This window comes from Dokdonella koreensis DS-123, assembly GCF_001632775.1.
Classification (GTDB): domain Bacteria; phylum Pseudomonadota; class Gammaproteobacteria; order Xanthomonadales; family Rhodanobacteraceae; genus Dokdonella; species Dokdonella koreensis.
In genome coordinates this window covers 2,295,792-2,353,462 of sequence record NZ_CP015249.1, presented here as the reverse complement: position 1 = coordinate 2,353,462, position 57,671 = coordinate 2,295,792, and the positions used below count along the sequence as shown (strand labels likewise).

The window sequence follows — 57,671 nt, the reverse complement described above, 5'->3', positions numbered from 1 at the left end:
GATCACGTAGAAGATCGGGATCAGCAGCACGCCGAGGAAGGTGGCGAACAGCATGCCGCCGATGACGCCGGTACCGATCGAGTGGCGCGAGTTGGCGCCGGCACCGCTGGAGAGCGCCAGCGGCAGCACGCCCAGGATGAACGCCATCGAGGTCATCAGGATCGGCCGCAGGCGCAGGCGCGCTGCTTCGATCACGCCGTCGCGCAGCGTCTTGCCGGCCTGCTGCTGCTCGACCGCGAACTCGACGATCAGGATCGCGTTCTTCGCGGCCAGGCCGACGACGGTGATCAGGCCGATCTTGAAGTAGATGTCGTTGGGCAGCCCGCGCAGCAGCGTCGCCGCGATGCAGCCGAGCACGCCGAGCGGCACCACCAGCAGCACCGAGGTCGGGATCGACCAGCTCTCGTACAGCGCGGCCAGGCACAGGAACACCACGACCAGCGACAGGATGTAGAGCATCGCCTGCTGGTTGCCGGACAGGATCTCCTGGTAGGACATGCCGGCCCAGTCGAAGCCGAAGCCGGCCGGCAGCTCCGCGATCAGGTTCTGCATCGTGCTCATCGCGTCGCCCGAGCTGCTGCCCGGTGCCGGGTTGCCGACGATCTCGATCGCCGAGTAGCCGTTGAAGCGGATCAGCGACGGCGAGGAGCTCGTCCACTCGGTGGTGACCACGCTCGACAATGGGATCATCAGCTGGCCGTTCGAGGAGGTCGTGCCGAGGCTGCTGGATGCCAGTGTCGAGGGCGTATAGAACTGCTTGAGGGCGTCGGGCGTGGCGCGGAATGGTGCGTCGGCCTGCACCACGACGCGCTTGACGCGGCCCTGGTAGAAGAAGTCGTTGACGTAATTGGGCGCCAGGAACGTCTGGATCGAGGCATAGACGTCGCTGACCGACAGGCCCAGCGCCTCGGCCTGCGTGCGGTCGACCGTCATCTTCAGCTGCGGCGCGTCCTCCAGGCCGTTCGGGCGCACGGCGACCAGGCCCGAGTCGGCGGCATTGGCCTTGCCGAGCAGCTGGTTGCGCGCCTCGACCAGCTTGTCGTAGCCGACGCCGCCGCGGTCCTGCAGGAACAGGTCGAAGCCACCGAACTGGCCCAGGCCCTGCACCGTGGGCAGGTTGACCACGAAGATCTGCGCGTCCTTGATGTCGGCCAGGGCGCCGTTGGTCTGGGCGATGAACTCGGTCGCGGTGATGTCGCGCTGGCTCCAGTCCTTGAGCCGGATGAAGCCCATGCCGACGTTCTCGCCGAGGCCCAGGAAGCTGAAGCCGGAGATCTGCATGAAGCCCTCGAACGCCGGGTTCTTCTGCAGCCGCTCGTAGATCTGCCCCATCACCGCCTGGTTGCGCGCCATGGTCGAGCCCGGCGGCAGTTGCACGATCGCCAGCGCGTAGCCCTGGTCCTCTTCCGGCAGGAAGCCGGTCGGCAGCCGCGTGAACAGGTATCCGGCGGCGACGCTGAGGGCCACGAACAGCACCATCCAGCGGGGCGCGTGGCGCACGGCGCTGGCGATGTGGCCGACGTAGGTCTTGGTCATCCAGTCGAAGAAGCGGTTGAACGTGCGGAAGACGACGTTCTGCTTCTGGGCGTGCGAGGACTTGAGGAAGCTGGCGCAGAGCGCCGGCGTCAGCGAGAGCGCCAGCAGGGCCGAGAAGCCCATCGAGACCGCGATCGTCAGTGCGAACTGGCGGTAGATCTCGCCGGCGGCGCCGGACTGCATCGCCGAGGGAATGAACACGGCGGCGAGCACCACGGTGATCGCGACGATCGCGCCGGAGATCTGCCCCATCGCCTTGCGCGTGGCCTCCTTGGGCGACAGGCCTTCCTCGCTCATGATGCGCTCGACGTTCTCGATCACGACGATCGCGTCGTCGACGATGATGCCGATCGCCAGCACCATGCCGAACAGGCTGAGCTGGTTGATCGTGAAGCCGAGCGCGAGCATGCCGACGAAGGTGCCGAGCAGGGCGACCGGAATCACCAGCGTCGGGATGATCGTCGCGCGGAAGTTCTGCAGGAAGATCAGCATCACCAGGAACACGAGCACGATCGCCTCGATCAGCGTGTGCACCACTTCGTTGATCGAGATGTTGACGAAGGTGGTCGAGTCGTACGGCGAGAACCACACCACGCCGGCCGGGAAGCTCGCCGACAGCTCGTCCATGCGCTTGCGGACCGCACCGGCGACGTCGAGCGCGTTGGCACCGGGCAACAGCTGGATCGCGAAGGCCGCCAGTGCCTTGCCGTTGTACTGGGTGTCGAAGCCGAACGTGAACGCGCCGAACTCGACGTGGGCGACGTCGCGCAGGCGCACGGTCGTGCCGTCGCTGTTGGCGCGCACGATGATGTTCTCGAACTGCTCCGGTTCGGTGAAGCGGCTGTCGGCCGAGATCGTCGCCATGAACTCCTGGCCCGGCAGCGTCGGCTGCGAGCCGATCGCGCCGGCGGCGAACTGCACGTTCTGCGCACGGATGGCCGCCGTCAGCTGGCTGGCCGAGAGGCCGTAGCCCTGCAGCTTGACCGGGTCGACCCAGATGCGCATCGCGTACTCGGAACCGAACTGCTGGGTCGCGCCGACGCCGTTGATGCGCGAGATCTGGTCGAGCACGCGCGAGGCGACGATGTCGTTGAGGCCGTTGCGGTCGATGCCGCCGTCATCGGCGCGCAGGCCGATCACCATCAGGAACCCGGCCGCCGCCTTGGCGACGACCACGCCCTGCTGGGTGACCTCCGAGGGCAGGCGCGGCTCGGCCTGGGCGACCTTGTTCTGCACCTGGACCTGGGCGGTATCCGGGTCGGTGCCGGTCTGGAACGTCACGGTGATCTGGACGCGGCCGTTGGAGCTGGACTGCGAGCTGAAATAGAGCAGGTTGTCGATGCCGGTCAGCTGCTGCTCGATCACCTGGGTGACGGTCTTCTCGACCGTGTCGGCGCTGGCGCCGGCGTAGTTGGCGGTGATCGTGACCTGCGGCGGCGCGATGGTGGGGTAGGACTCGACGCCGAGGCTGTAGATCGACAGCACGCCGGCGAGCGAGATCAGGATCGCGACCACCCAGGCGAAGACCGGGCGGTTGATGAAGAACTGTGCCATGGCGTGTCCTCAGCCCTGGGCCGGCTTGGCGCCGGCGTCCGCGGTGGCGACCGGCTTGACCGGCTGCCCCGGGCGCGCCTTCTGGATGCCGTCGGCGACCAGCCGCTCGCCGGCCTTGATGCCGTCGGTGACGATCCAGGCGTCCTTGCGCAGGGTGTCGGCCTTGACCGGCCGCCGCTCGACCTTGTCGCCCTCGCCGACGACCAGCACGTAGGCACCCTGCGCATCGCGCTGCAGGACCGACTGCGGAATCAGGAACGCCTGGTTGATCTGGCCCAGCGACAGGCTGCCGGTGACGTACATGCCCGGCAGCAGCGTGCGGTCCGGGTTGGCGATCTGCGCGCGCAGCGCGACGCTGCCGGTGGCCGGGTCGACGGTGACGTCGGAGAAGTCCAGCACCCCGTTCCTGCCGGTCGGCGTGCCGTCCTGGCGCGTCAGCGCCACCTCGGCCTTGTTCGGCTCCAGCAGCGTGATGGCGCCGTGCGAGGCGGCTTCGCGCAGCTGGTCCAGGTCGCTGACGCTCAGCGTGAAGTTGGCGTAGACCGGATCGAGCTGGTCGATCGTCGTCAGCAGCGTCGCCGTGCCCTGGCCGACCAGGGCGCCTTCGGTCACCTGTTGCTGGCCGGCACGGCCGGAGATCGGTGCGCGCACGGTGGCGTAGCCGAGGTTGATCTGCGCGGTCTGCACCTCGGCGCGTGCCTGCTGTACCTGGGCCGCGGTGGTGCGCTCGGTGGCCTCGGCATTGTCGAGGTCCGAACGCGACACGTAGTTCTTGCCGATCAGTTCGCGTGCGCGGTTCGCCGCGGCCTTCGCGTTGGCGGCGGCGGCCTGCGCCTGCGTCAGCCCGGCCTGGGCCGACGCCAGCGTGGCCTTCAGAGGCGCGGGATCGATCTCGAACAACACGTCGCCCTCCTTGACGTCGCTGCCCTCGGCATAGACGCGCTTGACCAGCACGCCGGCCACGCGGGCGCGCACGTCGGCACTGCGGAACGGCGACAGGCGTCCGACCAGGTCGCGCGTCAGCGGCACGGCCTGCGGCTGCACCTGGATGATGCCGACCTCGGGTGGCGGCGGCGCCGCCGGCGGCTGGCTCTTCTGGCAGGCGATCAGCGCGGTGCAGGTCAGGGCCAGCGCCAGCGTACGGGGGATGCGGATCATGACTGCTTCCTGGAAAGGGAAAGAGGGAAAGAGGGGGCGTAGGCGCGCAGGAACGCGGCGACCGCGGCATCGGTCCAGGCATGGCGCTCGGCCAGCGTGCGCCGCCGCGCCACGCCCAGCAGGTGGCGTTCGGACTCCACGCCGAAGCACAGGCCGAGGAACAGCTCGGCGGCCTGGGCGGGGTCGTCCCGGCGGAGCGCGCCGCGCCGCATGGCCTCGCCGAGTACCTCGGCGAGGCGGTCGACCAGATGGCCCAGGCCGCCGCGGTACAGCCCCTTGGCCAGATCCGGATAACGCGGCGCCTCGGTGAAGGCGATGCGCCTGCGCGCCTGCGTCTCGGCGGTGGCCAGGGTGTCGCCGTAGCTGCGCGCGAACGCCGTCAGCGTCGCTTCCAGGTCGCCCTCGCCGGGTTCGAGGCAGGCCATGATCGGCGCCATCAGGTCCTCGACGACGTGGCGGAACAGCTCTTCCTTGCTGCCGAAGTGCGCGTAGACGGTCTGCTTCGAGCAGCCGGCACGGCGGGCGATCGCGTCCATGCTGGTCTGGTAGCCGTGCTCGAGCCACAACGCGCGCGCGGCATCGCGTACGCGCTCGTGGCGCGCACCGGCAAGGGGCGTCGTCATCGGCTCCATCGAATCTGGACTATACCGTCTAGTTCAATATTTGGCGTAGTCTATTCATCCCTGGCCGGAACGCAAGTGCGACACGGCCCGAGCGGTGGAATCGGTATACGCGTCCCCGGCTGAAGCTCAGCCGATCAGGGCCAGCATCGCCTCGGCGCTGGACGCCTTGAACTCGCCCGGCGCCTCCACCTGCAGCAGGCGCACGATGCCGTCCTCGGCCAGCAGCGCGAAGCGCCGGCTGCGCAGGCCCATGCCGTAGGCGCTGGCGTCGAGCTCCAGGCCGAGTGCGCGCGCGAAGTCGCCGTTGCCGTCGGCCAGCATCATCATCTGCGCCGGCACGTTCTGGCTCGACGCCCAGGCCTGCATGACGTAGGCGTCGTTGACCGCCACGCAGGCCACCTCGATGCCGCGCGCCTGGAAGTCGGTGAAGTGCGCGACATAGCCCGGCAGGTGGCGCGAGGAGCAGGTCGGCGTGAACGCGCCGGGCACCGAGAACAGCACGATGCGCCGGCCGGCGAAGAGCGTGTCGGCGCGGACCGGGTGCATGCCGTCGCGGATCAGGGTGAGGGCGATGGCGGGAATGGCGTCACCGGGCTGGATGCTCATGGCGGGACCTTGCAGGGCGGGCGTCCGGTGCCCGGATAAACGAAGGGTGGCTGGCGCAGCGCGCCGGCACCGGTCCGGCTGCTTGAAACAGGGAGCGGCATCCCTATTTTGCCTGCCATCGCGGCACGCAGCCGCACCCGAACACGAGGAACGCGTCATGAGCATCATCCGTCATTCGCCGTGGGCCGCCCGCAACGATCTCCAGGAGTTCCGTCAGGTCTTCGAGCGCTTCTTCAACGGCGAGGAAAGCGACCAGTCCAACGTCGTGACCAGCCAGTGGGTACCCCGGGTCGACATCAAGGAGGAAGACAAGCGCTTCGTCATCCTGGCCGACGTCCCCGGCGTCGATCCGCAGAGCATCGAGATCAACATGGACAAGGGCATCCTGTCGCTGCGCGGCGAGCGCACCGCCGAAACCAAGGAGGAAGGGACCAAGTTCACGCGCGTCGAGCGCTCGCATGGGGTCTTCTATCGGCGCTTCGCGCTGCCCGACAGTGCCGACGCCGACGGCGTCACCGCGCACGGCAAGCACGGCGTGCTGGAGATTTCGATTCCGAAGAAGCCGGAAACCACGCCGCGCCGGATTACCATCAACGCCTGATCCCGTTGCGGCAGCAGACCTGAACCGGCCCGCGACGGATTCGCTCCGTCGCGGGCTTTCTCATTTGCGGGCAAGATAGAACGCATGCAGTTCAAGGACTACTACGAAATCCTGGGCGTCAAGCCCGATGCGAAGGACGCCGAGATCAAGTCGGCGTACCGGCGCCTGGCGCGCAAATACCACCCCGACGTCAGCAAGGAGGACGGCGCCGAGGACAAGTTCAAGGCGGTCAACGAGGCCTACGAGGCGCTCAAGGACGGCGAGCGCCGGGCCGCGTACGACCAGCTGCGTGCCGGCGGCTACCGTGCCGGCGACGACTTCCGGCCGCCGCCGAACTGGCAGCAGCGCGGCGACTTCGATCCGGCCGGCTTCGAGGGCGCCGGTTTCAGCGATTTCTTCGAATCGCTGTTCGGCGGCCGCATGGGCGGCGCCGGCGGCCCGCGCAGCGTGGCGCGGCGTGGCCGCGACCTGCACGCGCAGATCGCGATCGATCTGGAGACCGCCGTGCGCGGCGGCCGCGAGCGGATCACCCTGCGCGACGGCCTGCAGGGCGAGCGCACGCTCGAGGTGAAGATTCCCGCGCGGATCCAGCCCGGCCAGCAGATCCGGCTCGGCAAGCAGGGCAGCCCCGGCCTCAACGGCGGCCCGCCCGGCGACCTGCTGCTGGAAGTGGGCCTGCGCAGTGACGGGCGGTTCCGCCTGGAGGGGCGCAACGTCGTCCATACGCTCGCCCTGGCGCCGTGGGAAGCCGCGCTCGGCGCGACCGTCACGGTGCCGACGCTGGACGGCGACGTGGAACTGCGCATCCCGCCCGGCTCGGACACCGGGCGCAAGCTGCGCCTGCGCGGCCGCGGCTGGCCCGGCGAACCGGCGGGCGACCAGATCGTCGTGCTGGAAGTGCACGTGCCGCCGGCCGAAAGCGAGGAGCAGCGCGCGCTGTACGCCTCGATGGCCGAGGCGTTCGCGTTCCATCCACGCGGCTGAGCGGGCGCTGGCCCGCCGCTATACGGCGATCGCCGCGAACGCGTCGCGGGTGAGGTTCTCCGGCTGGCCGCCGGTGCAGACCACGTCGTCCTCGATGCGGATGCCGCCGTACCGGCGGAACGCGTCGACGCGATCCCAGTCGACGTCGCGCGCTTCGGGCCGGGTCCTGAGCTCGGCCAGCAGCATGTCCACGAAGTAGAGGCCCGGCTCGATCGTCGTGACCATGCCCGGTTCGAGCCGGCGCGTCAGGCGCAGGTACGGATGGCCGGGCGGCTTGGGGATCGTCGTGCCGGCATCGTCGGCGGCGAAACCGGCCACGTCGTGCACCTGCAGGCCGATCGAGTGGCCCAGGCCGTGCGGGAAGAACACCGACGACACGCCCGATTCGACCGCGCTCTCCGGCGACATGCGCAGGAAGCCGTGGTCGCGCAGCACGCCGGCCAGCACGTGGTGCGCGTGCAGGTGCAGATCCGGGTAGCTCTGCCCGGCACGGACCTGCGCGCAGAAGCCCAGCTGCGCTTGCTCGACCGCGTCGATCAGGTCCTGGAACTCGCCGTCGCGGTCCCAGGCCCAGGTGCGCGTGATGTCGCTGGCGTAGCCGTGGAAGCTGCCGCCGGCGTCGATCAGGAACGAATGCGGATGGACCGGCGGAACGCGGCCGAGATCGGTGTAGTGCAGGACCGCGCCGTGCTCGTTCAGCGCGATGATGTTGCCGTACGGCAGCTCGTTCTCGGTCAGCTGGGTGGCGGCCAGGTAGGCACCGTGGATCGCGAACTCCGAGGCGCCGTTGCGAAAGGCCTCCTCGGCCGCGCGATGCCCGCGCGCGCCGATCCGGCTGGCCACGCGCATCATGGCCAGTTCGTACGGCGTCTTGAAGGCGCGCTGGTAGTGCAGGAGGTCGATGACGGCCTGCGGGTTGTTCGGCACGAAGTCGCCCAGTGCCGCGCCCGGCTCGCCGATGATCGCGCAGCGCGCGGAGTCGTTCGGCAGGTGCGCGAGTGCCTCCCGGGCGTCGCGGATGATCGTGATCTCGAAATGGTCGACCCAGTAGCCGGCCGGCACCTCGGGCACCACGTGCCAGTAGTCGTGCGGCTGCAGGTAGATCAGCCGTGGCCTGCGCCCCGGCGTGTGGACCAGCCAGGAGCCCGGCGCGCGCGTCACCGGCAGCCAGTGCTTGAAATGCGGATTGACGCAGAACGGGTAGTCGCGGTCGTCAAGGAACTGGTAGTGCGCCGTGCCGGCAGGCATCACCAGGTGGTCGAAGCCGCCGCGCAGCAGTGCGCGGTCGCTGCGGGCGATGACGGTGGCGAGGTGCTCCGGGTAGAGCAGGTTCAGATCGGTCAACTGGTTCGGCATGGCGGTCGAGCGGCTAGGGTCGCGTCGATTGTGCCGCTTCCGCGCCTGCCGGTGCCAGTCCGGAAGGCGGGCCCTCGCAGGCTACGCCGGGCGTGGGCTGGCGCGTGTCGCCAGCGTCGCCACCGGGCTCAGGGTGATCCGGAAGCAGGCGCCGCCACCGGCCACCGGCACGTACTCGAGCGTGGCCTGGCTCGATTCGGTCATCTGCTTGGCCAGGTACAGGCCCAGTCCGGTACCGAACTCGTGCGTCGTGTAGAACGGCTCGAAGATCTGCGCGGCGACGCGCGGCGGGATGCCGGGGCCGCGGTCGATGACCTCGATCAGCGGCGGGCCGCGGTCGGTGGCCAGGCGCGCGACCAGGGCCACGCGCGCCGGCTCGTTCGGCTGCCGGCCGTAGCGCAGGGCGTTCTGCACCAGGTTCCACACCACCTGCTGGAGGTGCTGCGGGTCGACCATCGCCTCGATGCGGCGGTTCTGCGTGATCGCGCGCAGCTGGTCGCCGCCGAGGTCGTTGCCCTGGCGGTAGTCGTCGACGAAGGCCAGCACCCAGGCGTTGACGTCGATGCTCTCCGGGCGCGATCGCTCGCGCCGCGACAGCTGCAGGATGTTCTCGACGACGTCGTTCGCGCGCGTGCAGTGGTTGTTGATGATCTCCACGAGGCGCGTGTCCTCGTCGTTGAGTTCGGGCGACTCGGCCAGCAGCTGGGCCGAATAGCGGATCGCCGCCAGCGGGTTGCGGATCTCGTGCGCGATCGAGGCGGAGAGGCGGCCCAGCGAGGTCAGCGTCAGTTCCTCGGCGCGGCGCGACAGCAGCGAGGTGTCGTCGAGGAAGATCAGCACGTGGCTGTCGTCGTTCGGTGCCAGCCGTGTGAAGCGCGGGATCACCTCGGGCACGTCGGCGGCCAGCGCGACCGCGCTCTGGTCGGTGCGGCCGGAGGTGCGCCAGTGGTAGAGCCGCCGCGACAGCTCGGCGGCGACGCTGCCGAGGTCGCGCTCGTTCGGCGCCGGCGTGCCGATCAGGCGCCAGGCGGATTCGTTGATGCGCAGGATGCGGTTGGCGTCGTCGACCAGCAGCACGCCGGTCTTCATGCGCTGGATGATGAGGTCGTTGACCTGCTCGAGGTTGAGCAGATCCGCGCCGCGCTGCTCGGCCAGCGCCTCGGTCTCGCGCATCTGCCGGCCGAGGTAGTGGCCGAGCAGGGCCAGCGCCAGGTAGGCCACGCCGAACAGGCCGGCCTCGGGGCCGGTCCGCCCCTGCGTGATGCCGAGGTAGTCGGTCAGGATCGGCGGCACGATGATGCCGAGCGCGGCCAGCGCGGCGAGCAGCAGCGACTGGCGCAGCGGCAGCAGCAGCGCCGCGGCGCCGACGTTGACGATCAGCAGGATCGGCACCGCCGTGCTGGCGCCGACCAGGGAGACCTGCACCAGCGAGGCGGCGAGGATGTCCAGGCACAGTGCCGCGCCGATCCAGAAGCCCGGTCGCGCGTGCATGCGCGAGGTGGCGGCCAACAGCAGCAGCGCCAGCGGGATGTAGGCCAGGACCACGCTCTGGCCCAGCAGCGGACGGGCGACCTGCACCCAGTCCACGGCCACCGGGCTGAACACCAGGCCGCCGAACACCACGGCCTCGAACACCCGGTACAGGTTGAAGAAGTACAGCTCGCGCCGGGTCGTTTCGCCTATCGAGATCATCTGCCTCCCTCTCGCCGTGCGGCGCTCCCGTCGCCTCGGGGCCGCAGCGCCGGGCTTCCGGGCGCGAGTATAGGCGCCGGGCGCCGCGGCGGGCGATCGAACGAGCGTTTTGATTTCGCAACGACGTTTGCCCACAATACGCGCCCGTTCCGCGGCCGTTTCCTGCGGCCTGCCGGCCCGAGCGTCCGTTTCGATCCCCGCCTGCGGCGGGGGCGTCGGTTTTCGCGTTGTCCACTCCCCAAGGTGCAAGCCATGAATTTCCACGAGTATCAGGCCAAGGAGCTGTTCGCCCAGTACGGCATCCCGGTTCCGGCCGGCCGGATCGCGTCCACGCCCGACGAGGCGGTCGCCGCCGCGCAGGCGCTGGGCAGCGGACCCTGGATGGTCAAGGCGCAGATCCACGCCGGCGGCCGCGGCAAGGCCGGTGGCGTCAAGTTCTGCAAGTCGATCGACGATGTGAAGACGGCCGCCGCCGGCATGCTCGGCACGTCGATGGAAACCTACCAGTCGGGCGGCCGCGCGCTGCCGGTGAACCTGGTCCTGGTCACCGAGGCGGGCGATATCGCCAAGGAGCTGTACCTGTCGGTGCTGGTCGACCGCGGCAGCAAGACCGTCTCGTTCATCGCCTCGGCCCAGGGCGGCGTCGACATCGAGCAGGTCGCCCGGGAAACCCCGGAGGACATCCACACGATCGAGGTCGACTTCGTCGAGGGGCTGCAGCCGTACCATGCGCGCCGCTTGGCGTTCGACATGGGCCTCAACGCCAAGCAGGCCGGCCAGCTGACGAAGATCATGATCGGGCTGTACACGCTGTTCAACGAGAAGGATCTCGCCCTGGTCGAGCTCAACCCGCTGGCGATCCTGTCCGACGGCTCGCTGGCCGCGCTCGACGGCAAGGTCAATTCCGACGACAACGCCGAGTTCCGTCATCCGGACCTCGCCGCGATGCGCGACGAGAGCCAGGAGGACGCCGCCGAGGCCGCGGCCGTCCGGCACAACCTCAACTACGTGACGATGGACGGCAACATCGGCTGCATGGTGAACGGCGCGGGCCTGGCGATGGCGACGATGGACGTCATCAAGCTGGCCGGTGCCGAGCCGGCGAACTTCCTCGACGTCGGCGGCGGCGCCACCAAGGAGCGCGTGACCGAGGCGTTCAAGCTGATCCTGTCCTCGGACAAGGTCGAGGCGATCCTCGTCAACATCTTCGGCGGCATCGTCCGCTGCGACCTGATCGCCGAGGGCATCATCGCCGCGGTCAAGGACGTGGGCCTGACGATTCCGGTGATCGCGCGCCTGGAAGGCACCAACGTCGAGAAGGGCCGCGAACTGCTCGCCAACTCCGGCCTGAAGATCACGCCGGCCATCGACCTGAACGACGCCGCGCAGAAGGCGGTTGCTGCGGTCAAGGCCGCCTGAGCGAGGACGAATCCATGAGCGTTTTGATCAACAAGAACACCAAGGTCATCACCCAGGGCTTCACCGGCCAGCAGGGTACGTTCCACTCCGTGCAGGCGCTGGAGTACGGCACGCGGCTGGTCGGCGGCGTCACGCCGGGCAAGGGCGGCACCACCCACATCGAGCTGCCGGTGTTCGACACCGTCGCCGACGCGGTCGCCGAGACCGGCGCCGATGCGACGATGATCTTCGTGCCGCCGCCGTTCGCGGCCGATGCGATCCTCGAGGCCGCCGACGCCGGCATCCGCGTGATCGTCGCGATCACCGAGGGCATTCCGGTGCTGGACATGCTGCGCGTCAAGAACGTGCTCAAGCGCCATCCGGAAACGGTGCTGATCGGGCCGAACTGCCCGGGCGTCATCACCCCCGGCGAGTGCAAGATCGGCATCATGCCCGGCCACATCCACAAGCCCGGCAAGGTCGGCATCGTCTCGCGCTCCGGCACGCTGACCTACGAGGCGGTGTTCCAGACCACCAACGAGGGCCTGGGCCAGTCCACCTGCATCGGCATCGGCGGCGACCCGATCAACGGCCTGAACTTCATCGACTGCCTGAAGCTGTTCCAGGACGATCCGCAGACCGAGGGCATCATCATGGTCGGCGAGATCGGCGGCAGCGCCGAGGAAGAAGCGGCCGAGTTCATCAGCGAGTACGTCACCAAGCCGGTGGTCGCGTTCATCGCCGGCGCCTCGGCACCGGCCGGCAAGCGCATGGGCCACGCCGGCGCGATCATCTCCGGTGGCAAGGGCACCGCCGCCGCGAAGTTCGAGGCGCTGGAGAAGGCTGGCGTGACCACCGTCAAGTCGCCGGCCGACCTCGGCAAGACGCTCGCGACCAAGCTCTGATCGAGACGAGGAGCGACGCGTCGCAACGGCGCGTCGTTCCTGCGCGAACCGGCCGGCATGGCTGCGCGGTCGCGCTTCCCTCCCTTCCGTTTTTCGCGCCACGACCCGGGCAACCCGAGGTCAGTGCCGGCGCCGCCGTCATGGTCTCGCCGTGCGGGGCGACCGGCCGGTGCGGCCTTGTCGGGCCGTCAGCCCGGCCAGGGCCAGCAGGCCGACGGTCGCCGAGACGATCGACGCCACCAGAATGCCGAGCTTGGCCGAGGCCAGCAGGTGGGTGTCGAACGCCAGTTCGGCGATGAACAGGGCCATCGTGAAGCCGATGCCGGCCAGCAGGCTGCCGGTCGCCAGCATCGACCAGGGCAGGCCGCTCGGACGCACCGCCAGACGCAGGCGCACCGCCAGGTAGCTGAAGGCGACGATGCCCAGGGGCTTGCCGATGACGAAGCCGGCGACGATCGCGACGGTGGTCGAAGCGACGATGTCCGCGGGAACAATGGTCATTCCGGCATTGGCGAGGGCGAAGACGGGCATGACCACGAAAGCCACCCAAGGATGCAGGGCGATCTCCAAGCGCTCGACCGGCGACAGCGCTTCGCGCGTGGCGACCTCGGCGCGGAGCAGGTCCTGGCGATTGAGGGTATCTCCGCTCCAGTGTTCGCCCGGCGGGTGCGCCACGACGCGCCCCAGGATTGCGCGCAGGCGGCTGTCGTTCACCCAGCTGCGCGCGGGCGTCATCAGTCCGAGGACGACACCCGCCAGCGTCGCGTGTACGCCTGACAGATCCATCGCCAACCAGACGGCCGCACCCATCCCGATGTAGACCGGGACACTGCGAATGCCGGCCTTCGCCAGGGCGGCCGTCAGCAGGATGCCGAGCATCGCCGCGGCCAAGGCCTGGCCGTTCAGCGCGTCGCCGTAGCCGATCGCCACCACCAGGATCGCGCCGATGTCGTCGAAGATCGCGAGTGACAGCAGGAACACGCGCAGGCTCTGCGGAATGCGCCGGCCGAGCACGGCGAGGCAGCCGATCAGGAAGGCGGTATCGGTCGCCATCACGGTGCCCCAGCCGTGCATCGCCGGCCCGCCGCCCTGCAGCAGCAGGTACACCGCGGCAGGGACGGCCATGCCCCCGAGCGCAGCCGCCAGCGAAAGCGCTGCGGTGCGTGGCTTGCGCAGCTCCCCGAGCACCATCTCGCGCTTGAGTTCCAGAGCGACCACGAAGAAGAAGAACGTCATCAGGCCGTCGTTGATCCAATGCTTCAACGACCGCGCGTAGGTGACGTGATCCACCTGGATTCCGAGCTGGAGTTCCCAGAACGCCAGATAGTGTCCGGACCACGCCGAGTTGGACAGTGCCAGGGCCAGGGCCGCACAGATCAACAAGATGCCACCGGCCATGGCCTCGATGCGCAAGAAGCGCATGAAGGCCCTGCCGAGCCGGTCCATCGGTTCCCTGGGAAGCCGTGTCGACGGCGGGCTCATGCGGCCGGCAGGGTGGTGCGGCTTGCGTCACCTGCGGGGAGCGGCGGCTTCGGGCGGCGAGGCGGACGCAGCTGACGCGGCAAGAGCGGTTTCGATGACATCGGCGGTTCCTGAAGGTGGCGGCCGGAGCAGGGCGGGCGGCAGCGGATGTCGACACCGCGAATGGTGCTGCACGGTCCCGGCCGCGCGCTGCGCGTCGACGATCCGTCAGGTTTCTCGATGCAGACGCAAGGCGGAATAAAAAGTGGCGCGCGGCTACGGCCGGTACACTCCCATGGGCGCTGCAATCGGCCCATTCGGGACGCTCTCGTGCTTCATCATGCGCCGCGGCAGGTAGAAAACGCCATTCACGCCAGCGTAACAGCGGAAGGTATACAGTCACCGCCACTGGAACCCTTCCTCGGTCCCCAGCCCTCGGTCTCGCGGTTCGTATCCTCGTCTCTGAGTCACGCCCTGCGTTCCGTCAGGGCCGGCGGCCCGTGCCGCTTCGCCTTCCGCGCTTGCGGAACATCAAGGCACCCCCCATGAGTAGTAGCCCGTTTTCTCGCACCGTTGCCGAGACGGTTGCGGCCGACGCCACGTTCACGAGCCTCGACCGGGCGATCGTGGCTGCCGGGTTGACCGATACCCTCAAGACGATCGGGCCCTTCACCTTGTTTGCGCCTACCGACGCGGCGTTCGCCAGGCTGCCGGAGGGGACGCTGGAGAACTGGCTCAAGCCCGAGAACAAGGCCGAACTGGTATCCGTCCTGCAATACCACCTCGTACACGGCCGGGTTTCCACTTCGGAAGTCGGCAGGATGCGCGATGCGCGCACCGTCCAGGGCGAGGCGGCGGTGATCAGGATGACCGACGGCCGGGTCACCATCAACGACGCCAATGTCTCGTTGGCCGAGCTGCCGTCGAGCAACGGTGTGATCTACCCGATCGACAAGGTCATCGTGCCGATCCGGCATTGAGACCAAGACGGCGCCGCAGTCCGGCGTCCGCCATGAACCACACGGGCATGGGATGGATCCCGCGTCCGCCAAGGACCCGGGGCCGCCGCGGAATCGCGGTGCGCCTCGCCTGCAGGGATGCGTTGGCCGCAACCGGCCCTGAATGGAGATCATCACGTGAACAAGCACGAAAACACCAGCAAGCCCAACCATCAAGACCGTCGTCCCGTCAACACGCCGATCGACAAGAAGGTGGCGCCCGACACGCCGCCGTCGATGCCCGAGCCCAAGCACGCACCGGCAAAGACGGAACTGCCGATCAATCGACGTTGAACATCACGAGCCCGGTTTCGACCGGGCTTTTTCATGGATGGTTGCCCGAGGAACTGGACATGACGCTCTGCGCTACCCGTCACCGCGGACTCGGCCTGGCCTTGTTGGTGCTGGCCGGGTCATTCAGCGGCGCCGCGATCGCTGCGCCGCCGGCATCGCTTCCGACGGCCGGCTCCGCCGAGTGCGAGGAGGTGCCCGGCGACGCGATGGTCACCGCGTCGATCCTGCTCAAGCTGGCAGGCCACTCACGGATCGACGCCGACGAAATCCAGGTCCTGACCGTGAACGGAAAGGTCCTCCTGCGCGGGCTGGTCCGCAGCCAGGCGCAGAAAGGACTGGCCGGCCGCCTCGCCGGCGATACCCGTGGTGTTCTCGACGTCGACAACCGGCTGGACGTCATCGACTGGGCACCGATCACCGACATCGCCCGGGACCAGGCGCAGGCGCGGGTGCAGGGGCGCGAAGCCGCCCGGATCCGTTCCGATGCGTGGATCTCCGATACCGTCGCCACCACCCTGCGCGCCTCTCCCGGGACCGGCAGCTGCGACATCCAGGTGGGCAGCCGGGCCGGTGTGGTGACCTTGGAAGGGCCGGAGCGATCGGCCGCTGCCCGCGACCTGGCGATAGAACTGGTCCAGGGCGTATGGGGCGTTCGCCGGGTCGAGGCCACCGGGTTGCTGGTCCGTTGACAGCGGTGGGCTGCGGATCTCCTGGACGCGCCGAGTAGGTTACTCTCTGGGCTGGCAGGGAGTGGCGGAACTGTTCCGGCGCTTCCAATGGCGTCGGGTCCGATCCGGCAGCGTCTGATGCAAACCTCGACTACGGATTCACCTTCCGATCCAGTGCCGCGCCGCGCGGAATCGCCGCGCATTGCCGGCTACCGGCTGGTCCGCCAGCTCGGCCGCGGCGGCATGGCGGTGGTCTACCTGGCGGTGCAGGAGTCGCTGGATCGCGAAGTCGCGATCAAGGTGATGCGTCCCTCCAGCGCGCTCGACGAGGCACAGGCCATGCGCTTCGAGAACGAGGCGCGCGTCATCGCTAAGCTCGAGCATCCGGGCATCGTCGGCATCCACGAGGTGGGGCGCACGCAGAGCGGCGACCTGTACTACGTGATGCCGTACCTGGCGCGCGGCGACCTCGGCGAGCGCGACTACCGCGCGGACGAGGAGGGCCTGATCGAGCTGCTGCGCGTGCTGCTCGACGCGCTCGGCTATGCGCATGCGCGCGGCATCGTCCATCGCGACGTCAAGGCCGAGAACGTCCTGTTCGACAACGCCGACCGGCCGCAGCTGGCCGATTTCGGCATCGCGCTGTCGCAGCGCAGCGGCTCGCCGCGTGTCACCAGCGACGGGTTCGCGCTCGGCAGCAGTGCGCACATGAGTCCGGAGCAGGCCCGCGGCGGTGCCATCGATGGCCGGGCCGACCTCTACAGCCTCGGTGTGCTGACCTACGAGCTCCTGACCGGCGAGCTGCCGTTCCGCTGCGCCGATTCACTCGGCCTCGCGCTGATGCACGCGCAGGACCCGATACCGCGCCTGCCGCCGGACAAGGCACACTGGCAGGCATTCATCGACCGCGCATTGGCCAAGCAGCCCGAGCAGCGCTACCGCAACGCCCAGGCGATGCAGCGCGCGCTCGACGGGGTCCAGCGTCGTCTGCGCCGGCAGGGCGTCCTGCCGGCATGGCTGGATGCCCGGCCCTGGTACCGGCCGCTGCTGCTGGTCGTGCTCGGCTTTGCGCTGATCGCGGTGCCGGGCTGGCTGCTGGCACCGTTGCTGGCGCCCACGCCGCACGCGGCGGCGGAGCTGGAACCGGCGCCGGTGGCGCCTGCCGCTGCACCGGACGAGGTGCCGGCGGCGATCGACGGCGCGCTCGGGCAGGCGCGCGAGCAACTGGCCGCCGGTCACCTGCTGGCACCGGCCGGCGCGAACGCGGCGGAAACCTACCTGAACCTGCTGGCGGGCGATCCGGACAATGCCGACGCACGGGCCGGTCTGGAGACCGTGCTGGCCTCCCTGGCCGTGCCGTTGGCCGAGCGCGCGCGCAGGGGCGACCTGGACGGGACGCGCGAGCGCTACCGTCAGGCGGTCCTGCTGGCCGACCAGTCCGGCCTGCGCCAGGCGCCGGCCTTCCTGGCCGTGGAGCTGCAGGCGCGCCAGGCGGCGCTGGCGCAGGCCGAGGCGAGCCTGCGCGGCTACGAGCGCGCGGCGGCGATCGCCTGGCTGGATTTCGCCCGCGAAACCGGTGCGGACGGCGACGCCGTGCAGGCGTTGCAGCTGCGTGCCGCCGACCTGCTGCAGGCCGGCTCGCTGCTGCGCGACACGGGCGGGCCGCCGGTGATCTTCGTGCCGCGGCGCATCGCCGGCTCGACACTGGCCGCGCCGCTGCTGGTGATGCGCGACGAGGTCAGCCGTGGCGACTACGCACGCTTCGCCGCCGCCTCGGGACGCGCGGCGACCCGCTGCCGCAACCGGCTCTCGCCGTTGCGTCTGCTCGACCGGCGCGACTGGCGCGACCCCGGCTTCGCGCAGAAGGACGACGAGCCGGTGGTGTGCGTCAGCGCGGACGATGCCGATGCCTATGCGCGCTGGCTGAGCGCGCGGACCGGCAGGACCTATCGCCTGCCGACCCGGGCCGAGTGGCGCCACGCCGCACGGCCGGGACCGGCCGCGGCGTGCGCCGCCGGACAGGCCTGCGATACCGCCCGGCGCGGCACCGCGGCGACCGGCAGCGAGCCGGCCAATGCGCTGGGTCTCAACGACCTGCGCGGCAATGCGAGCGAATGGACCGCCGACTGCACCGCTGCGCAGGGCGGGCGTTGCGAGCAGCGGATCGCGCTCGGTGGATCGTGGCGGGACCGGAATACGGCCGCCGACGCGCCGTCGGAGCGCCCGCTGGCGCCGGACCGCGGCTACGACGACATCGGCTTCCGGCTGGTACGCGATCTCTAGCGCCGCACCGCTCATCCGTCCATGTCGTTCGCGAAGAGCTGGTCGTTCTCCCATGCGCCGATGTCGCAGGTGCCCCAGCGGTCCGGCTTGGCATCGTCGCGGCAGCGCGGCCGCAGGTCGCGATCGCGGTACTCGGGCGTGGCGTTGAGCGTGTCGCAGACGTCGGTCAGCGGCGAATCGAAGCGCGGCTGCCAGTCGCGGCGGCCCGGCGCGACGAAGATCCGCTCGTAGGGACGATCGGTGTAGGTCGGCCGCGCGATGATGCCGTTGGTGGTGAAGCTGGCGGTCACGCCCGCGACCACGCAGTCGGCACCCCATTTGTTGTACATCGTCACGCCGCCGTCGAAGACGGCCGAGCTGAACAGCTGCAGGCTGGTGCCCTGCATGCCGACGACGTCGATCGCGGGACGCAGGTTGCCGTCGGTCGCGAGGCGCTGGTTGCCGACGAACGTGGAGAACGTGACGCGCAGGTCCGGCGCCGCACTCGGCAAGGTGTAGCGCGTGCGGATCAGGGCGCCGGTCTGGCCGGGCTGGTCGTACGAGCGATTGCCGGTGAATACCGTGCCCTCGGTGCGCACGAAGCCGGCACCGTCGACCAGGATCGCCGAGCCGTCCTGCGCGCGGTTGTCGCGCACCAGGGTCTGGATCAGATACGCGCGCGAATCGCCGTAGACGGCCACTGCGCCGCCGTTGGCGCCGGTCGTGATGCCGTCGGCGACCTGGTTGTCGCCGATGCGCGTGCAATCGCGGTCGCGCGGGCAGTACCAGCCGAACGCGTTCATCGACTCGCGCATCATCGTCAGCACCGCACCGTTGGCGACCGTAACGCCGCCGCCGCTGAACTCGGCGCGGTTGCCGTCGACGATCAGCTCGCGCGCCTCCATCGTCGTGCCGGCGCCGGACAGGTAGAGGCCGCCGCCGGTGGTGGCGGCGCGGTTGTTCTCGATCCGTGCGCCGGTCACGTCCTTGCGTCCCGGCCACACGTCGATGTTCGGGTTGCCGACCGCGATGAAGCTGCCCGGCAGGGTCGCGATGCCGCCGCCGGCACCGCCGGCGACGTTGTCGTCGATGCGCACCTCGTGGGCCGCGATGAACAGGTTGCCGCTCCACAGGCTGATGCCGCCGCCGCTGCTCGCCGTGGTGTTGGCGTGGATCCGCGTGCCGGGATTGAGCGTCACGCCGAGGCTGCCGGCCGGACTGCCGGCGCGCTCCACATGCAGGCCGCCACCGGCCTGCGCGCGGTTGCCGGTGACCTCGGTGTTGTCCAGCGACAGCGCGACGTGCGCATTGGTCGAGGTCCGCAGGCGCACGCCGCCGCCGTTGAGGTCGTTGCGACCACCGCCGCGGATGCGCAGATGGCTGAGGCGCACGTCGTAGTTGCCCGGGGCGGAGGGCTCGATGCGGATGACCGGATCGCTGCCGTTGCCGGCGATGTCGGCGAACGGCTGCCCTGCGTCCACGTCGAGATCGCAGTTGGCGTAGCCGCCCTCGATCAGCACCGATTGCGCGCCGACCTGCAGCGCCTGGCCGGAATAGGCGGCGTCGTTGGCGACCATGACGTAGTCGAGGCCGGGGCCGTTCGCCGCCGCGGCGTTGAGGGCGGCCTGGATCGAGCTGAACTGGCAGCGCGACTGCGCGTTGACGTCGCCGACCAGGAAGTACTCGGCGGCGTGTGCGGGCACGCAGGCGCAGGCCGCGAGCGGCAGGATGAAGCGCCACGGGCCGGGCAGGGAAGCGATGGGCGTGGTCATGAACGGGCATTCCGCGATTGGGCAGGGCATCGGCCTCATACGCAGTTCCGCGGCGAGAACCCCAAGCGCCCGCGGCAGTATCATGTCGGTTCCGCCGCTTGCCCGAATGCACTGCATGGCTTCGTTCCGCATCGCTCTCGCCCAGTTCGATTTCCCGGTCGGCGCCGTGGCCGCCAATGCCGCCCGCATCGCCGCCTTGATCGCCGAGGCGCGCGATCGGCACCAGGCCGACCTGGTCGTCTTCCCCGAACTGGCGGTCAGCGGCTACCCGCCGGAGGACCTGCTGCTGCGGCCGAGCTTCCTCGCCGAATGCGAGACGGCGGTCGCCGCGATCGCGCAGGCCGCGGTCGGCATCGTCGCCGTCGTCGGCTGGCCGCAGAGCGCGGGATCGATCGTCTACAACGCCGCCAGCGTGCTGCGCGACGGCTGCATCGAGGCGACCTATCGCAAGCGCGAACTGCCCAACTACGCCGTGTTCGACGAGCGCCGCTACTTCGACGTCGATCCCGACGGCGGCCCGTGCGTGGTCGACGTCGGCGGCGTCGCGGTCGGCCTGGTGATCTGCGAGGACCTGTGGTTCGCCGAGCCGCTGGCGACCACCGCCGCCGCCGGCGCCGAGCTGGTGGTGGTGCCGAACGCCTCGCCGTTCGAGCGCGACAAGCACGCCCAGCGCGACGCGCTGCTGGCCACGCGGGTGGCCGAGACCGGCGTGGCACTGGCCTACCTCAACGTCGTCGGCGGCCAGGACGCGGTCGTGTTCGACGGCGCCTCGGTGCTGGCCGACGGTGATGGCTTCATCCATCCGGCCGCGCGCGCGTTCGAGGACCATTGGCTGCTCGCCGACTACGACCCGGCCACGCGCAAGTTCGCGCCGCGCGGCTGGCCGGCCGACGGCGACGAGAGCCGCGACGCGCTGGCCTGGCGTGCGATCGTGCGCGGCACGCGCGACTACTGCGCCAAGAACGGCTTCGAGCGGGTCTGGGTCGGCCTGTCCGGCGGCATCGACTCGGCCCTGGTGCTGGCGGTCGCGGTCGACGCGCTCGGCGCCGGCAACGTCACCGCGATACGCCTGCCGTCGCGCTACACCTCCGGCCAGAGCAACGACCTGGCCGCCGAGCAGGCGCGCGCGCAGGGCGTGCGCCTGGAGACGGTGCCGATCGGCGCGCCGTTCGACGGCTTCGTGCAGGCGCTGGCGCCGCTGTTCGCCGGCCGCGCGGCCGACCTGACCGAGGAAAACCTGCAGTCGCGCTGCCGCGGCACGATCCTGATGGCGCTGGCCAACAAGTTCGGCGGCCTGCTGCTGACCACCGGCAACAAGAGCGAGTACGCGGTCGGCTACGCGACCATCTACGGCGACATGTGCGGCGGCTATGCGCCGATCAAGGACCTGTACAAGACCGAGGTGTTCGCGCTGGCGCGCTGGCGCAACACGATCGGCGGCGCGCCGGTGATCCCGCAGGCGGTGATCGACCGGCCGCCATCGGCCGAGCTGCGCGAGAACCAGACCGACCAGGACTCGCTGCCGCCGTACGACGTCCTCGACGCGATCCTGTTCCGCTACGTGGACCAGGAGCAGTCGCGCCAGGACATCGTCGACGCCGGCTTCGACCCGGCCACCGTCGACCACGTGCTGCGCCTGGTGCGCGTCAACGAGTGGAAGCGCCACCAGGCGGCGCCCGGCCCGAAGGTCTCGCGCCGTGCGTTCGGCCGCGAGCGCCGCTACCCGATCACCTCGGGCTGGCGCGAGCGCGGCTGAGCCGGCCGGCGCGCCGCGGCGCCACCGGCCAGTAGCGGGGCGTCAGGCCGCGATCACGCCGAGCCGGCGGCCGACGCGGATGAACGCGTCCACCGCCTGGTCGATCTGCTCGCGCGTGTGCGCGGCGCTCATCTGCGTGCGGATGCGCGCCTGGCCCTGCGGCACCACCGGGAAGAAGAAGCCGATCACGTAGATGCCTTCTTCCAGCAGCTCGGCGGCGAAGCGCTGCGCGAGCTTGGCGTCGTAGAGCATCACCGGGACGATCGGGTGGTTGCCGGGCTTGAGGTCGAAGCCCGCCTCACTCATGCGCTGACGGAAGTGGCGTGCGTTGTCGTCGACGCGGTCGCGCAGCGCGGTCGACGCCGAGAGCATCTCGAACACCTCGATCGAGGCGGCGACCAGCGGCGGCGGCAGCGTGTTGGAGAACAGGTACGGTCGCGAGCGCTGGCGCAGCAGGTCGATGATCGCCTTGCGGCCGGTGGTGAAGCCGCCGGAGCCGCCGCCGAGCGCCTTGCCGAGCGTCGAGGTGAAGACGTCGACCTCGCTCATCACCCCGTGCAGCTCGGCCGAGCCACGGCCGGTCGGGCCGACGAAGCCGGTCGCGTGCGAATCGTCGACCATCAGCAGCGCGCCGTATTTCTTCTTCAGCGCGACGATCTCGTCGAGCTTGGCGATGTAGCCGTCCATCGAGAACACGCCGTCGGTGGCGACCAGACGCGTGCGCCGCCCCTGGCTTTCCTGCAGGTGGCGCTCCAGCTCGGCCATGTCACCGTTGGCGTAGCGGCGCCGCTCGGCCTTGCACAGGCGGATGCCGTCGATGATCGAGGCATGGTTGAGGGCATCGGAGATCACCGTGTCCTCCTCGCCGAGCACGGTCTCGAACAGCCCGCCGTTGGCGTCGAAGCAGCTGGTGTAGAGGATCGTGTCCTCGGTGCCGAAGAAGCGCGAGATCGTCGCCTCGAGCTGCTTGTGCAGGTCCTGCGTGCCGCAGATGAATCGCACGCTGGCCAGGCCGAAGCCGTGCGTGTCCAGCGCGTTCTTGGCGGCGGCGATGATGCGCGGGTCGTCGGCGAGGCCGAGGTAGTTGTTCGCGCAGAAATTGAGCACCTCGCGCCCGTCGGTGGTGCGGATCGCCGCCGACTGCGGCGTGGCGATCACGCGCTCGGCCTTGTAGAGGCCTTGTTCGCGGATCGATTCGAGCTCGGACTCGAGGCGTTGCTGGGCGGGGTAGGTCATGTCGGCACGGCCTTGGCGATGAGGGCGCGCGATTGTCGTCGATCCGTCCGGATCGATCCATGCGTGCATGCGCGATCGCCTGCGCGGCCGCGCTCACGATGGACGAACACTGTGCGGCGGCGCGCGGTCAATTCATGACGAGGTGTTGACGAATCGCCGCGTACGAAGAATAATTCGCGCCCCGTCGAGCGGCGGGTCGCGGCGGCGCCGCGGCCTTCAAGAACGTTCGAGGGATGTTTTTCGTTTCATGCGCCCGTAGCTCAGTTGGATAGAGTACCAGGCTACGAACTTGGTGGTCGGGAGTTCGAATCTCTCCGGGCGCGCCATTTTAGCAGTAAAATCAGCCGGTTGCGTTTCGGTTGACTGATGCGCCCAGCTACGGAACCGTAGCGGGTCGAAACATCGAAAGAGCCACCTTCGGGTGGCTTTTTCGTTTCCGGCCTTCCGTGTCTCCATCCCGGGGGCGATGCAGTGAGGCGCGACCGCGATCACGTCGGGCTCCCGCGCCTTCAGGTCAACGGATCGTCGGCCCGTCGCCCTGAGCGCACGCTTGCGACCAGACAGCGCAGCCGGCACGGGGCTCGGCCCCCTTCGATCCCGCTTCGATCCGCGTGCGCGGTCAAAGCTCGGATTTCAGACTGTCGAAGGCATCCCGCAGGAACCTGGCCGCGGGCTTTCGCGGACCGGTCTGTTCCCTCCAAGCCTGGAGCGCGACCTTCATCGCGCCGATGGACACCATCGCCACCATCCGCAGCGCCGGACGGCGCTCGGGCTGCCGCCAGACCTCGCACAGCGCCTTGAAGAGCGCCTGCTCCTGCTCCGCGTAGTACGCCTGCTTGCGCGCAAGCAGCGACTCTCTCGACAGCATGAGATTGTCGATGGCGGTCATCTGCTCGGTGGTACTGCTCGCGATGTGCTTGACCATGATGTCGCGAACGGCATCGAGCGGCGGCACGTCAGGCGAGGTCTTCAGCAGGTCCGCAATCAGGCTGGCCAAACCGGCGTCCATCCAGAACAGGATGATGTCGTCCTTCGACTTGAAGTACGAGAAGAAGGTGCGACGCGAGATGCCGGCCTCTGCCGCGATCGCGTCCAGCGTCGTGCTGTCGTAACCCTGGGTGAGGAACAGGCGCTGGCCGACCTCGGCGATGCGTTGCTGTGTCTCGCGGCGCTTGCGCTCCCGCAAGCCTTCTGTGGGCGCAACGCCCGTGCGGGGAAGGATTTCCGACATTCTTGGATGGCCTCTTGCATATTTGCACTTAGTGCAATAAATTATTGCACCTGATGCATTTATTTATGCACCTAGCTTACTTCCTTCCCCCAGCCAGGCAAAGAGCATGACCCAGCGCACAGCGTCCGCAACTCCCTCTCGATATGGCAGTACCACGGTCTTCGCCGGCGTTGCGACTCCGGACGCCAAAGCGCGCCCCCTGTATTCCCGGTGGCGAAGCTGTCTCGCCGCCCTGGGCGCGCTGTTCCTCTCCGCATGCGCGGCGGACGGTTCGATGGTGCAGGGACGGCCCAAGCCGGATTGGAGCCTGGCCGACATGCCTTCCCAGGAGGGGCGCATCTTCCTGGTCACGGGCGGAACCAGCGGCATCGGATACGAAAGCGCCAAGGCCCTGGCGGCCGCCGGTGCGCAGGTCCTGATCGCGGCGCGCAATCCGGCGCAAGGCGAGGAAGCGATCGCCAGCATCCGGCAGGAAACACCCGGCGCACAGGTGCGCTTCGAATCGCTCGACCTGGCCGACCTGGCCTCGGTCCACAGGCTGAGCGAGCGCCTCTCGGCGACGCTGCCGCGCCTCGACGGCCTGATCAACAATGCGGGGCTCATGGAGCCGCCGGAGCGGGGCACGTCGGCGGACGGGTTCGAAATGCAGTTCGCCGTCAACTACCTGGGCCATTTCGCCCTGACCGGGCAGTTGCTGCCGCTGTTGCAGAAGGCCGATGCCCCCCGCGTGGTCACCTTGTCCAGCATCGCCGCCGCCCGCGGTGGCGCGGCCATCAACTTCCCGGATCTGCAATTCGAACACGCCTACGATCCGGCTGCCGCCTACGGCCAATCGAAGCTGGCCTGCCTGATGTTCGCCCTTGAACTGCAACGCCGCAGCGATGCGGCAGGCTGGGGCCTCCGGAGCATCGCGTCCCATCCGGGCGTCTCGCGCACCAACCTGCTGGCCAATCGCGGCGGCGTATCGGGGTTCGTCCGTCGCAACCTGTCGTTTCTGTTCCAGCCGGCCGCGCGGGGCGCATTGCCGACGCTGTATGCTGCCACCGCGCAGGATGCGCAGGGCGGGGCCTACTACGGGCCTACCGGCATGATGGAAGCGCGTGGTCCGCTCGGCTTCGCCAAGGTGCCCCCCGCGGCGGCGGATACCCGAGCAGCCGCCCAGCTGTGGGTGGTCAGCGAAGAACTCAGCGGCACGCGGTTCCCGTCTCCCGTCCGCTGATCACGCGCCGCCGTCGCCGCCGCGCGTCCCGATCTTCCGCTGTCGGACCGGGCACCGGCGTGCTTCGAGCCAGGAACCTCTCCCATGAACCAAACCACGACATCCGCCCCGCACCGTCCACGCCTGCTGCAGACCCTGTTCAACCTCCGCCGCGAGGAGATCGGGCCGGTACTGATCGTGGCGCTGTTCTTCTTCTGCGTGCTGACCGCACTGATGCTGCTGCGGCCGGCGCGCGATGCGCTGGGCATGGAGCGCGGCATCGAGAGTATCCGATGGCTGTTCATCGGCACGGCTCTGGTCACGCTGGCGGTAAACCCGCTGTACGGCTGGCTAGTCAGTCGCCTGCGGCGATTGCAGTTCATCGGCGCGACCTACGGCTTCTTCGTGCTGAGCCTGGTGGGTTTCTGGGCGTTGCTGATGTTCGCGCCCGGCGCGGTAGGCCAGCGCAGCGGCCAGGTGTTCTACGTCTGGTTCAGCGTATTCAATCTGTTCGTGACGATGGTGTTCTGGGCGCTGCTGGCCGACCGCTTCACCAGCGATCAAGGCAAGCGCTTCTTCGCCCTGATCTCGGTCGGCGGCACGCTCGGCGCGATCTTCGGACCGTGGCTCACCGCGCAACTGGCCCAGCCGCTGGGTACGCCCAACCTGCTTCTGGTCGCCGGCGGATTCCTGCTGATCGCCCTGGTCATGGCCTGGCTGCTCGTGCGTTTGGCGCCTGACCGGACCGGCCCCGACGCGCCCGCCGCCACGGCCGGATTGGCGAGCGAGGCCGAGCGCATCGGCGGCAGTGCCTGGGCGGGCCTGCGGGCGGTGTTCCGGTCGTCCTATCTGACCGGCATCGCCGGATACATCCTGCTGATGACGGTCCTGGCGACGTTCATCTACTTCACCCGCCTGCAGATGGTCGCAGCGGTGTCGGACAGCACGGACGCACGCGCGGCGATCCTCGGCAACATCGACATGTGGACGCAGGTCGCGGTGCTGGTCCTGCAGTTCACCCTGACCGGAAAGATCATCAAGCGCTTCGGCCTCGGCGTGGCGCTGGCGATCCTGCCGGTGGCTACCGCGCTCGGCTTCATCGGGTTGGCGATCTACGGCTCGTTCGTGGTGCTGATCCTGCTGGAGGCGGCCAATCGCGCCGTGCAGCGCGGCATCACCCGGCCGGCGCGCGAGGCGCTGTTCACCGTGGTCGGCCGCGAGGACAAGTACAAGGCCAAGGCTTTCGTGGACACCTTCATCTACCGCGCCGGCGACGTCGTGGGTGCGCAGACCGAAGGTGCACTCGGCCGACTCGGGCTGGCGTTGGGTGGACTGGTCAGCGTGGTCGTGCCGCTGGCGCTGGTCTGGGCCGCGCTGGGCCTCTGGCTGGGGCGCGCGCAAGCACGGTACACGGCGTCGCCGCCGGCGAGCGCCACGCCGGCGGCCGGTGGCGATGCGCACGACGGCAGTGGCTCCTGACCCACGCGTGGCGCACGCCACGACCTCCGCCAGCGCGACGGGGCTGCCCGGGTCGTCCGATACCCAGGGGCGGCAACGGCATCACTAAAGTACGCACTTGACTATCCGGTGGCGCCGCCGCAATACTCAAGTCAATGCTTGAGCAATCCGCCACCATCGATCGTCTTTTCCACGCGCTCGCCGACGGTACCCGCCGCGAACTGATCGAGCGGCTGAGCCAGGGGCCGGCTGCGGTCAGCGAGCTGGCGCGCCCGCTGCCGATGAGCCTGGCTGCAGTTGCACAGCACCTGCAGGTGCTGGAGGACTGCGGCGTGGTGACGACACGCAAGGTCGGGCGCGTTCGCACCTGCCAGCTCGATCCGCGGGGCCTGTTGCAGGCCGAGCGCTGGATCGCCAGCCGCCGCGCCCTCTGGGAGGGACGCCTCGATCGCCTCGGCGCCCTGTTGGAGGCGCAGGCGCTGCGCAAGCACGAGCCGATCCCGGACCACGCCGGGGATGCGAAGCCGCATCGCGCGCGTGGACCTCGACGCAAGCCAGACAGGAGATAGGACATGAATCGACCGCAGCCCACCGATCAGGCCCGTCGCATCCTCGAAATCACGCGCGTCTTCCCGGCGCCGCGCGAGCGGGTGTTCCAGGCCTTCGTGGATCCCGAACTGATCGCGCTGTGGTGGGGACCGGATGGCTTCCACACGCCGCGGGACCGGCTGGTGATCGAGCCGCAGGTGGGCGGCCGCCACCACAAGATCATGGTGCTCGACGATCCCGCGATCGCGGCCGGCATGGGCGTCGCCGTGGGCGCGGAGTTTCCCGACTCACCCCGCGTGCTGGAGATCAAGGCGCCGGAGCTGCTGGTGCTGTCGTCCGATCCGCAGCCCCAGATGGGACTGGTGGAGCGCACCATCACGCGCATCGAGTTCCATGCCGAAGGCCCGGAACGCACCCGGGTCGTCCTGATCGACGGTCCGTACACCGAGATGATGGCTCCCCATGCCGATACCGGCTGGCGCCAGTCGTTCGAGAAGCTGGCCGCGGCGCTGGCCGGCTGAGGCTTCGGCACGACGCAGGGAGCGAACCCGGGGTGCCCGCTCGAGGCACCTCGGGGTTCGCGTTTCGAACACCGCGGGTCCGGGTTCGCACGACCGGGCATCGACGCAAGAGGGCATCGCACGATGGCAACGCTCAAACCCAAGGCCGCGGGCGCCGGGTGCGTGACGGAGCTGCTGGCGACGCTGGATCATCCGCACAAGGCCGGCATCGAACGCCTTCGCGCGCTGATTCTCGGGCTGGACCGGCGCATCACGGAGGCGATCAAGTGGAACGCACCGAGCTTCAGGCTCGACGACCACTTCGCGACCTTCAGGCTGTATCCGCCGAAGAACATCCAGCTCATCCTGCACACGGGTGCGACGGCGAAGAGCAATACCCGCGCGTTCGCGATCGACGATCCGGAGGGGCTGCTCGCCTGGCCCGCGAGCGATCGCTGCGTGCTGACACTGGCGTCCGCCGAGGAGCTGGCGTCGCACGAGGCCGCCGTGCTCGGCATCGTCAGGCAGTGGATCGCCCAGCTCTGAACGGGGCGGTCGTCCGTTGGCCGGTGGAGGCGCGGCGCGGTCCTCTTCACAAGATTGCTTCTATGCTACTTTCCGCGCACCGCTTCGACCCCGATTCGAGCGATGCGTCGTAAAGAAGCCGGTCTCGCCGGTCCCCAGATCCTGGCCACCGGCCGTCACCTGGGCGGGCTGGCCCGCCAGGCGCGGCTCGCGCGCGGCTGGACCCAGCGCGCGCTGGCCGCCGAGGCGTGCATCAGCCTCGCCACGCTGATCCGCCTGGAGCACGGCGGCATCGAGGTCTCGCTGGGCGGATGGCCGGCGGTGCTGGCCCATCGGGGGCTGCTCGATCGCGTGGCGGCGCTGGATGATCCGGCGTCGGCAGCGCCGCCGGGCCAGGCGCGCGGCCGGCGTGCGCGGCGCGCGCCGGCGGCCGGTACGGATGTGTGCCGATGAGGCGGTGGATCGTCGCGTCCGCATCGCCCGTCACACCATGGATGCCGTCGCGGTGTCCGGCGAAACGAGCGCTCCGCCGATGAGCTGGAACGGCAGCGGCCTGATCGTCCATCGCGCCAGCCGCATCGAACGCCTGGCCGAGCGTCTCGCGCGCGAACTGGAAGCCCAGCGACCGGACGATCCTCTGCGGCCGCAGACGGTGCTGGTCGCGCACCCCGGTCTCAAGCGCTGGCTGCTCGGCGAGTTCGCGCGGCGGCCGGACGCCGGCGGCGACGGCATCGCCGCCAACTTCGACATGCCGCTGCCGTGGCAGTGGTTCGAGCGGACCGCCGATGCGCTGCTCGGCGCGAGCGGAGCGCCCGGCGCCTCCTGGCACGGCGAGGTGCTGCGCTGGCGCATCCTGGCCGCGCTGCCGCAGATCGACGCCGCACCGATTCGCGCCTACCTCGAAGGCGACGACGCGGCACGCCGCAGCTTCCAGCTGGCCGAACACCTGGCCGGTGTCTATACCCAGTACCTGATCTACCGCGCCGACTGGATCCTGGCCTGGGAAGCCGACGCGCCCCAGGCCGCCGGCGATTGGCAGGCCCAGTTGTGGCGCGCCTTGCAGCCGGGCGCCGCGCCGCATCGCGCGCGGCGGGCGGCCCCGCTGGCGCGCCTCCTGGCGCGCGGCACGGGCGGGCAGGGGCCGCTGCACGTCTTCGGCGTCAGCCACCTGCCGCCCGATGTCCTGGCCGCGCTGCGCGCGCTGGCCGTGCACCAGCCGGTGCACCTGTATTTTCCCGATCCGTGCCGCGAGCACTGGACCGAGCTGCGGCGGCAGCGCGACCTGCTGCGCCTGGAGGACGATCCGGACGCGCTCTACTACGAGGTCGGCCATCCCCTGCTGGTCGCGCTCGGCCGCATCGCGCAGGACTTCTGCCTGGCGCTGGACGACGGTGACGCGATCGAGGAGCGCGATCCGGCCGACGAGGACGATGCCGATGTCGCCGGCGTGCCGCTGCTGGAGCGACTGCAGGCGAGCATCCGCCGTTTGCAGCCGGAGCTGGCGGGCGATGCCGGTCGTCTGCCGCCGCTCGACGACGCCAGCCTGCGCGTGCACGCCTGCCACACCCGGCTGCGCGAGCTGGAGGTGCTCAAGGATGCGATCCTGCGCGCCCTGGCCGACGATCCCGCGCTCGCGCACTGCGACATCGTCGTGATGGCGCCGGACATCGCCGCCTATGCGCCGTACGTCGCGGCGGTGTTCGGCGCGCCGGCACAATATCGCGCCGACCCGCACCACGTCCCCTGGCATCTTTCGGATGTCGGCCTGGCGCGCCAGCATCCGTCGATCGCCGCGTTCGACGGCCTGCTCGACCTGGCCGAAAGCCGGTTCACGGTCAGCGAGGTCATGGACCTGCTCGACGTGCCGGCGATCGCGCGGCGCTTCGCGATCGATCCCGCCGGGCGCGAAGCGGTCGAGAAATGGCTGCACCGTGCGCGCGTCGCCTGGGGCCTGGACGCCGCGGCCAAGGCCGAAGCCGGCGGTGCGCCGATCGACGCCAACTCGTGGCGCTTCGGCTTCGACCGGCTCTATGCCGGGCTCCTGCTCGGTGCCGACGGCGAGCGCGTCCTGCTCGACGGCATGCTGCCGCTGGCCGGTGTCGGCGGCGGCGCGGTCGAGGCGCTCGGCCAGCTCGACCACCTGCTCGGCGAACTGCGGCGGTTGCGCGACGCGATGGCCGTGCCGCGGCCGCTCGCGGGCTGGAGGGACTGGCTGCTCGGTTGCATCGATGCACTGTTCCTGCCGGACCCGGCCGACACGGCCGAGGTCGCGGCGATCGACGCGCTGCGCCGGCAGGTCGCCGCATTGGCCGCGCAGGCGCGCGAGGCGCAGCTGACGCTGCCCCAGCCGTGGCGCGTGGTCCGCGATGCCTTGCGCGGGCAGTTGCAGGCGGTGCCCGAGCGCCAGCCGTTCCTGCTCGGCGGCGTCACGTTCTGCGGCCTGGTGCCGCAACGCTCGATTCCGTTCGGCATGGTCTGCCTGCTCGGCATGAACGAGGGCGAGTTCCCGCGGGCCGGCGGCGACTCGGGACTCAACCGCATGGCCGCGCATCCGCGTCGCGGCGATCGCGATACGCGCAGCGAGGACCGCTACCTGTTCCTCGAAGCCCTGATGGCGGCGCGGCAGCGCCTGCACGTCAGCTACGTCGGCATCGGCGTGCACGACGGCCGCCCGCGCAATCCGGCCGCGCCGCTGGCCGAGCTGCTGCTGTTCCTCGACGAGGCGCACGGCCTGGCCGAGGACGATGCGACCGCCCGCCCGTGGCGCGTCACGCATCCGTTGCAGCCGTTCGATCCGCGCTACTACGAGCGCGACGCCGAGGGCCGGCCGCTGCACGATGCGCGCCTGTACTCGTATGACCGGACGTACCTGGCACCGCCCGCGACGCAACCGCCGGAGTCGCGGTTCCTCGACCTGGCCGCGCTGCCGGCGCTGCCGGTGCAGCCCGACGAGGAGGCGACGCTGGCCGCGCTGGTGCGCTACTGGCGCGACCCGTCGCGCGAACTGCTGCTGCGCGGCGCGGGCATCAGCCTGGCGGCCGCCGATGCGGCGGCCTGGCCCGATCACGAGCCGCTCGAGAGCGGCGTCGCCGCGCTGGATCGCTTCGATCGCCGGCTGCTATTCGATGCCTTGGCCGAAGACGCCGCCGGGATCCCCACCACGGCACCGGACTGGCTGGCACGCGCCGGACTGCTGCCGGCGGGCGCGCCGGGCGTGCGCACCTACGCCTCCGCGCGTGCCGCCGCCGTCGCCGCCCTGCAGGCGGCGCGCGAGGCCATCGGCGGTGGGCCGCTGGCGCGTGAACCCCGCGCCGTCGATCTCGTGCTCGCCGGCGAGCGGCGCCTGACCGGCCGCAGCCAGCGCCTGTTTCGCAGCGCCGGCGGCGAGCTGCTGCTGTTCGACGCCCAGCCGGCGCGCCCGGCCGATTTTCGCGACCTGCTGCCGCTGTATGTCGAGTGGGCGGCGCTGCGGCTGGCGCCGGATCCGCCCGCGCGCGCGGTCTTCGTCGAAGGTGGCCCGAGCGGGCGGCCACGTGCCGGCATCCCGCCGCTGCTGGCCGCGATCCTGGCGCAGCAGCCGGCCGAGCTGGAGGCGGGCCTCGGCCGGCTGGTCGAGCTGTGGCGGACGCGCCGCGAACGGCCGCTGCTGTTCTTCCCGCGCACCGCCTGGGCCCATGCCGGTGCCGTACCTGGCGAACGCCGGGTCCGCGCGCAGCGCCAGTGGCTGGGCGACGATGCGGGCTGGCAACGCGGCGAGCGCGACTATGCGCCGGGCTACGCCGGCCTGCTGGCGCGCGGACTGGCCTTGTTCGATCCGGCGACGCCGGCGGGCGATGCGTTCGCCGCCGCGGTCGCGACGATCTGCACGGTGCTCGACCCGCACCGCAGCGTGCTGCTGCGCGACGACGGCGCCGGACCGGACGGAGCGTCATCGTGAGCGCGGTCGAGCCGCTGGCCCCGTTGGACTGGCGCGGCATGCCGCTGGCCGGCCGCGTGCTGATCGAAGCCAGCGCCGGGACCGGCAAGACCTATCACATCGGCCTGATCTACCTGCGCCTGCTGCTCGAGACCGGCCTGGGCGTCGAGCAGATCCTGGTCGCGACCTTCACCGACGCGGCGGCGCAGGAGCTGCGCGAGCGGCTGCGGCTGCGGCTGGTCCAGGCGCAGCGCATCCTGGAGCGGATCGCGGCCGGCCAGCCGCTGCCCGTCGATGATCCGCTGGCCGAGCATCTGGCGACGCTGGCCGTCGATGCGGCCAAGCTGCGCCAGTGCCTGCGGCGGATCCGGCTGGCGCGTGCGGACATCGATCGCGCGCCGATCTCGACGATCCATGCGTTGTGCCAGCGCATCCAGCGCGACCACCCGCTCGAGAGCGGTGCGACGTTCGCTGGCGATCCGCTGGTCGACGAGGACTCGCTGGCGGGCGAGTGCGTCGAGGACTTCTGGCGGCAGCGCGTGCTGACCGCGGCGGAGGACGAGCCGGGCATCGCCGGCATGCTGGCGCTGGGGCTGGACGGCCTCAAGCATACGGTGGCGGTCATCCGCGCCGCCGGTCCAGCGCGCCTGCTGGCGCCGCCACCGCCGGACCTGGAGGCGCTGCGCGCCGGGCTGGAGCGCCTGGACGATGCGCAGGCGTTGCAGGTGCCGTTGCGGCACCTGCTGGCCGACGCCGATGCGATCGCCTGGAACGGCACCAGGAAGGCCGCCCGTGCCGTGATCGAGGGCATCGCCGGCGCCGCGCAGCCGAGCCGGTACCTGGTGGCGCTGGACGACACGGCGCTGGCACGCATCGCCGGCGATGCCTGCGCGACCTTGCAGAACAAGGCACGCCGGCTCGCCCTGGACGAGCAACCGTGCATCCGGCTGCTGGCTGCCACCGCCCAGGCGCTGCGCGCCGCGCGCGAGCACGCGGTTCCGGCGCTGTGCGCCGAGGCGCATGCGTTCTGCGAGCGCGAGCTGCCGCTGCGCGCACGCCGTCGCGGCGTGCAGACCTTCTCGATGCTGATCGACCGGGTGTACCAGCGGCTCTGCGGCGCCGATGCGGACGCGCGGCTGGCCGACCGGCTGTTCGAGGCATTCCCGGCCGCCCTGGTCGACGAGTTCCAGGACACCGACCGGCGCCAGTTCGCGATCTTCGACCGCATCTATCGCGATGCCGCGGGCGCGGCGCGCGGCAGGCTGGTGATGATCGGCGACCCGAAGCAGGCGATCTACGCGTTCCGTGGCGGCGACATCGCCGCCTACCTGGATGCCGGCCGCAGCGCCGGCCTGCGCTGCTCGCTGGCGACCAACCACCGTTCCAGCGGCCGCCTGGTGGCGGCGCTCAATGCGTTCTATGCGCACACCTCGGGGGGCTTCGGCACCGTGCCGATCCGCTACCAGCCGGTCCGTTCCGCCGACAGGTCCGACGGCGCCGCCTACACGATCGACGGCCGCCCGGCGGCGGCACCGCTGGTGTTCCACCGGTTCCGCGGCGAGGCCGTCGACGAGCGCGGGCGCGCATTGCAGGCGCAGGGCCGGCTGGAGGCGCTGGCACTGGACGATTGCGCCAACCGCATCGCCGAACTGCTCGGCGGCGATCACGCCATCGACGGCCGCCGCGTGGGGCCGGGCGACATCGCCGTGCTGCTGTCGACCCATGCCGAGGTGGCCGCGCTGCGCGAGCGGCTGCTGGCGCGCGGCGTGCCCTGTGTCGGCAGCGGCCGCGGCAGCGTGTTCGAGAGCGAGGCGGCGGCGGACCTGGAACGCATCCTCGGCGCGGTCCGCGATCCGGGCGACGCACCGGCGGTGCGCGGCGCGCTGGCGACGCGCGTGCTGGGAGCCGACTACGCCCGCTTCGCCGCTTGGGAGGCCGACGTGCCGGCGTTCGAGCGCGAGCTGGAGCGGTTCGCCGCCTGGCGCGAGCAGGTTCGCGAGCGCGGCGTCCTGGCCCTGGTCGGTGCCATCCTGGCGGACCAGGCGCCGCGCCTGCTGGCCGCTGCGGACGGCGAACGGCTGGTCACGGACCTGCGCCACCTCGGCGAGCTGCTGGCCGAGCAGGAGAGTGCGCACCACGGCCTGGACGGGCTGCTGGCCTGGCTGGCGGCGATGCGCCACGACGCCGGCGGCGATGTCGAGGCGGCCGACGCGCGCCGCCTGCGCATCGAGAGCGATGCCGAGCGCGTGCAGCTGCTGACCGTCCACGCCAGCAAGGGCCTGGAGTACCCGCTGGTGTTCCTGCCGCTGGCCTGGCGTTCGCGCAGCCGCGCCGCGCCGTCGGTGCTGCGCTTCCACGACGCCGCCGGCCGCTTGTGCATGGACCTCGGCTCGGACCGGTTCGCCGCGCATCGGCTGGTGCACCGGCGCGAGGAACTGGAGGAGCGCCTGCGCCTGTTCTACGTCGCGCTGACGCGCGCCAAGTACGCCGTGCATGTCTACTGGCTGGATCACGGCAGGCCACGGCCCGGCGACGAGGACACCGGGGACGCGTATGACGCGGCGGCGATCGAGGTCCTGGTCGGCGAGGTCCTGCAGGCGCTCGGGCACGCATCCGCGGCGCCGGCCGGTGCGTCCGTGCCGGCCGCCGGCGACGCCGGGCCGTCCGATGCGCGCGAGCGCGCGGCGCTCGAGGCGCTGGCTGCGGCCTTGCCGGGCGTGGCGGCGGAGCCGCCGTTCGCCGGTCCGGTGCCGTACTACCGCACGGCCGATACCCGGGTGCGCCGGCGCGCGGTGCAGGCACCGTTGCCGGCCCTGCGGCCCCCGCGCTGGCTGCACAGCTTCAGTGGCCTGCTGCGCAGCGCGGCGACGGTGGCGGAGCCGGGCGCTGCGGACGAAGCCGCTGTCCCCGCGCCGGATGCCGATGCGTTCGCCGGCGACATCGAGGCCGACGACGAGCGCCTGCTGGCGCTGGCGGCCCTGCGCGGGCCGCGTTTCGGCGATGCCGTGCACGACCTGCTCGAGCACGCGCCGCCGGGGCGGTTCTGGCCGGCCCAGCGCGAGCGGCTGCGGGACGCGCTCGGTGCGCTCGGGGTGGGGCGTACCATCGATGAGGCCGGCCTGCTCGACGCGACCGGCCGGATGATCGACCGGGTCCGGTCGAGCGACCTGGGCGACGGGTTGCGCCTGGACCGGCTCGCCGATTCGGCGCGCGTGGCCGAGTTCGAGTTCCAGTTCCCGGTGCACCGCGTCGGCATGGCGCAGCTGCGGGCGCTGTGCGTCGCCCACGGCGAATCCGCGGCGATACCGCCGACGCTGGATGCGGTGCGGCTCGACGGCCTGATGACCGGCTTCGCCGACCTGGTGTTCGAGGCCGGCGGGCGCTATCACGTGCTCGACTACAAGACCAACTGGCTGGGTGCGCGCCTGTCGCGCTATCGCGGCGCCGGGCTCGACGCGGCGATGGCCGATCACCACTACGGCCTGCAGGCGCTGCTCTACACCGTGGCCCTGCATCGCTACCTGCGCCAGCGCATCCGCGACTACGCCCCGGAGCGCCATCTCGGCGAGAGCTGGTACCTGTTCGTCCGCGCGATCGGCCTGGACGATGCGGCCACCGACCTGCGCCACGGCGTGTGGCGCCGCCGCTGGCCGGCACGGCTGATCCTCGCGCTCGATGCGGCATTCGCCGGCCAGCCGGAGAGCGTGTCGTGACCAGCGCGCCGGTTGCGCCGCGCGCGATCGACACCGCCCTGGCGCGCTGGGTGCTGGAGCGTACCGGGTCGGCGCTGCTGGCTCGCGCCGCACTGGAAGCCAGCGCGGCCGAAGGGCAGGGGCACGCCTGCGCGCGCCTGGACGAGCCGCCGCACGGCGAGCCGTTCTCGGCGGCCGACCTGGCCGCGCTGCGCGGCCAGCCCTGGGTCGGCGACGGCAGCGCGGAGCAGCCGACCGCGTTCGTGCTCGACGCGACACGCTTCTACGCCTGGCGCAGCTGGCGGCATGAAGCGGTGCTCGCCGAGGCGCTCCGCCGGCGCATCGAGCGCCGCCGGCCGCACCCGGCATTCGACCGCACCGGCGACCTCGCCGCGCTGTTCGCCGGCGACGATCCGCAGGCGACGGCACTCCAGCGCGAAGCGGCCGCCGGCGTCGTCGGCAGCCGCTTGTTCGTGCTGACCGGCGGTCCCGGTACCGGCAAGACGACCACCGTGGTGCGCATACTGCTGATGCTGCTGCGCGAGGCCGCCGTAGCCGGCACGCGGCCGACCGTCGCGCTGGCCGCGCCGACCGGCAAGGCCGCGCGGCGGCTGGCCCAGGCGATCGCACAGGGCAAGCAGGGGCTGGCCGGCAGCCTGCCGCCCGGTTCGGGGCTGGCCGCGCTGCTCGACGCCATTCCGCACGAGCGCTCGCAGACCCTGCACCGGCTGCTCGGCTACCGGCCCGACGCCAATGCCTTCGTCCACGGACCGGCCGATCCGCTGGCGGCCGACATCGTGGTCGTCGACGAGGCCTCGATGATCGACCTGGCGCTGATGCGCCAGCTCGTGGATGCGCTGCGGCCCGGCGCCGTGCTGATCCTGCTGGGCGATCCGGGGCAGCTCGCGTCGGTCGACGCCGGGTCGGTCCTGGCCGACATCGTCGCCAGCGCGCCCGCCCTGGCCGGACACGTCGTCGAGTTGACGCACGTCTGGCGTGCCGGCGACGCCCTGCAGCGCGGCATCGACGCCGTGCGTGCGGGCGATGCGACGTGGCTGGACGCAGCCGGAGGAACGACCGGCGGCGACGGCCTGGCCTGGCGTGCCTGCCCGGACGCGCGCGCGCTGGGAGCGGCGGTCGAGGGCTGGATCGCCCGCCACGCTGCCGCGTTCGATGTCCTGTTCGCACCGGACGTGGCGCCCGGTCCGGCGCTGGCGGCGCTGCGCGAAGCGCAGATCCTGTGCGCGCTGCGCGAAGGGCCGTTCGGCGTGCACGGCGTCAACCTGCAGGTCGCACGGGGCCTGGCGCGCCGGCACGGGTTCGACCCGCAGCGGCCGTGGCATCGTGGCCGCCCGGTGATCGTCACCCGCAACGACTACGCCAGTGGCCTGTTCAACGGCGACGTCGGCGTGGTGCTGGACGGACCCGACGGGCCGCGGGTCTGGTTCGAGGTCGGCGATCGCGACGGCGCGACGGCGTTGCGCAGCTTCGCACCGCACATGCTGCCGGTGCACGAGAGCGCCTGGGCGATCACGATCCATCGCAGCCAGGGATCGGAGTACACCGACGTCGCCGTCGTGCTTCCGCCGGCGGCCGACCATCCGGTGTTGACGCGTGAACTGGTCTATACCGGTGTCTCGCGCGCGCGCCGCTCGGCCGAAGTCTGGGCGACCGCCGACAGCCTGCACGCCGCGCTGGCGCGCCCGGTCCGCCGTCACGGCGGCCTGCGCGAGCGGTTGGTGGCGCCGTGATGCGCGGCGCGGCCTGCAGCCGATGGCGGGCCGGTCGGGCCCGGGTGACGACGGCTGCAATGGCCGCCCGGGAACGTCGCGCGGTACGCGGCATCGGGGGCCGGCTGGCCGGCTGGCTGCTGGCACTGGCGGTCGCGGTATCGGTGTCGCCGGCCGTTGCGGCCTTGCGCGTCGCCCCTACGCATGCCGCCGTCATCCAGCGCTACAGCGGCGACGACGGGTTGCCGCAGAACGGCGTCAACGCGCTGTTGCAGCGGCGCGACGGCCACCTCTGGGTGGCGACCCACGGCGGCCTGGCCCAGTTCGACGGGCGCCGCTTCAAGGTGTTTCGCGCACATCAGGAGGTGCGGCCGGCGACCGAGAACGCCGCGACCGGCAGCGGCCCCTCCAGCGACCGGATACTGGCGCTGCACGAGGATCGCCGCGGGCGGCTGTGGATCGGCACCCAGGACGCCGGCATCAGCCTGTACGAAGACGGCGTCTTCCGCAGCCTGGCGGCGTGCCGCGGCATCTGCCAGGCCAGCGCCTTCGTCGAAGGCGCCGACGGCAGCCTGTGGGTGGCCAGCAGCGACGGCGTCCTCGGCATCGACATGGCGACTCTGCGCGAGCGCGCGCCGCTGCGGGGCGAGACCGTCCGCTACGACCTGCTGGCGCAGACGCGCGACGGGACGATCTATGCCGGCGGTTTCAATGGCCTGGCGGTCGTGGCCGGCGACCGGCTCGATCCGGTGGCGCTGCCCGACGGCAGTCGCCACGTGGTGGTGCTGAAGGCCACCGGCGACGACCTGTGGGTCGCCACCGACACGGACCTGTTCCGGTTCGAGCCGGCCAGCGGGCGCTGGCACCTGTGGGAACGGCGTCGCGTCAACAACCTCATCGAGGACGCGCACGGCCGCCTGTGGCTGGGGACGCTCGACGGGCAGCTGCTGCACGAGGACGGCGCGGGTGTGCCGCAGCCGGTCGAGGGCCTGCCGCCGATGTTCATGGTCAGCCTGCTGTTCGACGACCACGGCAACCTGTGGATCGGCAGCCACAACAAGGGCCTGTTCCGCCTGCGCGAGCCCTGGATCGGCCTGATGGCCGATCCGCAGGCCGCGATGAACCGGCCGGCACGCGCGGTGGCCGACGATGCGGCAGGCGACCTGTGGTTCGCATTGTCGTGCAGCGGGTTGCGCCGGTGGCGGGCCGATGGTCGCATCGAGACCGTTCCGCTGCGAGCGGCCATCGGCAGCGAATGCGCCGAGACGCTGGCACGTGATCGTGCCGGCGGCATCTGGGTCGGTACCAGCGATGGCTTCCTCGGCCGCATCCGGCCCGGCGCGGATACGGTCGAGCCGGTCGCATCCTGGCCGGCCGGCCCGTCGATCCGGGCGATCCACGAGACGGCGGAGGGCGATTTCTGGGTCGCCGTGGCCCGCAGCACCGTGGTGCTCGAGCGCGATGCCGCAGGCGGCGGCGGGGCGGGCCGCCCGGTGGCGGCACTGGAGGGCATGGCGGCCAACCAGATCGTCGCGGCGCACAGCGGCGGCCTGTGGGTCGTCAGCGACCAGGGTGTCGTGCGGATCGACGGCGAGCGCATCCTCGAACGCTGGACACCGGCACAGGGGCTGTCCAGCCGGTTCGCGCGCGCGGTGTACGAGGACCGCGCCGGCGTGCTCTGGGTCGGTACCTATGGCGGCGGCCTCAATCGCATCCGCGGCGGCAAGGTCGATCGCTACAACCGCGGCAACGGCCTGTTCGACGACACCGTCTCGTGCATCCTGGCCGACGACGAGGGCCGCCTCTGGTTCGGCGGCAACCGCGGCGTCTCCCTGCTGTCGGCGGTGGCAGCGGACGGCCGTTCGATCGAGACGGTCGGTTTCACCGTCGGCGACGGACTGATCCCGGCGGAGATCAATGGCGGGACCCAGGGCGCCTGCCATCGCGACGCGCACGGGCGGCTCTGGTTCGCACTGGTCGAAGGCTTCGCGATGGTCGATCCGGCCCGGGTGCGCGAGCGCGTCGCGCCGGCACCGCAGGCCCTGATCGAACGCGTCGCGATCGCCGGCCACGACCAGCCGCTGGCCGGCCCGCTGCAGCTCGACGCCGCATCGCAGAACCTGGAGATCGGCTATACGGCGGTGGACCTGAGCGCGCCGGAGCGCACGCATTTCCGCTTCCGCCTGTCCGGCGTCAACGACGACTGGATCGATGCCGGCCGCAACCAGACGATCGTCTATCCGTCGATCCCCTGGGGACAGCACCTGTTCGAGGTGCAGGCGCGCAGCGAGGGCGGGCCCTGGTCCTCGCCGCCGGCGACGCTCCCGATCCATCGGCCGATGCCCTGGTACCAGCGCCCCTGGGTCTGGTTGCTGGCCACGCTGCTGAGCCTGCTGCTGGTCGTCGACGGAACCCGCAGCGATGCCACGGCGCGGCGGTCGCGTCCGGCGCGCCTGCGCGGCTCCGCCGGTGGCAGCCCGGGGAACGACAGTCCCGGGAGTGACGGCTAGGACCGTTTCCCGGCCGTCAGGACGACAGGGCCTCGCCGTCGTCGAGCAGCAGGTCGGCCAGGCGCTCCGGCGCGAACGGCTTGTGCAGGATCGCGACCGGCGGCGCCGCCAGCTCCGTCAGGTCGCTACGGCCGCTGATCAGCACCTGGCGCGCATCCGGCTGCAGCGACCGCAGCCGGTGCAGCAGCGAGGCGCCGTCGCCGTCCGGCAGCTCGTAGTCCGCGACGATGGCGTCGTAGCGATGGCCGCTGCGCGCCTGGCGCAACGCGTCGATCGCGGTGCCGACGTCGTCGACGTCCAGGCCGCTGTCGGACAGGCCGTCGGCGAGCAGGGTGCGCGACGGGCCATCGTCGTCGACCAGCAGCACCCGCGGCGGCGACACCGCCCGATGCGGCGGCGCCTTGGCCTTCGCGCCCGTGCGCGCCGCCGGGCAGGGCAGGAGCAGCGTCAGCGTGGTGCCGCGGCCGGGAGCGCTGTCGACCTCGATGCGGCCGCCGGCCTCGCTGATCAGCCGGTGCACGACCGCCATGCCGATGCCGGTGCCGCGGTTCTCGGGCTTGGTCGTATAGAACGGCTCGAACAGCCGCGCGACGACATCGGCGGTCATGCCGGTGCCGGTGTCGGCCAATCCGATCGCGACGGTATCGCCGCGCCGCGCCGCAGACAGGCGGAAGCAGCCGCCTTCGGGCATCGCGTCGCGCGCATTACTGGCGATGTTGAGCAGGGCCAGCTCGAACTCCTCGCGATCCAGGCGCACCGGCAGCGGCTGGTCGGGCAGGGACAGTTCGATCCGCACGCGGGCGTCGAACAGCGGCCGCAGCAGGTCCAGCGTCTCGCGGATCGAGGCCGCCGCGTCGAACACCTCGACCTGGCGCTGCGTCGAGCGGCCCAGGCCCAGCAGGCGGCGGACCATCAGCGCACCACGCCGGGCCGCATGACGGATCCCTTCGAGCGAGCGGGTGGCGTCCCGCGGATCGCGGGCGGTACCGGCGCGACCGGCATGGCCGAGGATGATCCCGAGCAGGTTGTTGAAGTCGTGGGCGATGCCGCCGGCGATGCGACCGAGCACCTCGATCTTCTGCGATTGCAGCAGTTGCGCCTGCGAGCGTTCCTTCTCCTCGATCTCGCGTTCGAGCTGGTCGCAGAGCAGGTCCAGCTCCTCGCTGCGGCGGATCGCCCGGCGCGACGCGGAGACCAGGCGGTCGAGGATCGCCGCCACCACCATGAAGCCCAGGCCCGCGGACAGCAGGTTGGCGGCGACCTCGCGGCGCTCCGCGACGGCATCGCCGGCGCCGGCCAGGTCGACCCAGGCGCCCAGCACCAGGATCACGCCGATCGCGGCCAGGGTGCGCCAGATCGCGCGCCGGCCGAGCAGCAGCCCGGCGAACAGCAGCGGCAGCAGGTGGGTGACCTGCAGGCCCAACTGCGACTTGAGGCCGTAGCTCTGGTAGTTGAGTCCCATCATCACCAGGCTGGCGACCACGGCGAGGCTGGCGGCGAGCCGGAAGCGGCCGCGCCGCAGCAACCAGAAGCACGACCAGAGAAAGGCGGTGAGCGCCAGGCTGATCGCCTGTCCGGCACCGAAGCCGGGCGCCTCGGCCAGCTCCAGCGCGAGCATCGCCGGCACCAGCACGCCGGGTACCGCGAGGACGACCTGCAGCATCGGCGCATTGCGCCGGTCGAGCGGATCCTCGACCGGCACCTCCTGCAGCCAGCGGTTCAGACGCTGCCAGGGAGGCATCGGCGTGACGGCCGCATCGGCAGGCGCCGGGATGCCGACAGGGTGTTGCGCGAATGCCTCCGCGTTTCGCCGGCGGTGGTGGGCCCGGCCGCGGCGCGGCGCCTCGAGGCGGGCCGTCCGGCGGCGCCGGCGAGCGGCCGAGGCGCAGTCGGCGCCGTGCCGTCGCCGGACGGCGTGGCGCGCACTTGATCCAGATCAGGGGGCGTTGCCGCGGGTGCGCTACCGTGGCGTCGTTCCCTGCTGCTCACCGTTCCGGAGTTGGCCATGCGCGACATCCTAGTGCACCTGAGCCGTTTCACGACATGGACCGGAGGCGCCGAATACGCCGCCCGCATCGCCGCCGCGCTCGACGCGTCGCTGACCGGTGCCTATGTCTATCCGTCGCCGCTCTACATGATGCCGCCCTACGGCTCGCCGGCGCTGCTTTCGGTGATGATCGAGAACGCGCAGGCGATGGAGCACGGTGCGCTCCAGGCGCGGCAGGCGTTCGCCGACTGGGCGCGCGAGCGCGGCGTGCAGCGCACGGCCTGGCAGGTCGCCGAGGGCTATCTTCCCGATACGCTGGGCCAGATCTGCAACTGGCACGACCTGCTGGTGGTGGAACGCGACGACGAAATGCTCTGGGGCACGCCGCAGACCCTGGCCACGCTGCTGCTGCAGGTCGGAACGCCGTGCCTGGTCGTTCCGTCCGTCGTCGCTCCCGGCACCGGACCGGATTGCGTCGCCCTGGCCTGGAACGGCGCACCCGAGGCGGTGCGCGCGATCCACGCGGCGATTCCGTTGCTGCGCCTCGCGCGCCGGGTCGTCCTGCTGTGCGGCGATCGCCGCGATGTGTACACGGGCGCGGGCTACAAGCCGCCTTTCAGCATAGCCGAACACCTGGAGCGGCACGGCATCGGGATCGAGCGGCAGAACCTGGACACCGCCGACGAGCGTGCCGGTCACGCCTTGCTGGATGCGGTGGCGGCCTGCGGCGCGGACTTGCTGGTGATGGGGGCCTACGGCCGCAGCCGCTTCAGCGAATGGGCCTTCGGCGGTGCGACGCGGCACGTGCTCGCGCATGCGCAGGTGCCGGTGCTGATGCGTCATTGAGGGTCGCGCCGGCGGCGTGCAGTCCGGCGCTGGCCGGATCAGGCCGGCGCGAGCACCCCGGCCGGCAGCTGCATCGTCACGCAGTGCAGGCTGCCGTTCTGCCAGATCAGCGGCCGGCACGGAATCGGCACCACGGTGCGGCCGGGATGCGCGGCGCCGATGATCGCCGCGGCGGCGCTGTCGGCCGGATCCTCGTAGGCAGGCACCAGCACGGCATCGTTGACGATCAGGTAGTTGGCATAGCTGGCGGCGAGCCGGCGATCGCCGTCGACGATGGGCCGCGCCCAGGGCAGCGCGTGCAGCCGGTACGGGCGGCCGGCCTCGGTGCGCAGCGCGACCAGTTCGTCGGCCATCCGCTCCAGCTCGGCATGATGGCTGTCCCCGGTGTCGTCGCAGGCCTGGTAGACGATCGCCTCGTGCGGGGCCAGGCGCGCCAGCGTGTCGATGTGCGCATCGGTATCGTCGCCCTCGAGATAGCCGTACTCGAGCGCCAGCACGCGATCGACGCCGAGCGTCTCGCGCAACGTACCGGCGATCGCATCGCGGCGCTGGCTGCCGTGGCGATGCTCGAGGCAGTTCCAGGTCGTCAGCAGCGTGCCCTGGCCGTCGGACTCGATGGCGCCGCCTTCCAGCGCCCAGTCGATGCGCTGGTGGGTCGCCGCGTGGAACAGGCCGCGTTCGACCAGGCCCTCGACCAGGCGGTCGTCGCGGCCGGCCTCGAACTTGCCGCCCCAGCCGGTGAAGCGGAAATCGGCGAGCACGAAGCGGCTGCCGTCGGTCAGCGTGATCGGGCCGCTGTCGCGCAGCCAGGTATCGTCGTACGGGATCGGCACCCAGCGGATCCGGCCGGGGTCGACGCCGGCGCCGGCCAGCAGCGCGGCGGCGCGATCGCGCACCTGCGCATCGGCGACGCAGATCACCACGGTCTGGAAGCGCGCGATCGCACTGGCCAGTGCGACATAGGTGGTCTCGACCTCGGCCAGGCGCGGCGCCCAGTCGGTGCCGGCATGCGGCCAGGCGATCAGGATCGCTGCCTGCGGTTCCCATTCCGCAGGCAGGCGCAGGGAGCTGTCGGTCATTTCAGGAGGCCGGGTTGGCGACGGCGTGGATGACGCGGTCGCGCTCGAAGTAGACGGTGTAGTCGCTGTAGCGCCAGCGATTGATCGGCGGCTGGCGCGGCTGGCCGCCGCCGGCGGTCGGCAGCTTGTCGAGCGGCGTGCCGTAGCGGCGCTCGACCTCGGCCATCGACAGGCCCCGGCGCGGCAGGTCGCGGCCGTGCTCGCGCTCGACGTTCCGGAGCAGCAGGCTCTCGGCGCGCGCCGGCGGCAGACTGGCCAGGCACAGCCCGGCGAGCAGCGACGTACCGACAATGTACTTTAGGTTCATGGCCCAACCTCATGATTTATTTATGTAGGTTCGTGGCCGGCGACCGCGATCCGGCGTCAGGCTTTGTAGCAGAACCCTACGGCGACTTCCATGACATGGGTCGTCGTGCGTGGCCCCGGAAACGACAAAGGCCGCTCGCGCGGCCTTGTCGCTGGTTCTGCGGCGGCACGCCGCGGAACGGCGGATCAGCGCTGGCGCGCCTTGAACCGCGGGTTGCTCTTGCAGATCACGAAGATCTTGCCGCGACGGCGGACGACCTTGCAATCACGGTGCCGCGACTTGGCGGACTTGAGGGACGACAGCACTTTCATGGAATGGCCTCGGGCGACATCTGGCTAAAAAAGACGCGGAATCATACCGTCCGAACGCATTGAATGCAAAGGATTCCGAAGGGCCGGTTCAGACCCGCCCGCTGACCGGGATCAGCGCGCCGGTGATCGCACGGGCCTGGGCCGACAGCAGGAACACGATGACGCCGGCCAGGTCCGCCGGGGCCACCCACCGGCTGAAGTCGGCCTCGGGCATGTCCGCGCGATTCTGCGGGGTGTCGATGATGCTCGGCAGGACCGCGTTGACCGTGACGCCCTGGTCCTTGAGTTCCTCGGCCAGCGCTTCGGTCAGCCGGGCGACGCCGGCCTTCGAGGCGGCATAGGCGCCCATGCCGGCGCCCGCGCGGGCCGCCGCGGCCGCGCCGATGTTGACGATGCGGCCATCACCGCCGGCGCGCAGCTGCGGCAGCGCGGCCTTGCTGGCGGCAACGGCGGTGCGCAGGTTGACCGCGTAGAGCAGGTCCCAGGTCGCCAGGTTGCCGCCTGCGAGCGTCTCCCACCGGAAGGTGCCGGCGATGTTGACCAGGGCGTCGATGCCGCCGAGGCGGGCGCCGATGCGCTCGAATACCGCATCGACCTGCGCGTCGTCGCCGAGATCGATACCGCCGAAGGCCTCGGCACCGGTGATCGCCGGCGGCGGCGTTTCGGCGCGATCGACGGCCGCGACGCGGGCGCCAGCGGCCAGCGCGGCCTGGACCACGGCGCTGCCGAGACTGCCGAACGCGCCGGTGACCACGATCCGTTTGCCTTCGAGCTGCATCTGCCGGTTCCTCCCGATCGAAAAGACGCGAGTCTAGCAGGGCGGCGGCGACGGCCCTCGGGGACGGTGCGTCGTGCAGTCGCGTTCGGCTGCAACGACGGCACCATCGACCTTCGTCGTTGCAACCGAGGGGTTGAGGTTTGGATCATGCGCCCCACTACGCTGGCGCGTACGCGTGTCATCGCGTCCGCGCACGGCCTCGTGGCAGGCCGCCATGCCGGTGCTGGGCGAGGGCAGCGCAGGGTGTCGCATCCATCACAACAAGGGTTTCCCGATGTCTTCGATCAAGCGCTCCCGCCGGGAGCTTGCAGGCCGTGCCGCGATGCTGCTGGGTGTGGCACTGGGCGCCACGGCGATGGCGCCGCCGGCCGATGCGGCCGACTACACCGTGTACGCCGGCTCGAGCGTGACCGCGTCGGATCGCTACTGGACGCCGGCCGCGTACCTGGACGTGGCCGGTGAGCGCCGGCAGACCGGACGCTTCACCTGGCGGCCGGTGGCGTCGCTGGGATGGATCGGCGCGCGTGACCAGCGCGCGGAGCTGGATCGCAACGTCGCCGTCGCGGCGGTGGGCGTCAGCCTGGTCGACTGGTGGAAGCGCGCGTTCGTCTCGTTCCAGGTCGGCTACGCCGGCCGGACGACCGAGGCGCTCAGCAGCCACGGCCAGTTCGTCAGTTCGCTCGGCTGGCAGGGCGACCACGTCGCGCTGATGGTGCGGCACGTCTCCAACGGCAACGTGTTCGGCGGACGCAACCTCGGCGAGACGCTGTTCATGGTCGGCGTCACGTTCTGAATGCCGCGGTCGTTCGCGCGTCGGGCCTGATCGACGCGTGATTGTTGTTCCGGCAGCGACAGTCAATCGACGTCGCACGGGCTGATCCGGGCAGGTGCCGGCGCCATCGTGATGGCCTGGCACTTCATCCGGATACCTCGATGATCCTCCTGCGTCCGGCCTGCGAGCGGGGCCACGCCGAGCACGGCGGGCTCGATTCCTGGCACAGCTTCTCGTTCGGCGGCTACCACGATCCCGGGCACGTGCACTGGGGGCCGTTGCGCGTCATCAACGAGGCGCGGATCGACGCCGGGCGCGACTTCGGCCGGCACGGCCATCGCGACATGGAGATCATCAACTACGTGCTGGATGGGGCACTCGGGCAGCGGGACTCGATGGGCAACAGCGCCTGCATCGTGCCCGGCGACGTCCAGCGCATGAGCGCCGGCAGCGGCGTGATCCATTCGGAGTTCAACCACGCTCCCTCCGGCCGGACCCATTTCCTGCAGATCTGGATCCTGCCCGCGGTGCAGGGCCTGCCGCCGTCCTACGAGCAGACGCATTTCGACGCCGTGGACAGGCGCGGGCGCCTGCGCCGGATCGTCAGTCCCGACGGACGCGACGGATCGGTGCGCATCCACCAGGATGCCTGCCTCTACAGCGGGCTGTTCGACGGCGACGAGCGGGCCGAGCTGTCGCTCGCGCCTGGCCGCCTGGGCTACGTCCACGTCGCACGCGGCGAGGTGGTCGTCGACGGCTACCCTCTGGGCGCCGGCGACGCATTGCGCTACCGGGCACAACGGTCGATCTCGATCGGGCAGGGTCGTGCCGCCGAGGTGCTGGTGTTCGACCTGCCGGTGCGCTGAGAGCGGGCGGCCGCATGCCCGGCCCCGGCTGACGCATCCTGCCGGCTGCGACTCGGGATCGCCCTGGCGGCGCGTCCGCGAGGGCCGTGCCGCGGGCCGCGGCGCTGCGGTACGTCCGCGACTGCGGAATGAGAGGGGCTGCCCCTCTGCCCGATCGCGCCGCGGGCGCGTCAACCGGCCCGCGGCATCGTGGGGCTAGAACTCCTCGTCGAAACCGTCCGTATAGATCGGGTCGGCACGCTCGCCGTCGATCGTCAGCTCGAGGTAGGAGTCGATCAGGGTGCCGCCGCCGGTAATCTCCGCGCCGAAGCGGCCCGGCCGGATCTCGCCGTTGTAGTCCTTGGACTCGAGCTCGATCTTGAACGTGCCGGTGCCCGACCAACCCAGATCCTTGCCGTTGAAATGGATCCAGGTCTGGTCCGACAGCGTCGGCACGTCGAACGTGAAGTAGAAGTCGGCGGCATCCTCGTCGCCGGTCGTGGTGTAGGTGATGACGACCTTGGTCGCGGTCACGCTGCCGGTGAACGGTCCGAATTCGTCGCCGAGCCATCCCCACAGGAACGAGTTGTTCGCGGTCGACGGCATGTCCAGGCGCCAGCTCAGGGGAGCGGCGCTCGCACCGGCGCTGGCCAGCGCGAGGATGAGAACGAGGAGGATTCTGCGGATCACGGAAGCGCCCTTGGGTTGGTGACGGAGGCTCGATTGCAGCGCATCGGGCCTGGAGAATCTTGACGGGATCATGACGAAGGCGCGGAAAGTTCTGACTTGTGCCTTGATCGGGCTGGTTTTTTGTTCCGCGGCCCCCCGTCCGGCGACTTACGACGGATGCCCGCGCACCGGCCCGTCGCGCATCGGGCCCGGCGCTGCGCCGGTATCGGGGCCGGGTCACGCTAGGGAATCGTCCGCAGCGCGGCCGGCAGATCCAGCTGCGGCGAATGCCGTAGCGCATCGAGGCGGGCCTGCGCCGCGTCGGCTTCGGCTGCCCGGCCGGCGGCGCGCAGGGCGTCGACGCGCAACGCGATCGCGGCCGGCTGGTCGGCGAGCCAGGTCGTCAGCGCCGGCAGCGCCAGCGTCGCCTCGCTGCGGCCGAGGTCGAGCTGCCAGCGGCCCAGCTCGAACACGGCGGCCTGGGTGACCGGACCGCGGTCGGTGCCGCGGCCGGCCACGAAGGCGGCCAGCGCGTCGGTCGCGCCGGCGGCATCGCCGTCGACGTGGCGCAGCTGGGCGTCGATCAGCGGCAGGCGCTCGGCCAGCGGCCGGGCGTCGGTCGCCTCGTCCGCCAGCCGGCGGTAGGCCTCGGCGGCCGCATGCGCGCGGGCGGCCTCTCCGGCATGGCCGGCAGTCTGCACGGTCTCGGCGAGGACCTGGCCGACGTTGCGCTGCATGCCGCGCGCGGCGTAGAGCGCGCGGGCGCGCTCGAGCTGGTCGAGCGCCCCGGTCCAGTCCTTGCGCCGGGCTGCCAGCGCCGACAGCAGCCAGCGCGCCTCGGCTTCCCAGTAGGCATTGCCCTCGTGCTCGGCATGGCGCAGCACCGCTTCGCCGAGTGCGCCGGCATCGGCGGTGCGCTCGAAGGCGTTCAGCACCCAGCCCAGGCCGATGGCGCTGAACACCTGCACCTGGCGATCGGCGCGCTCGCGCGCCAGCCGCAGGCCCTGCTGCAGCAGCGTCGCGGCATCGAGCGACCGGCCGGCATTGTGCTCGGCACCGCCGAGATTGAGCAGGATGGCCGCTTCCAGGCCGCCGTCGCCGCCGGCGCGGGCCGCATCCAGTGCGGCGCGCAGCCGCGCGATCGCCGCTTCCGCGTCGCCCTCGGCGTTCTCGACCACGGCCAGGTTGAACAGCGCGCTGGCCTCGCGCCGGCGGTCGCCCAGCGCGCGTGCGCGCGCCAGCGCCTCGTCGAACCGCTCGCGTGCTTCACGGCGCCGGCCGCGCTCGCTCTCGATCGAGCCATAGGCCACCAGCAGGTCGATCTGCGCCAGGGCGGGCAGGGGCTCGTGCAGGTCCGCCAGCGCGGCATCGAGACGGGTCGCGGCCGCCTCGATGTCGCCGCGCCGGAACGCGACGCTGGCCAGCTGCCGGGTCGCCTGCAGGTAGGGCGCGACCAGGCCGCGCCGGCGCGCGGTCTCGGCGACGCGCTCGGCGTTGGCGACGCCGCTGTCGACCTCGTCGGTGGCGATCTGCGCAGCCGCCAGGTGCAGGCGCGGCCACAGCAGGGCCGGATCGTGGTCGAGGCAGATGTCGAAGTACTTCTTGGCGCCCGTCTGGTCGCCGCGCATCTGCGCATCGATGCCGCGCGCATAGGCTTCGGCGACGAACGGATCCTGTATCTCGGCCGTTGCGGCCGCGGCGACGGCGCCGTCCGGCAGCGGTTGCTGGAGGCGCTGGCGCACGCGTGCCGCGGCATCGACCGCGATCGCCGCCGGCGTGCTGCCGCGCAGGACTTCGCGGTACTCCACGCCGCTGTCGAGCGCGACCACGCGCAGGTCCAGCTCGACCAGCGGGCCGAGCGTACGCAGCTCGGTGAATGCGGCATGCGTCGCGCCGGACGCCTCGCGCAGGCGCCGGCGCGTATCGGCGTCTTCCGGCGGATGGACGGCGGGGTCGCCGAAGGCATCGGGCGGTGCCAGGATCTCGATGCCGCTGCGATCGCCGAGCAGGCTGCCGATCAAGCCGGTCAGGCCGTTGCGCACCCAGGCCAGATCGGCGCTGCCGCTGCGCTCGACGGTCGGCAGCAGCACGATCCGTACCGGCGCCGCTGTCGGCACGGCGGCCGGCGGCCGCGATGCGGGCCACATCAGCACCGCTGTCGCGATGAGCACGGCAACGACCAGGCCGCCGAGCAGCCAGTACGGCAGCCGGCGCCGCGGCGCCGCCGCCGATGCCGGCATCGTCGCGGTCGTCTCGGCCGCTGCTGCCTGCGGCGGGTTGGGATCCTCGTCCGCTTCGAGCGCGCCGACCCATTGCAGGCCGCGGCCGTGCACGGTGCGGATCGAGGCCTGGGCCTCGCCGTCGTCGCCGAGCGCGCGGCGTGCCTTGCGCAGCAGCTGCGAGAGCGCGGCATCGGTCACCGCGCGGTCGGGCCAGAGGGCATCGCCGATCTCGCGCTTGCTCAGCGCCCGATCGGGATGGGCGATCAGCAGCGCGATCAGGTCGAAGACCTTGGCTTCCACCTCCACCGCGACGTCGTTGCGCCGGATGCCGCGGGCGGCGAGATCGATCCGGTACTCGCCGCTGCGCAACCGCTGCGGGTCGGATGCAGCGGCCGGCGATCCGGTCCCGTCGATAGGCTCGGCCATGCGCACGGGCCTACGCGGACACCGCGGCGGGCGCGTGTCCTTCGGGCGAGGTTTGGGGACGTATCCGCGGTGGCGCTGCTGTCATCGGGCGTAGAAGGGTTCCTGCCGCCGATCGTGCAATCGACGGCCCGGGCCACCGACGGCGGCCCCGGGACGAATCTTCGCACGATTCGCCGCGCGGCCGGAGCCGCCGCCGGGGCGCGCCGATGCCGCGGTCGCCGTCACGATCACGGCATCGGGCGGGTCCGGCGGGCCGGTGGCCGGGGCCTACGTCTTGCGCTAAGTTGGCGCGTCCCGCCGGACTTCTGGTCCGTGCCGCGGGCTTTTCCGTTGCCGCTTGTTCCCGGAGCCCCATGAAGCACTTGTTGCGTGTCGTCGTGTTGTTTGCGTTGTTGATGTCCACCGCCGGCGCGGCGCCCGACAAGAGCGCGGCGGGCACCGAATCACCGGTCGGGCAGGTGCTCGCGCTCGGGCCGCTGCCGGTCTCGACCGCGGCGATCGCGGCCGATGCCAAGCTCGACGAACTCGAGCGTGCACTGGCGATGCAGCTGGCGCGCGCCGGCCTGCCGAAAGCCGGCGGCGAGGTGCCCGTCTTCGGGCGCACGCTGCGCTGGCAGTCCGCCGATCCGGCCGCGCTCGACGGCGCCGATGCGCTGTGGCTGTGGTCGGTCAACCTGGAGGCTTCGCGCTACGTCGAAGGGCGCCTCGCGCTCGACGGCCTGCGCAAGCCGGTGGTCTGGCGCGACGGCCAGGTGCAGGCGGTCAAGGACGCGGCGGTGGAACTGAAGCTGCCCACCGGCAGCCATGCGGTGTGGCTGCTGCATCGCGGCCGCGACGGAAAGGATGCGCCGCGCCTGCGCTGGCTCGGCAAGGCCGCGCACGACCGCGTCACTGTGCACCTGCAACCGGCGCGGCGCGTCTCGGCGCAACTGCTGACGAACGCGCAGACGGTGTCGAAGCTGGCGATCTCGCCCGACGGCAAGCGCCTGGCGTTGGCCTTCGGCGGCCGCGACGAGGTCGCCAAGGCGGATTTGCGACGGCTCGAGATCCGCGACCTGGCCGATGGCGGCATCGTCCAGCAATGGACCGGCCCGATCCCCGCGGCCGTGGCCTGGAGCCCGGACGGCCGCTGGCTGGCGCTGCAGCAGGACAAGCAGCTGTGGCTGCGCGACGTGCGCAGTGGCGAAGCGCGGCTGCTGGCCGAGCACGACTCCATCGGCGACTGGCGCTGGCATCCGGACTCGGGCTCGCTCCTGTTCGAATGGACACGGCCGTTCGACGCCAAGGACGCCAAGGTCAAGCGCCTGCGCGGCCTCGAGGACCGCTGGAAGACCTTCCGCGACAACAGCCAGCTGTTCCAGATCGACATCGCGTCCGGCCTGGTGCGGCCGCTGACGGCCGGCAAGACGTCGGTCAATCTGCTCGACGTCGATCCGTCCGGCCGCCGGCTACTGCTGTCCGAGCGCCTGATCGACTACGCCGAGCCGCCGCACAGCCAGTTCCGGCTGTTCGAGCTGACGCTGCCGGATCTCGCGCGCCGCGACATCGCCACGCTGCGGACGCTCGACGGCGCGCTGTTCGCCGGCGACGCGGCGGCGGACGGCTACTGGCTGCTGTCCGGCCCCGACCTGCCGATCGGCGACGGCAGCACGCTGCCGGCCGAGGTCGTGCCGAACAGCTTCGACGGCCAGCTCTACCGCCTCGCCGCCGACGGCGCGCGTGCGCGCAGCGTCAGCCGCGACTTCACGCCGGCGATCACCGGCCTGACCCGGCTGGCCGGCGGCGACCTGCTGCTGAACGTCGTCGAGGGCGATCGCACGCCGTTGTATCGCTATCGCGCCGGAGCGGGCCGCTTCGAGCGCGTCGATACCGGCGTCGACCTCGTCGACGGCCTGGCCGTCTCGACCGGCCGTGATCCGGTGCTGGCGCTTTACGGCACCGGCGCGGCCGTCCCGCAACGCGTGAACGTGGTGGACCTGGCGCGCAACAAGGCGCGGGTGCTGGTCGATTCGGCGCGCAGCGACTACGCGCAGGTGCGCTTCGGCGAGGTGCGCGACTGGACCTTCGCCAACAGCGCCGGCGACACGATCGACGGCCGCTACTACCTGCCGCCGGACTTCGACACCGCGCGCCGCTACCCGCTGATCGTCTACTACTACGGCGGCACGACACCGGTGAACCGCCAGTTCACCGGCCGCTATCCGTTCCACCTGTGGGCCGCCAACGGCTACGTCGTCTACGTGCTGCAGCCGCGCGGCACGATCGGCTACGGGCAGCGCTACTCGGCCCTGCACGTCAACGCCTGGGGCGACTACGCCGCCGACGACATCATCGAGGGCACGCGCGCGTTCGTCGCCGCGCACCCGTTCGTCGACCCCAAGCGGATCGGCAACATCGGCGCCAGCTACGGCGGCTTCATGACGATGCTCCTGGCCACGAGGACCGACCTGTTCGCGACCTCGATCGCCCATGCCGGCATCAGCGACCTGACCGGCTACTGGGGCGAGGGCTGGTGGGGCTACGGCTACAGCGGCGTCGCCAGCCGCGGCAGCTTCCCGTGGAACAACCGCGAGCTCTACGTCGAGCACAGCCCGGTCTATCACGCCGACCGCATCACCACGCCGCTGCTGCTGCTGACCGGCGATGCCGACACCAACGTGCCGCCCGGCGAGAGTCGGACGATGTACACGGCGCTGAAGCTGCTCGGCAAGGAGGTGGAGATGGTCGAGGTCGCCGGCCAGGACCACCACATCCTCGATCGCGAGAAACGTTACCTGTGGTGGGACACGATCCTGGCCTGGTTCGACCGCGGCCTCAAGGGCGAGCCGCAGTGGTGGCAGGGTCTCTATCCGGAGACCGCCGAGACCGATGCCGCCGCGCCGGTGGCCGCAGACGCGCCGTGAGCGCTTGCAGGGTCATGGCGCGACGGTCTCGTCCGCGCCCTGCCGGAGCGCGGCGCCGAAGCGATCCACCGCCTGCTTGAGGGCGGCCAACTCGGCGGCGGGCAGATCGATGGCGCAGGCCAGCTGCGCCGGGATCGCGGCCGCCGCCGCTTCGAGGGCGCGGCCGCTGTCGGTGAGCGTGACCATGACGCGCCGTTCGTCGGCGCGGTCGCGCTCGCGCCGGACCAGGCCGGCGCGCTCGAGCCGTTTCAGCAGCGGACTCGAGGTACCGACGTCGAGCCCCAGCGCGTCGGTCAGCTCGCCGACGCTGCGCGGCGCGCGCTCCCATAGCGCGAGCATCGCCAGGTACTGCGGATAGGTGAGGCCCAGCGGCGCGAGCAGCGGGCGGTAGCGCCGCGTCAGCCGCGCGACCGCCGTGTACAGCGAGAAGCACAGCTGGCGTTCGAGCGGCGCGGCGCGGGGCGGCCGGGCGGTCATGCCCGTGTCCCTGCGGCACCGCGCCCGCGCAGCGACGTCGGCGCGGTCATGCCGGCCGGGCGAGCTCGCGCTCGACCGCGGCGACCAGCCGCGGGTCGTCGGCGGTGACGTCGGGCGCGAAGCGCTCGACCACGCGGCCGTCGCGGGCGACCAGGAACTTCTCGAAGTTCCACAGCACTTCCGGCGCCGGGTTGGGGGCGATGCCATAGGCCTGCAGGCGCTCGCGCATCGGCCCTTCGCCGGTGGCCTGCGGCTGGTCGGCGGTCAGCCGGAGGTAGAGCGGGTGCTTGCCGGCACCGACGACCGAGATCTTCGAGAACAGCGGGAAACTGACGTCGTAGTTGGTCGAGCAGAAACTGGCGATTTCCGCCTCGCTGCCGGGCTCCTGGCCGTTGAAGTCGTTGGCGGGGAAGCCGAGCACGTCCAGCCCGTCGGCCTGCCGCGCGCGGTGGAGCCGTTCGAGCCCTTCGTACTGCGGCGTCAGTCCGCACTTGGACGCCACGTTGACGATCAGCAGCACCTTGCCGCGCGAGGTGCCCAGCGTGGCGTCGCTGCCGTCGATCCGCTTCACGGGAATGTCGTAGAGGTTCTGGGTCATCGGTGGCTCCGGGGCGTTGAGGGGACGGGATGAATAGCGCGATATCTTATGGTGTGCAATACATTTAGTCGACCGGCGAACATCGAGGCGGTCACCAGCTCCAGCGCGGCACGCCGCGCCACCGGGGTGGCATCGCCGGACGCCCTGCCGCGTCCGTCCGCGAAGCCGTCCGGCACGGTTCCGCGCCGGTTTACCGTGCCGGTGTCCCCGCGCGCCGCTCAACGGCCGAGAGCTCAAAGGCCAAGACACGCTCTATACTGCCGGCGCGTCACTTCCGGCGCGGCGCCAAGCCCGAGGCTGTCCCCACTTGACCGCAAAGACTCCACGGCCCGCCAAGGCCGCTCCCGCAACCAAGGCCGCCAAGGCCACCGCCTCCCCGAAGAAGACCTCCGCCGTGCGCAGCAGTGCCCGCACGACCGCAGCGGCCGGTGCCGCCGCCAAGACCAAGACGGTGCGCAAGACCGCTGCTGCCGCGCCCCGGACCGCTGCCAAGAAGGCGCCCGCCAGGACGTCCGCACGGGCCAAGCCGCCGGCAGCCAAGGCGCCGGCCGTGAAATCGCCAGCGCGCGCAGCCGCCGCCAAGTCCGCCGCCGTGCCGAAGGCGCCGCGCCAGCGCACGCAGCCCAAGCCGGCCCGCGAGACCGACGTCGTCGCCCGCCTGCGCGATGTCGTCGTCAAGGCGCTGGACGACTTGAAGGCACGCGACATCGTCGAGCTGGACGTCGCCGGCCGCACGTCGATCGCCGACATCATCGTCGTCGCCGGCGGCACCTCGAGCCGTCACGTCAAGTCGATCGCCGACGAGGTGATCAAGCAGACCAAGAAGGCCGGCCTGCCGCCGCTCGGCGTGGAAGGCCAGCGCGAGGGCGAGTGGGTCCTGGTGGACCTGGGCGACATCGTCGTCCACATCATGCTGCCGCGTGCACGCGAGTTCTACGGCCTGGAACGCCTGTGGTCGGTCGACGGCGACAGCCGCCAGGAAGCCGCCGCGGTCTGACCGCCGCCTCATGCGCACCCGCCTCATCTCGGTCGGCGAGCGCATGCCGGCGTGGGTCGCCGAGGGTTTCGCCGAGTACCGCAAGCGGCTTTCGCGCGAGCTGCCGCTCGATCTGGTCGAGATCCCGCTCGGCAGTCGCGGCAAGGGCCGCGACCCGGCCCGCGCCATCGCCGAGGAAGGCCAGGCCGTCCTCGGCGCGCTGGCCAGGGAGGTGCATGTGGTCGCGCTCGACGGGCGTGGCAAGCCCTGGTCCAGCGAGCAGCTGGCCGCACAGCTGGGTGCCTGGCGCATGCACGGCCGCGACCTGGCGATCCTGATCGGCGGACCCGACGGCCATGCGCCCGAGGTGCTCGCGCGGGCCCAGCAGACCTGGTCGCTGGGGCCGCTGACGCTGCCGCACATGCTGGTGCGCCTGGTGGTGGCCGAGCAGCTCTATCGCGCCTGCTCGCTGCTGGCGGGCCACCCGTACCATCGCGCCTGAATCCTGCGCCGGGGCGGCGGCACGGCGCAGGCGGCGATCACTTGCGGCGCGCCGGCTTCTTCGCCGCTGCCGCCGCCGGGCCGGCCTTCGTGGCTGCGGCCGCCGGCGGTACCTCGGTCCGGGTCGCCGTGGTGAACACCTTGAGGAAGTCCTCGAAGCCGGTCGTCGTCGGCAGCGCGACGCCCGCTTCGCGAATCGCCTCGCCGCAGGCGGCCTGCCAGGCGTCGACCGCCTCCTGCAGGCCGTTGGCGAAGCTCGACTGCTGGGCGAGGGCGGCATCGGTCGATGCCTGCAGCGCGTCGGCATCGGCCTGTATCGAAGCCCAGAAGCCGTCGCCGGGCAGCTTGGAGAGCTGCTCCCAGTCGCCGGCGGCCAAGGCGCGCTCGGACTCGCGCAGCGTCCGGTTCACCGCCTCGTCGACACGGGCCAGGCCCTGGCGGGCCCACTGGCGCCGGTGTTCGCTGAGCAGGCGGCCGACGCGCAGGGCCAGGTCGAGATTGGCCTTGTACAGCGCCAGCGGTGTCTTGGTATCGGGAATCATCGTCGTCACTCCTTAGGGTTGCCGGGGAGGAACGCCGCCAGCCGGGCCGGCGGCAACGGGCGAGATGATGGGCGGGCCGTGGATCGGCGCCGCGCCGGGAGCGGATCGACGCCGCCGGGGCGATCGGGGTCCGCTCGCGCGTTGGCCGGAACCGGATCCCGCGCACACTCGCACGGGCAGGATAGCGCCGGATTGATTGCGGCGGCTTGACGGATGCCGACCGCGGACGCGATGCGGTGGTGCCGCGGGGCGGCGTGCGGCCGCCCGGTCGCGACCGCGGGGGCGGCTGCGCCCGGCGCTCAGAACGCCGGCAGGACCGCGCCGTGGTACTGCGTGGCGATGAAGTCCCGGACCGCCGGGCTGGTCAGCGCTGCCGCCAGCTTGCGCACGGCCGGGCTGTCGCGGTTGTCGGGACGCGCCACCAGGAAGTTGACGTAGGGCGAGCGGCCGTCCTCGATCGCCAGCGCATCGCGGGTCGGATCGAGCTTGGCGTCGAGCGCGTAGTTGGTATTGATCAGCGCCAGGTCCACCTGGCCGAGCAGGCGCGGCAGCATGGCCGCTTCCAGTTCGCGGAACTTGAGCTTGCGCGGATTGGCGGTGATGTCGCGCAGGCTCGACAGCGGGTTGCCCGGCTGCTTGAGCGTGACCAGGCCGGCCTTCTGCAACAGCAGCAGGGCGCGGCCGCCGTTGCTGGCCTCGTTCGGGATCGCCACGGTGGCGCCCTCCGGCACGGCGTCGAGGCTGGCGTGCTTCTTCGAGTACGCACCCAGCGGCTCGATGTGCACGCCGACCACCGGTACCAGTTGCGTGCCCTTGCCCTTGTTGAATTCCTCCAGGTACGGCCCGGTCTGGAAATAGTTGGCGTCCAGGCGCTTCTCGGCCACCTGCACGTTGGGCTGGACGTAGTCGGTGAAGACCTTCACCTCCAGCTCGACGCCCTCGGCGGCCAGGACCGGTTTGACGAAGGCCAGGATCTGCGCGTGCGGCACCGCGGTCGCGGCCACCGTCAGTTTCTCGGCGGCGGCGGACGTGGCGGCCAGCAGGGCGGCCAGCACCAGGGCGAATCGTTTCATGGCAGATCGGCGGTCGGGGAGGGGGCGCGGTATTGTCGTGGGCGTGCCGGGCTGGCGTCATGGCCGGCAGGCACAAGCATATAACCGATGTCAGCGCCGGCTGTAGCGCGCCACCAGGGCGTCACCGAGCATCTGCAGGAGCTGCACCAGGACCAGCAGCAACACCACGGTCACGATCATGACGTCGGTC

The 57,671-nt window shown here is 71.2% G+C and carries 47 protein-coding genes and 1 tRNA gene (2 of these 48 cut by a window edge); 26 read left to right on the top strand and 22 right to left on the bottom strand.

The features are described from left to right. The 4 genes from I596_RS09560 to I596_RS09545 all read right to left on the bottom strand — a co-directional run. Positions 1–3,090 carry the 5' portion of an efflux RND transporter permease subunit gene (locus tag I596_RS09560; RefSeq protein ID WP_067646977.1) on the bottom strand. Its footprint begins 72 nt before the window's first position, so the window shows 3,090 of its 3,162 coding nt (coding positions 1–3,090); it begins with the start codon at positions 3,088–3,090; the stop codon falls past the left edge of the window. A 9-nt stretch (positions 3,091–3,099) separates the two neighbouring features. Then, complete coding sequence (locus I596_RS09555; protein ID WP_067646975.1) at positions 3,100–4,248, bottom strand: efflux RND transporter periplasmic adaptor subunit; 1,149 nt, start codon at positions 4,246–4,248, stop codon at positions 3,100–3,102. Beyond that, positions 4,245–4,871, bottom strand: a complete 627-nt coding sequence (locus I596_RS09550) for a TetR/AcrR family transcriptional regulator (RefSeq protein ID WP_067651701.1) — start codon at positions 4,869–4,871, stop codon at positions 4,245–4,247. The genes I596_RS09555 and I596_RS09550 overlap by 4 nt, the downstream gene beginning before the upstream one ends. Positions 4,872–4,997: 126 nt before the next feature. Then, a complete protein-coding gene (locus I596_RS09545; protein ID WP_067646973.1) occupies positions 4,998–5,477 on the bottom strand; it encodes a peroxiredoxin in 480 nt (159 codons plus the stop codon). Positions 5,478–5,634: 157 nt separating this feature from the next. On the opposite strand from I596_RS09545, the gene I596_RS09540 reads away from it, so the two are divergent. Both I596_RS09540 and I596_RS09535 read left to right on the top strand, forming a co-directional pair. Beyond that, positions 5,635–6,078 (top strand): Hsp20/alpha crystallin family protein, encoded by a 444-nt coding sequence (locus tag I596_RS09540; protein ID WP_067646968.1) that lies wholly within the window; start codon positions 5,635–5,637, stop codon positions 6,076–6,078. Positions 6,079–6,162: 84 nt separating this feature from the next. Next, the gene (locus I596_RS09535; protein WP_067646965.1) at positions 6,163–7,062 is read left to right on the top strand and encodes a DnaJ C-terminal domain-containing protein; all 900 of its coding nucleotides are present in this window, start codon (positions 6,163–6,165) and stop codon (positions 7,060–7,062) included. 18 nt (positions 7,063–7,080) lie between these two features. Here I596_RS09535 and pepQ read toward each other — a convergent pair whose 3' ends face one another. Both pepQ and I596_RS09525 read right to left on the bottom strand, forming a co-directional pair. Further along, positions 7,081–8,418, bottom strand: coding sequence for a Xaa-Pro dipeptidase (gene pepQ / locus I596_RS09530; RefSeq protein ID WP_067646962.1), 1,338 nt, complete (start codon positions 8,416–8,418; stop codon positions 7,081–7,083). A gap of 81 nt (positions 8,419–8,499) precedes the next feature. Then, complete coding sequence (locus tag I596_RS09525) at positions 8,500–10,110, bottom strand: sensor histidine kinase (protein ID WP_067646960.1); 1,611 nt, start codon at positions 10,108–10,110, stop codon at positions 8,500–8,502. 252 nt (positions 10,111–10,362) lie between these two features. On the opposite strand from I596_RS09525, the gene sucC reads away from it, so the two are divergent. Continuing rightward, positions 10,363–11,529 carry an ADP-forming succinate--CoA ligase subunit beta gene (gene sucC / locus I596_RS09520; protein WP_067646958.1) on the top strand — a complete coding sequence of 389 codons (1,167 nt, stop codon included), beginning with the start codon at positions 10,363–10,365 and terminating at the stop codon, positions 11,527–11,529. A gap of 14 nt (positions 11,530–11,543) precedes the next feature. After that, a complete protein-coding gene (gene sucD / locus I596_RS09515; RefSeq protein ID WP_067646954.1) occupies positions 11,544–12,413 on the top strand; it encodes a succinate--CoA ligase subunit alpha in 870 nt (289 codons plus the stop codon). A 138-nt stretch (positions 12,414–12,551) separates the two neighbouring features. Here the strand turns inward: sucD and nhaA are convergent, their stop codons facing one another. Beyond that, entirely contained in the window at positions 12,552–13,835 is a 1,284-nt protein-coding gene (gene nhaA, locus I596_RS09510) for a Na+/H+ antiporter NhaA (RefSeq protein ID WP_223303802.1), read from the bottom strand. A gap of 584 nt (positions 13,836–14,419) precedes the next feature. On the opposite strand from nhaA, the gene I596_RS09505 reads away from it, so the two are divergent. The 4 genes from I596_RS09505 to I596_RS09495 all read left to right on the top strand — a co-directional run bounded on the left by I596_RS09505 (position 14,420) and on the right by I596_RS09495 (position 18,117). Beyond that, complete coding sequence (locus I596_RS09505) at positions 14,420–14,854, top strand: fasciclin domain-containing protein (RefSeq protein WP_067646948.1); 435 nt, start codon at positions 14,420–14,422, stop codon at positions 14,852–14,854. Positions 14,855–15,010: 156 nt separating this feature from the next. Continuing rightward, positions 15,011–15,166 carry a hypothetical protein gene (locus tag I596_RS18760; RefSeq protein WP_190278886.1) on the top strand — a complete coding sequence of 52 codons (156 nt, stop codon included), beginning with the start codon at positions 15,011–15,013 and terminating at the stop codon, positions 15,164–15,166. Positions 15,167–15,225: 59 nt separating this feature from the next. Next, positions 15,226–15,855 (top strand): BON domain-containing protein, encoded by a 630-nt coding sequence (locus I596_RS09500; RefSeq protein ID WP_190278885.1) that lies wholly within the window; start codon positions 15,226–15,228, stop codon positions 15,853–15,855. 153 nt (positions 15,856–16,008) lie between these two features. Beyond that, positions 16,009–18,117, top strand: coding sequence for a bifunctional serine/threonine-protein kinase/formylglycine-generating enzyme family protein (locus tag I596_RS09495; protein WP_067646943.1), 2,109 nt, complete (start codon positions 16,009–16,011; stop codon positions 18,115–18,117). An 11-nt stretch (positions 18,118–18,128) separates the two neighbouring features. On the opposite strand, the gene I596_RS09490 is transcribed toward I596_RS09495, so the two are convergent. After that, complete coding sequence (locus tag I596_RS09490) at positions 18,129–19,868, bottom strand: right-handed parallel beta-helix repeat-containing protein (protein ID WP_067646940.1); 1,740 nt, start codon at positions 19,866–19,868, stop codon at positions 18,129–18,131. Positions 19,869–19,983: 115 nt separating this feature from the next. Between I596_RS09490 and I596_RS09485 the strand changes: the two genes are divergently transcribed. Beyond that, positions 19,984–21,624, top strand: a complete 1,641-nt coding sequence (locus I596_RS09485) for an NAD+ synthase (protein ID WP_067646937.1) — start codon at positions 19,984–19,986, stop codon at positions 21,622–21,624. Between the two features lie 42 nt (positions 21,625–21,666). On the opposite strand, the gene kbl is transcribed toward I596_RS09485, so the two are convergent. Beyond that, positions 21,667–22,860, bottom strand: coding sequence for a glycine C-acetyltransferase (gene kbl, locus I596_RS09480; RefSeq protein WP_067646934.1), 1,194 nt, complete (start codon positions 22,858–22,860; stop codon positions 21,667–21,669). 249 nt (positions 22,861–23,109) lie between these two features. Between kbl and I596_RS09475 the strand changes: the two genes are divergently transcribed. Further along, positions 23,110–23,186, top strand: a tRNA-Arg gene (locus I596_RS09475). A gap of 293 nt (positions 23,187–23,479) precedes the next feature. Here the strand turns inward: I596_RS09475 and I596_RS09470 are convergent. Next, complete coding sequence (locus tag I596_RS09470; protein WP_067646931.1) at positions 23,480–24,091, bottom strand: TetR/AcrR family transcriptional regulator; 612 nt, start codon at positions 24,089–24,091, stop codon at positions 23,480–23,482. 106 nt (positions 24,092–24,197) lie between these two features. On the opposite strand from I596_RS09470, the gene I596_RS09465 reads away from it, so the two are divergent. The 10 genes from I596_RS09465 (at position 24,198) to I596_RS09420 (ending at position 40,169) form a co-directional block, all read left to right on the top strand. After that, complete coding sequence (locus I596_RS09465; protein WP_083965486.1) at positions 24,198–25,310, top strand: SDR family oxidoreductase; 1,113 nt, start codon at positions 24,198–24,200, stop codon at positions 25,308–25,310. An 84-nt stretch (positions 25,311–25,394) separates the two neighbouring features. Next, on the top strand, positions 25,395–26,768 hold the full coding sequence (locus I596_RS09460; RefSeq protein ID WP_067646925.1) for an NTP/NDP exchange transporter: 1,374 nt from the start codon (positions 25,395–25,397) through the stop codon (positions 26,766–26,768). A 134-nt stretch (positions 26,769–26,902) separates the two neighbouring features. After that, complete coding sequence (locus tag I596_RS09455; protein ID WP_067646922.1) at positions 26,903–27,316, top strand: ArsR/SmtB family transcription factor; 414 nt, start codon at positions 26,903–26,905, stop codon at positions 27,314–27,316. Positions 27,317–27,319: 3 nt separating this feature from the next. Next, positions 27,320–27,817, top strand: a complete 498-nt coding sequence (locus tag I596_RS09450; protein ID WP_067646919.1) for an SRPBCC family protein — start codon at positions 27,320–27,322, stop codon at positions 27,815–27,817. A 123-nt stretch (positions 27,818–27,940) separates the two neighbouring features. Further along, positions 27,941–28,342 (top strand): DUF1801 domain-containing protein, encoded by a 402-nt coding sequence (locus I596_RS09445; RefSeq protein WP_067646916.1) that lies wholly within the window; start codon positions 27,941–27,943, stop codon positions 28,340–28,342. A 102-nt stretch (positions 28,343–28,444) separates the two neighbouring features. After that, on the top strand, positions 28,445–28,774 hold the full coding sequence (locus I596_RS09440; protein ID WP_067646913.1) for a helix-turn-helix domain-containing protein: 330 nt from the start codon (positions 28,445–28,447) through the stop codon (positions 28,772–28,774). 79 nt (positions 28,775–28,853) lie between these two features. Next, positions 28,854–32,258: an exodeoxyribonuclease V subunit gamma gene (gene recC / locus I596_RS09435; protein WP_067651698.1), complete on the top strand. Its 3,405-nt coding sequence runs from the start codon at positions 28,854–28,856 to the stop codon at positions 32,256–32,258. After that, positions 32,255–35,950: a UvrD-helicase domain-containing protein gene (locus I596_RS09430; RefSeq protein WP_223303801.1), complete on the top strand. Its 3,696-nt coding sequence runs from the start codon at positions 32,255–32,257 to the stop codon at positions 35,948–35,950. The genes recC and I596_RS09430 overlap by 4 nt, the downstream gene beginning before the upstream one ends. Continuing rightward, on the top strand, positions 35,947–37,680 hold the full coding sequence (recD, locus tag I596_RS09425) for an exodeoxyribonuclease V subunit alpha (protein WP_067646909.1): 1,734 nt from the start codon (positions 35,947–35,949) through the stop codon (positions 37,678–37,680). The genes I596_RS09430 and recD overlap by 4 nt, the downstream gene beginning before the upstream one ends. A gap of 59 nt (positions 37,681–37,739) precedes the next feature. Next, a complete protein-coding gene (locus I596_RS09420) occupies positions 37,740–40,169 on the top strand; it encodes a ligand-binding sensor domain-containing protein (RefSeq protein ID WP_067646907.1) in 2,430 nt (809 codons plus the stop codon). A 16-nt stretch (positions 40,170–40,185) separates the two neighbouring features. Here I596_RS09420 and I596_RS09415 read toward each other — a convergent pair whose 3' ends face one another. Beyond that, positions 40,186–41,910, bottom strand: coding sequence for a hybrid sensor histidine kinase/response regulator (locus I596_RS09415; RefSeq protein ID WP_067646904.1), 1,725 nt, complete (start codon positions 41,908–41,910; stop codon positions 40,186–40,188). 264 nt (positions 41,911–42,174) lie between these two features. Here I596_RS09415 and I596_RS09410 point away from each other — a divergent pair, with 264 nt between their 5' ends. Further along, entirely contained in the window at positions 42,175–43,002 is an 828-nt protein-coding gene (locus I596_RS09410) for a universal stress protein (RefSeq protein WP_067646902.1), read from the top strand. Between the two features lie 38 nt (positions 43,003–43,040). Here I596_RS09410 and I596_RS09405 read toward each other — a convergent pair whose 3' ends face one another. From I596_RS09405 to I596_RS09390, 4 genes are all read right to left on the bottom strand, one after another. Next, positions 43,041–44,081: an agmatine deiminase family protein gene (locus tag I596_RS09405; protein WP_067646898.1), complete on the bottom strand. Its 1,041-nt coding sequence runs from the start codon at positions 44,079–44,081 to the stop codon at positions 43,041–43,043. Position 44,082: 1 nt separating this feature from the next. Next, positions 44,083–44,388, bottom strand: a complete 306-nt coding sequence (locus I596_RS09400; RefSeq protein WP_067646895.1) for a hypothetical protein — start codon at positions 44,386–44,388, stop codon at positions 44,083–44,085. Positions 44,389–44,573: 185 nt separating this feature from the next. Beyond that, on the bottom strand, positions 44,574–44,699 hold the full coding sequence (ykgO, locus tag I596_RS09395; protein ID WP_017355593.1) for a type B 50S ribosomal protein L36: 126 nt from the start codon (positions 44,697–44,699) through the stop codon (positions 44,574–44,576). Positions 44,700–44,787: 88 nt separating this feature from the next. Further along, entirely contained in the window at positions 44,788–45,477 is a 690-nt protein-coding gene (locus tag I596_RS09390; protein ID WP_067646892.1) for an SDR family NAD(P)-dependent oxidoreductase, read from the bottom strand. Positions 45,478–45,652: 175 nt separating this feature from the next. On the opposite strand from I596_RS09390, the gene I596_RS09385 reads away from it, so the two are divergent. Together I596_RS09385 and I596_RS09380 are read left to right on the top strand one after the other, a co-directional pair. Continuing rightward, positions 45,653–46,270 carry a lipid A 3-O-deacylase gene (locus I596_RS09385; protein ID WP_150132096.1) on the top strand — a complete coding sequence of 206 codons (618 nt, stop codon included), beginning with the start codon at positions 45,653–45,655 and terminating at the stop codon, positions 46,268–46,270. Positions 46,271–46,410: 140 nt separating this feature from the next. Continuing rightward, the gene (locus I596_RS09380; protein WP_067646890.1) at positions 46,411–47,115 is read left to right on the top strand and encodes a pirin family protein; all 705 of its coding nucleotides are present in this window, start codon (positions 46,411–46,413) and stop codon (positions 47,113–47,115) included. 195 nt (positions 47,116–47,310) lie between these two features. On the opposite strand, the gene I596_RS09375 is transcribed toward I596_RS09380, so the two are convergent. Both I596_RS09375 and I596_RS09370 read right to left on the bottom strand, forming a co-directional pair. Continuing rightward, complete coding sequence (locus I596_RS09375) at positions 47,311–47,784, bottom strand: hypothetical protein (RefSeq protein WP_067646888.1); 474 nt, start codon at positions 47,782–47,784, stop codon at positions 47,311–47,313. 221 nt (positions 47,785–48,005) lie between these two features. Beyond that, positions 48,006–50,411, bottom strand: a complete 2,406-nt coding sequence (locus tag I596_RS09370) for a tetratricopeptide repeat protein (RefSeq protein ID WP_083965483.1) — start codon at positions 50,409–50,411, stop codon at positions 48,006–48,008. A 353-nt stretch (positions 50,412–50,764) separates the two neighbouring features. On the opposite strand from I596_RS09370, the gene I596_RS09365 reads away from it, so the two are divergent. After that, the gene (locus I596_RS09365; protein WP_067646877.1) at positions 50,765–53,314 is read left to right on the top strand and encodes a prolyl oligopeptidase family serine peptidase; all 2,550 of its coding nucleotides are present in this window, start codon (positions 50,765–50,767) and stop codon (positions 53,312–53,314) included. Between the two features lie 12 nt (positions 53,315–53,326). Here I596_RS09365 and I596_RS09360 read toward each other — a convergent pair whose 3' ends face one another. Both I596_RS09360 and I596_RS09355 read right to left on the bottom strand, forming a co-directional pair. After that, positions 53,327–53,791, bottom strand: a complete 465-nt coding sequence (locus I596_RS09360) for a MarR family winged helix-turn-helix transcriptional regulator (protein ID WP_067646875.1) — start codon at positions 53,789–53,791, stop codon at positions 53,327–53,329. A gap of 46 nt (positions 53,792–53,837) precedes the next feature. Beyond that, on the bottom strand, positions 53,838–54,389 hold the full coding sequence (locus I596_RS09355) for a glutathione peroxidase (protein WP_067646873.1): 552 nt from the start codon (positions 54,387–54,389) through the stop codon (positions 53,838–53,840). Between the two features lie 658 nt (positions 54,390–55,047). Here I596_RS09355 and rsfS point away from each other — a divergent pair. Both rsfS and rlmH read left to right on the top strand, forming a co-directional pair. Beyond that, entirely contained in the window at positions 55,048–55,386 is a 339-nt protein-coding gene (gene rsfS, locus I596_RS09350) for a ribosome silencing factor (protein ID WP_223303966.1), read from the top strand. Positions 55,387–55,396: 10 nt separating this feature from the next. Continuing rightward, a complete protein-coding gene (gene rlmH, locus I596_RS09345) occupies positions 55,397–55,867 on the top strand; it encodes a 23S rRNA (pseudouridine(1915)-N(3))-methyltransferase RlmH (RefSeq protein WP_067646872.1) in 471 nt (156 codons plus the stop codon). A gap of 37 nt (positions 55,868–55,904) precedes the next feature. On the opposite strand, the gene I596_RS09340 is transcribed toward rlmH, so the two are convergent. From I596_RS09340 to I596_RS09330, 3 genes are all read right to left on the bottom strand, one after another. Further along, positions 55,905–56,408, bottom strand: a complete 504-nt coding sequence (locus I596_RS09340; RefSeq protein ID WP_150132095.1) for a phasin family protein — start codon at positions 56,406–56,408, stop codon at positions 55,905–55,907. Positions 56,409–56,707: 299 nt separating this feature from the next. Then, entirely contained in the window at positions 56,708–57,481 is a 774-nt protein-coding gene (locus tag I596_RS09335) for a MetQ/NlpA family ABC transporter substrate-binding protein (RefSeq protein ID WP_067646870.1), read from the bottom strand. 90 nt (positions 57,482–57,571) lie between these two features. Further along, positions 57,572–57,671, bottom strand: the end of a protein-coding gene (locus I596_RS09330; protein ID WP_067646864.1) for a methionine ABC transporter permease. Its footprint extends 566 nt past the window's final position; 100 of the gene's 666 nt are visible here — the last part of the coding sequence; its start codon lies beyond the right edge, outside the window; it ends in the stop codon at positions 57,572–57,574.

Coding starts and splice junctions, on each gene's coding strand:
- I596_RS09360 (WP_067646875.1), bottom strand. CDS start 53,791: ATGACCGCCCGGCCGCCCCGCGCCGCGCCGCTCGAACGCCAGCTGTGC.
- I596_RS09445 (WP_067646916.1), top strand. CDS start 27,941: ATGGCAACGCTCAAACCCAAGGCCGCGGGCGCCGGGTGCGTGACGGAG.
- I596_RS09525 (WP_067646960.1), bottom strand. CDS start 10,110: ATGATCTCGATAGGCGAAACGACCCGGCGCGAGCTGTACTTCTTCAAC.
- I596_RS09365 (WP_067646877.1), top strand. CDS start 50,765: ATGAAGCACTTGTTGCGTGTCGTCGTGTTGTTTGCGTTGTTGATGTCC.
- I596_RS09555 (WP_067646975.1), bottom strand. CDS start 4,248: ATGATCCGCATCCCCCGTACGCTGGCGCTGGCCCTGACCTGCACCGCG.
- I596_RS09390 (WP_067646892.1), bottom strand. CDS start 45,477: ATGCAGCTCGAAGGCAAACGGATCGTGGTCACCGGCGCGTTCGGCAGT.
- I596_RS09545 (WP_067646973.1), bottom strand. CDS start 5,477: ATGAGCATCCAGCCCGGTGACGCCATTCCCGCCATCGCCCTCACCCTG.
- I596_RS09380 (WP_067646890.1), top strand. CDS start 46,411: ATGATCCTCCTGCGTCCGGCCTGCGAGCGGGGCCACGCCGAGCACGGC.
- I596_RS09550 (WP_067651701.1), bottom strand. CDS start 4,871: ATGACGACGCCCCTTGCCGGTGCGCGCCACGAGCGCGTACGCGATGCC.
- I596_RS09335 (WP_067646870.1), bottom strand. CDS start 57,481: ATGAAACGATTCGCCCTGGTGCTGGCCGCCCTGCTGGCCGCCACGTCC.
- I596_RS09460 (WP_067646925.1), top strand. CDS start 25,395: ATGAACCAAACCACGACATCCGCCCCGCACCGTCCACGCCTGCTGCAG.
- rlmH (WP_067646872.1), top strand. CDS start 55,397: ATGCGCACCCGCCTCATCTCGGTCGGCGAGCGCATGCCGGCGTGGGTC.
- kbl (WP_067646934.1), bottom strand. CDS start 22,860: ATGACCTACCCCGCCCAGCAACGCCTCGAGTCCGAGCTCGAATCGATC.
- ykgO (WP_017355593.1), bottom strand. CDS start 44,699: ATGAAAGTGCTGTCGTCCCTCAAGTCCGCCAAGTCGCGGCACCGTGAT.
- I596_RS09400 (WP_067646895.1), bottom strand. CDS start 44,388: ATGAACCTAAAGTACATTGTCGGTACGTCGCTGCTCGCCGGGCTGTGC.
- recC (WP_067651698.1), top strand. CDS start 28,854: ATGAGCTGGAACGGCAGCGGCCTGATCGTCCATCGCGCCAGCCGCATC.
- sucC (WP_067646958.1), top strand. CDS start 10,363: ATGAATTTCCACGAGTATCAGGCCAAGGAGCTGTTCGCCCAGTACGGC.
- I596_RS09415 (WP_067646904.1), bottom strand. CDS start 41,910: ATGCCTCCCTGGCAGCGTCTGAACCGCTGGCTGCAGGAGGTGCCGGTC.
- I596_RS09410 (WP_067646902.1), top strand. CDS start 42,175: ATGCGCGACATCCTAGTGCACCTGAGCCGTTTCACGACATGGACCGGA.
- I596_RS09535 (WP_067646965.1), top strand. CDS start 6,163: ATGCAGTTCAAGGACTACTACGAAATCCTGGGCGTCAAGCCCGATGCG.
- I596_RS09450 (WP_067646919.1), top strand. CDS start 27,320: ATGAATCGACCGCAGCCCACCGATCAGGCCCGTCGCATCCTCGAAATC.
- pepQ (WP_067646962.1), bottom strand. CDS start 8,418: ATGCCGAACCAGTTGACCGATCTGAACCTGCTCTACCCGGAGCACCTC.
- I596_RS09455 (WP_067646922.1), top strand. CDS start 26,903: ATGCTTGAGCAATCCGCCACCATCGATCGTCTTTTCCACGCGCTCGCC.
- I596_RS09505 (WP_067646948.1), top strand. CDS start 14,420: ATGAGTAGTAGCCCGTTTTCTCGCACCGTTGCCGAGACGGTTGCGGCC.
- I596_RS09405 (WP_067646898.1), bottom strand. CDS start 44,081: ATGACCGACAGCTCCCTGCGCCTGCCTGCGGAATGGGAACCGCAGGCA.
- nhaA (WP_223303802.1), bottom strand. CDS start 13,835: ATGCGCTTCTTGCGCATCGAGGCCATGGCCGGTGGCATCTTGTTGATC.
- I596_RS09440 (WP_067646913.1), top strand. CDS start 28,445: ATGCGTCGTAAAGAAGCCGGTCTCGCCGGTCCCCAGATCCTGGCCACC.
- I596_RS09465 (WP_083965486.1), top strand. CDS start 24,198: ATGACCCAGCGCACAGCGTCCGCAACTCCCTCTCGATATGGCAGTACC.
- I596_RS09420 (WP_067646907.1), top strand. CDS start 37,740: ATGGCCGCCCGGGAACGTCGCGCGGTACGCGGCATCGGGGGCCGGCTG.
- I596_RS09340 (WP_150132095.1), bottom strand. CDS start 56,408: ATGATTCCCGATACCAAGACACCGCTGGCGCTGTACAAGGCCAATCTC.
- I596_RS09355 (WP_067646873.1), bottom strand. CDS start 54,389: ATGACCCAGAACCTCTACGACATTCCCGTGAAGCGGATCGACGGCAGC.
- I596_RS09370 (WP_083965483.1), bottom strand. CDS start 50,411: ATGGCCGAGCCTATCGACGGGACCGGATCGCCGGCCGCTGCATCCGAC.
- I596_RS09540 (WP_067646968.1), top strand. CDS start 5,635: ATGAGCATCATCCGTCATTCGCCGTGGGCCGCCCGCAACGATCTCCAG.
- I596_RS09490 (WP_067646940.1), bottom strand. CDS start 19,868: ATGACCACGCCCATCGCTTCCCTGCCCGGCCCGTGGCGCTTCATCCTG.
- I596_RS09500 (WP_190278885.1), top strand. CDS start 15,226: ATGACGCTCTGCGCTACCCGTCACCGCGGACTCGGCCTGGCCTTGTTG.
- I596_RS09485 (WP_067646937.1), top strand. CDS start 19,984: ATGGCTTCGTTCCGCATCGCTCTCGCCCAGTTCGATTTCCCGGTCGGC.
- I596_RS09470 (WP_067646931.1), bottom strand. CDS start 24,091: ATGTCGGAAATCCTTCCCCGCACGGGCGTTGCGCCCACAGAAGGCTTG.
- sucD (WP_067646954.1), top strand. CDS start 11,544: ATGAGCGTTTTGATCAACAAGAACACCAAGGTCATCACCCAGGGCTTC.